This window comes from Pseudomonas sp. BF-R-19, assembly GCF_019956445.1.
GTDB lineage: Bacteria > Pseudomonadota > Gammaproteobacteria > Pseudomonadales > Pseudomonadaceae > Aquipseudomonas > Aquipseudomonas fluorescens_BH.
This window is the reverse complement of sequence record NZ_JAHBDN010000055.1, coordinates 1-55069: the sequence shown is the minus strand read 5'-3', so window position 1 is coordinate 55069 and position 55069 is coordinate 1. Positions and strand designations below refer to the sequence as shown.

56 protein-coding genes and 4 pseudogenes (1 of these 60 cut by a window edge) are annotated in these 55069 nt (G+C 59.0%); 16 read left to right on the top strand and 44 right to left on the bottom strand.

Going from position 1 to position 55069, the window contains the following annotated elements:
• Both istA and KGB28_RS15435 read right to left on the bottom strand, forming a co-directional pair.
• Positions 1 to 485, bottom strand: partial view of an IS21-like element ISPpu27 family transposase gene (gene istA / locus KGB28_RS15440; RefSeq protein WP_169989306.1) — the beginning only. 1015 nt of this gene lie to the left of the window's left edge; the window shows 485 of its 1500 coding nt (coding positions 1–485); its start codon is at positions 483 to 485; the stop codon falls past the left edge of the window.
• An 84-nt stretch (positions 486 to 569) separates the two neighbouring features.
• Positions 570 to 2963, bottom strand: coding sequence for an AAA domain-containing protein (locus KGB28_RS15435; RefSeq protein ID WP_223446347.1), 2394 nt, complete (start codon positions 2961 to 2963; stop codon positions 570 to 572).
• Positions 2964 to 3214: 251 nt separating this feature from the next.
• Here KGB28_RS15435 and KGB28_RS15430 point away from each other — a divergent pair, with 251 nt between their 5' ends.
• On the top strand, positions 3215 to 3883 hold the full coding sequence (locus KGB28_RS15430) for a hypothetical protein (RefSeq protein WP_223446345.1): 669 nt from the start codon (positions 3215 to 3217) through the stop codon (positions 3881 to 3883).
• A gap of 165 nt (positions 3884 to 4048) precedes the next feature.
• Positions 4049 to 4414: pseudogene (locus tag KGB28_RS15425) on the top strand (transposase); the annotation flags it as partial.
• A 37-nt stretch (positions 4415 to 4451) separates the two neighbouring features.
• Here KGB28_RS15425 and mobH read toward each other — a convergent pair.
• Positions 4452 to 6170, bottom strand: coding sequence for a MobH family relaxase (mobH, locus tag KGB28_RS15420; RefSeq protein ID WP_223446343.1), 1719 nt, complete (start codon positions 6168 to 6170; stop codon positions 4452 to 4454).
• A 540-nt stretch (positions 6171 to 6710) separates the two neighbouring features.
• Between mobH and KGB28_RS15415 the strand changes: the two genes are divergently transcribed.
• On the top strand, positions 6711 to 7076 hold the full coding sequence (locus tag KGB28_RS15415) for a histone-like nucleoid-structuring protein, MvaT/MvaU family (protein ID WP_223446341.1): 366 nt from the start codon (positions 6711 to 6713) through the stop codon (positions 7074 to 7076).
• 86 nt (positions 7077 to 7162) lie between these two features.
• Here KGB28_RS15415 and KGB28_RS15410 read toward each other — a convergent pair whose 3' ends face one another.
• The 3 genes and pseudogenes from KGB28_RS15410 to KGB28_RS15400 all read right to left on the bottom strand — a co-directional run bounded on the left by KGB28_RS15410 (position 7163) and on the right by KGB28_RS15400 (position 9166).
• Positions 7163 to 8101 carry an ArdC family protein gene (locus KGB28_RS15410; RefSeq protein ID WP_103395140.1) on the bottom strand — a complete coding sequence of 313 codons (939 nt, stop codon included), beginning with the start codon at positions 8099 to 8101 and terminating at the stop codon, positions 7163 to 7165.
• Between the two features lie 86 nt (positions 8102 to 8187).
• Entirely contained in the window at positions 8188 to 8511 is a 324-nt protein-coding gene (locus KGB28_RS15405) for a hypothetical protein (protein WP_223446339.1), read from the bottom strand.
• 290 nt (positions 8512 to 8801) lie between these two features.
• Positions 8802 to 9166: pseudogene (locus tag KGB28_RS15400) on the bottom strand (DUF3085 domain-containing protein).
• 461 nt (positions 9167 to 9627) lie between these two features.
• Between KGB28_RS15400 and KGB28_RS15395 the strand changes: the two are divergent.
• Positions 9628 to 9984, top strand: a complete 357-nt coding sequence (locus KGB28_RS15395; protein WP_223446337.1) for a hypothetical protein — start codon at positions 9628 to 9630, stop codon at positions 9982 to 9984.
• 4 nt (positions 9985 to 9988) lie between these two features.
• On the opposite strand, the gene KGB28_RS15390 is transcribed toward KGB28_RS15395, so the two are convergent.
• The 26 genes from KGB28_RS15390 to KGB28_RS15265 form a co-directional block, all read right to left on the bottom strand.
• On the bottom strand, positions 9989 to 11527 hold the full coding sequence (locus KGB28_RS15390) for a conjugal transfer protein TraG N-terminal domain-containing protein (RefSeq protein ID WP_223446335.1): 1539 nt from the start codon (positions 11525 to 11527) through the stop codon (positions 9989 to 9991).
• A 9-nt stretch (positions 11528 to 11536) separates the two neighbouring features.
• Complete coding sequence (locus KGB28_RS15385) at positions 11537 to 11842, bottom strand: hypothetical protein (RefSeq protein WP_223446334.1); 306 nt, start codon at positions 11840 to 11842, stop codon at positions 11537 to 11539.
• Complete coding sequence (locus KGB28_RS15380) at positions 11839 to 13194, bottom strand: integrating conjugative element protein (RefSeq protein ID WP_223446332.1); 1356 nt, start codon at positions 13192 to 13194, stop codon at positions 11839 to 11841. The genes KGB28_RS15385 and KGB28_RS15380 overlap by 4 nt, the downstream gene beginning before the upstream one ends.
• Positions 13194 to 14171, bottom strand: coding sequence for a TIGR03756 family integrating conjugative element protein (locus KGB28_RS15375; protein WP_223446330.1), 978 nt, complete (start codon positions 14169 to 14171; stop codon positions 13194 to 13196). The genes KGB28_RS15380 and KGB28_RS15375 overlap by 1 nt, the downstream gene beginning before the upstream one ends.
• 227 nt (positions 14172 to 14398) lie before the next feature.
• Positions 14399 to 17140, bottom strand: coding sequence for a conjugative transfer ATPase (locus tag KGB28_RS15370; protein ID WP_223446328.1), 2742 nt, complete (start codon positions 17138 to 17140; stop codon positions 14399 to 14401).
• On the bottom strand, positions 17140 to 17559 hold the full coding sequence (locus KGB28_RS15365; protein WP_223446326.1) for a TIGR03751 family conjugal transfer lipoprotein: 420 nt from the start codon (positions 17557 to 17559) through the stop codon (positions 17140 to 17142). Before KGB28_RS15365 ends, KGB28_RS15370 begins: the two co-directional genes overlap by 1 nt.
• Positions 17522 to 19030, bottom strand: coding sequence for a TIGR03752 family integrating conjugative element protein (locus KGB28_RS15360; protein WP_223446324.1), 1509 nt, complete (start codon positions 19028 to 19030; stop codon positions 17522 to 17524). Before KGB28_RS15360 ends, KGB28_RS15365 begins: the two co-directional genes overlap by 38 nt.
• A complete protein-coding gene (locus KGB28_RS15355; protein WP_223446322.1) occupies positions 19020 to 19826 on the bottom strand; it encodes a TIGR03749 family integrating conjugative element protein in 807 nt (268 codons plus the stop codon). Before KGB28_RS15355 ends, KGB28_RS15360 begins: the two co-directional genes overlap by 11 nt.
• Positions 19823 to 20464, bottom strand: coding sequence for a PFL_4703 family integrating conjugative element protein (locus KGB28_RS15350; protein ID WP_218497806.1), 642 nt, complete (start codon positions 20462 to 20464; stop codon positions 19823 to 19825). Before KGB28_RS15350 ends, KGB28_RS15355 begins: the two co-directional genes overlap by 4 nt.
• Positions 20461 to 20862, bottom strand: coding sequence for a TIGR03750 family conjugal transfer protein (locus KGB28_RS15345; protein ID WP_154910193.1), 402 nt, complete (start codon positions 20860 to 20862; stop codon positions 20461 to 20463). Before KGB28_RS15345 ends, KGB28_RS15350 begins: the two co-directional genes overlap by 4 nt.
• 7 nt (positions 20863 to 20869) lie before the next feature.
• Positions 20870 to 21247, bottom strand: coding sequence for a TIGR03745 family integrating conjugative element membrane protein (locus KGB28_RS15340; RefSeq protein ID WP_154910194.1), 378 nt, complete (start codon positions 21245 to 21247; stop codon positions 20870 to 20872).
• Positions 21248 to 21263: 16 nt separating this feature from the next.
• Positions 21264 to 21503 (bottom strand): TIGR03758 family integrating conjugative element protein, encoded by a 240-nt coding sequence (locus tag KGB28_RS15335; protein WP_069557615.1) that lies wholly within the window; start codon positions 21501 to 21503, stop codon positions 21264 to 21266.
• Positions 21490 to 21825 carry an RAQPRD family integrative conjugative element protein gene (locus KGB28_RS15330; protein ID WP_223446320.1) on the bottom strand — a complete coding sequence of 112 codons (336 nt, stop codon included), beginning with the start codon at positions 21823 to 21825 and terminating at the stop codon, positions 21490 to 21492. The genes KGB28_RS15335 and KGB28_RS15330 overlap by 14 nt, the downstream gene beginning before the upstream one ends.
• A 254-nt stretch (positions 21826 to 22079) precedes the next feature.
• Positions 22080 to 22808: a TIGR03747 family integrating conjugative element membrane protein gene (locus KGB28_RS15325; RefSeq protein WP_223446318.1), complete on the bottom strand. Its 729-nt coding sequence runs from the start codon at positions 22806 to 22808 to the stop codon at positions 22080 to 22082.
• Between the two features lie 35 nt (positions 22809 to 22843).
• A complete protein-coding gene (traD, locus tag KGB28_RS15320) occupies positions 22844 to 24970 on the bottom strand; it encodes a type IV conjugative transfer system coupling protein TraD (RefSeq protein ID WP_223446317.1) in 2127 nt (708 codons plus the stop codon).
• A 9-nt stretch (positions 24971 to 24979) separates the two neighbouring features.
• Positions 24980 to 25399 carry an integrating conjugative element protein gene (locus KGB28_RS15315; RefSeq protein WP_223446315.1) on the bottom strand — a complete coding sequence of 140 codons (420 nt, stop codon included), beginning with the start codon at positions 25397 to 25399 and terminating at the stop codon, positions 24980 to 24982.
• The gene (locus tag KGB28_RS15310; RefSeq protein WP_223446313.1) at positions 25396 to 25950 is read right to left on the bottom strand and encodes a transglycosylase; all 555 of its coding nucleotides are present in this window, start codon (positions 25948 to 25950) and stop codon (positions 25396 to 25398) included. Before KGB28_RS15310 ends, KGB28_RS15315 begins: the two co-directional genes overlap by 4 nt.
• Positions 25932 to 26651 (bottom strand): TIGR03759 family integrating conjugative element protein, encoded by a 720-nt coding sequence (locus KGB28_RS15305; RefSeq protein WP_218497813.1) that lies wholly within the window; start codon positions 26649 to 26651, stop codon positions 25932 to 25934. The genes KGB28_RS15310 and KGB28_RS15305 overlap by 19 nt, the downstream gene beginning before the upstream one ends.
• 10 nt (positions 26652 to 26661) lie before the next feature.
• Positions 26662 to 27333, bottom strand: coding sequence for a hypothetical protein (locus KGB28_RS15300; RefSeq protein ID WP_223446311.1), 672 nt, complete (start codon positions 27331 to 27333; stop codon positions 26662 to 26664).
• Entirely contained in the window at positions 27330 to 27839 is a 510-nt protein-coding gene (locus KGB28_RS15295; protein ID WP_218497815.1) for a PilL N-terminal domain-containing protein, read from the bottom strand. The genes KGB28_RS15300 and KGB28_RS15295 overlap by 4 nt, the downstream gene beginning before the upstream one ends.
• Positions 27840 to 27976: 137 nt before the next feature.
• Positions 27977 to 28684 carry a hypothetical protein gene (locus KGB28_RS15290; protein ID WP_223446309.1) on the bottom strand — a complete coding sequence of 236 codons (708 nt, stop codon included), beginning with the start codon at positions 28682 to 28684 and terminating at the stop codon, positions 27977 to 27979.
• Between the two features lie 66 nt (positions 28685 to 28750).
• The gene (locus KGB28_RS15285) at positions 28751 to 29245 is read right to left on the bottom strand and encodes a JAB domain-containing protein (RefSeq protein ID WP_223446307.1); all 495 of its coding nucleotides are present in this window, start codon (positions 29243 to 29245) and stop codon (positions 28751 to 28753) included.
• A 65-nt stretch (positions 29246 to 29310) separates the two neighbouring features.
• Entirely contained in the window at positions 29311 to 29568 is a 258-nt protein-coding gene (locus KGB28_RS15280) for a hypothetical protein (RefSeq protein WP_218497818.1), read from the bottom strand.
• Positions 29569 to 29635: 67 nt separating this feature from the next.
• Entirely contained in the window at positions 29636 to 30163 is a 528-nt protein-coding gene (locus KGB28_RS15275; RefSeq protein WP_223446305.1) for an STY4534 family ICE replication protein, read from the bottom strand.
• 760 nt (positions 30164 to 30923) lie between these two features.
• Positions 30924 to 32900, bottom strand: a complete 1977-nt coding sequence (locus KGB28_RS15270) for a DNA topoisomerase III (RefSeq protein WP_223446303.1) — start codon at positions 32898 to 32900, stop codon at positions 30924 to 30926.
• Between the two features lie 109 nt (positions 32901 to 33009).
• Positions 33010 to 33354, bottom strand: coding sequence for a helix-turn-helix domain-containing protein (locus tag KGB28_RS15265; protein ID WP_069557625.1), 345 nt, complete (start codon positions 33352 to 33354; stop codon positions 33010 to 33012).
• A gap of 141 nt (positions 33355 to 33495) precedes the next feature.
• Here KGB28_RS15265 and KGB28_RS15260 point away from each other — a divergent pair, with 141 nt between their 5' ends.
• A complete protein-coding gene (locus KGB28_RS15260) occupies positions 33496 to 33723 on the top strand; it encodes a hypothetical protein (protein ID WP_069557626.1) in 228 nt (75 codons plus the stop codon).
• A 114-nt stretch (positions 33724 to 33837) separates the two neighbouring features.
• Here KGB28_RS15260 and KGB28_RS15255 read toward each other — a convergent pair whose 3' ends face one another.
• From KGB28_RS15255 to KGB28_RS15215, 9 genes are all read right to left on the bottom strand, one after another.
• Positions 33838 to 34245, bottom strand: coding sequence for a single-stranded DNA-binding protein (locus tag KGB28_RS15255; protein WP_223446301.1), 408 nt, complete (start codon positions 34243 to 34245; stop codon positions 33838 to 33840).
• Between the two features lie 5 nt (positions 34246 to 34250).
• Complete coding sequence (locus KGB28_RS15250; protein ID WP_103395162.1) at positions 34251 to 34751, bottom strand: DUF3158 family protein; 501 nt, start codon at positions 34749 to 34751, stop codon at positions 34251 to 34253.
• Entirely contained in the window at positions 34748 to 35497 is a 750-nt protein-coding gene (locus KGB28_RS15245) for a PFL_4669 family integrating conjugative element protein (RefSeq protein WP_069557629.1), read from the bottom strand. The genes KGB28_RS15250 and KGB28_RS15245 overlap by 4 nt, the downstream gene beginning before the upstream one ends.
• A 150-nt stretch (positions 35498 to 35647) precedes the next feature.
• A complete protein-coding gene (locus KGB28_RS15240) occupies positions 35648 to 36853 on the bottom strand; it encodes an STY4528 family pathogenicity island replication protein (protein WP_223446299.1) in 1206 nt (401 codons plus the stop codon).
• A complete protein-coding gene (locus tag KGB28_RS15235) occupies positions 36847 to 37398 on the bottom strand; it encodes a DUF2857 domain-containing protein (protein WP_223446297.1) in 552 nt (183 codons plus the stop codon). The genes KGB28_RS15240 and KGB28_RS15235 overlap by 7 nt, the downstream gene beginning before the upstream one ends.
• A gap of 16 nt (positions 37399 to 37414) precedes the next feature.
• The gene (locus KGB28_RS15230; RefSeq protein WP_223446295.1) at positions 37415 to 38953 is read right to left on the bottom strand and encodes a ParB family protein; all 1539 of its coding nucleotides are present in this window, start codon (positions 38951 to 38953) and stop codon (positions 37415 to 37417) included.
• Positions 38954 to 38967: 14 nt separating this feature from the next.
• Complete coding sequence (locus tag KGB28_RS15225) at positions 38968 to 39846, bottom strand: ParA family protein (protein WP_223446293.1); 879 nt, start codon at positions 39844 to 39846, stop codon at positions 38968 to 38970.
• A 4-nt stretch (positions 39847 to 39850) separates the two neighbouring features.
• Entirely contained in the window at positions 39851 to 40021 is a 171-nt protein-coding gene (locus KGB28_RS15220; RefSeq protein ID WP_223446351.1) for an AlpA family transcriptional regulator, read from the bottom strand.
• 146 nt (positions 40022 to 40167) lie between these two features.
• The gene (locus KGB28_RS15215) at positions 40168 to 40905 is read right to left on the bottom strand and encodes a hypothetical protein (RefSeq protein WP_223446291.1); all 738 of its coding nucleotides are present in this window, start codon (positions 40903 to 40905) and stop codon (positions 40168 to 40170) included.
• A 476-nt stretch (positions 40906 to 41381) separates the two neighbouring features.
• Here KGB28_RS15215 and folX point away from each other — a divergent pair.
• Positions 41382 to 41535, top strand: a pseudogene (gene folX, locus KGB28_RS15205) (dihydroneopterin triphosphate 2'-epimerase); the annotation flags it as partial.
• An 83-nt stretch (positions 41536 to 41618) separates the two neighbouring features.
• Here folX and KGB28_RS15200 read toward each other — a convergent pair.
• Complete coding sequence (locus KGB28_RS15200; RefSeq protein ID WP_223446289.1) at positions 41619 to 42512, bottom strand: LysR substrate-binding domain-containing protein; 894 nt, start codon at positions 42510 to 42512, stop codon at positions 41619 to 41621.
• A gap of 134 nt (positions 42513 to 42646) precedes the next feature.
• On the opposite strand from KGB28_RS15200, the gene KGB28_RS15195 reads away from it, so the two are divergent.
• From KGB28_RS15195 to KGB28_RS15175, 5 genes and pseudogenes are all read left to right on the top strand, one after another.
• Complete coding sequence (locus KGB28_RS15195; protein ID WP_223446287.1) at positions 42647 to 43843, top strand: amidohydrolase family protein; 1197 nt, start codon at positions 42647 to 42649, stop codon at positions 43841 to 43843.
• A gap of 409 nt (positions 43844 to 44252) precedes the next feature.
• Positions 44253 to 45005 (top strand): HlyD family secretion protein, encoded by a 753-nt coding sequence (locus KGB28_RS15190; RefSeq protein ID WP_223446285.1) that lies wholly within the window; start codon positions 44253 to 44255, stop codon positions 45003 to 45005.
• Between the two features lie 9 nt (positions 45006 to 45014).
• Positions 45015 to 45416 (top strand): HlyD family secretion protein, encoded by a 402-nt coding sequence (locus KGB28_RS15185; protein WP_223446283.1) that lies wholly within the window; start codon positions 45015 to 45017, stop codon positions 45414 to 45416.
• A gap of 39 nt (positions 45417 to 45455) precedes the next feature.
• Positions 45456 to 46127: pseudogene (locus KGB28_RS15180) on the top strand (MFS transporter); the annotation flags it as partial.
• A 22-nt stretch (positions 46128 to 46149) separates the two neighbouring features.
• A complete protein-coding gene (locus tag KGB28_RS15175) occupies positions 46150 to 46869 on the top strand; it encodes an MFS transporter (protein ID WP_223446281.1) in 720 nt (239 codons plus the stop codon).
• Between the two features lie 338 nt (positions 46870 to 47207).
• On the opposite strand, the gene KGB28_RS15170 is transcribed toward KGB28_RS15175, so the two are convergent.
• Positions 47208 to 48038 carry an enoyl-CoA hydratase-related protein gene (locus KGB28_RS15170; RefSeq protein WP_223446279.1) on the bottom strand — a complete coding sequence of 277 codons (831 nt, stop codon included), beginning with the start codon at positions 48036 to 48038 and terminating at the stop codon, positions 47208 to 47210.
• A 106-nt stretch (positions 48039 to 48144) separates the two neighbouring features.
• Complete coding sequence (locus KGB28_RS15165; protein WP_223446277.1) at positions 48145 to 49230, bottom strand: glycerol dehydrogenase; 1086 nt, start codon at positions 49228 to 49230, stop codon at positions 48145 to 48147.
• A gap of 257 nt (positions 49231 to 49487) precedes the next feature.
• On the opposite strand from KGB28_RS15165, the gene KGB28_RS15160 reads away from it, so the two are divergent.
• From KGB28_RS15160 to KGB28_RS15140, 5 genes are all read left to right on the top strand, one after another.
• The gene (locus KGB28_RS15160; RefSeq protein ID WP_223446275.1) at positions 49488 to 50045 is read left to right on the top strand and encodes a nuclear transport factor 2 family protein; all 558 of its coding nucleotides are present in this window, start codon (positions 49488 to 49490) and stop codon (positions 50043 to 50045) included.
• Between the two features lie 15 nt (positions 50046 to 50060).
• Entirely contained in the window at positions 50061 to 50843 is a 783-nt protein-coding gene (locus KGB28_RS15155; RefSeq protein ID WP_223446273.1) for an SDR family oxidoreductase, read from the top strand.
• Entirely contained in the window at positions 50840 to 51622 is a 783-nt protein-coding gene (locus tag KGB28_RS15150; protein WP_223446271.1) for an SDR family NAD(P)-dependent oxidoreductase, read from the top strand. The genes KGB28_RS15155 and KGB28_RS15150 overlap by 4 nt, the downstream gene beginning before the upstream one ends.
• A gap of 15 nt (positions 51623 to 51637) precedes the next feature.
• Complete coding sequence (locus KGB28_RS15145; RefSeq protein WP_223446269.1) at positions 51638 to 52441, top strand: SDR family NAD(P)-dependent oxidoreductase; 804 nt, start codon at positions 51638 to 51640, stop codon at positions 52439 to 52441.
• Between the two features lie 80 nt (positions 52442 to 52521).
• Positions 52522 to 54519, top strand: coding sequence for a methyl-accepting chemotaxis protein (locus tag KGB28_RS15140; protein ID WP_263296750.1), 1998 nt, complete (start codon positions 52522 to 52524; stop codon positions 54517 to 54519).
• Positions 54520 to 55069: the final 550 nt, after the last annotated feature.

Here is a 55069-nt window from a genome sequence, read left to right as displayed (position 1 = left end):
ACCAACCAGAATGCGCGACTGGCGCACAGCTTCATATGGGAGACCTGGATGCGTCGGAACAGGCCGCCGATCAGCAGACCTTCGTCGCTCCAGTCGAATTGAAAGGCCTCCCCGAGTGCAAAGGTCAGCGGCACAAAGGCTCGTAAAGACTTGCCTTGCTCGCCGCGCCACGAGCGTATAAAGGCGGTGAGTTGGCTGTAGCCGCCGTCGTACCCCTCGGCCTTGATCTGTTCGAAGAGTGCTTTGGCACTCCTGCGGTTGTGCTTTGCCCGAAACGAATCGGCCTTAAGCGCCTGCTCCAGCGTCTCGTGAAATGGACTGAGTTTGTTGAAGGTTGCGCACCGTTGGTACGCCGGCTGGGTGGCTTCGGGTGCTCTGACCCATTTTCGAATGGTGTTTCTCGACAGTCCGGTACGCTTGGCTATCTGATGCAGCGAGAGCTTGTCGCGGAAGTACATCCGCCGGATTTTTCCCAACATTTCCATGCTGATCACCCTGTGTTCTCCTGCTCGAAAAGTGAGCAGAAGCAGTTGAACACCTGGGTCAGTTTTCAGTCGGCAGAACAGCCTTTACTGGGTCAGTTTTCGGTCAGCGGCAACAGCCATGGCTTTTGCCGCATTGCCTGCGTTGAGTTTTGGCGTTTTTCCTCGGGTAAGCAGCCGATAACAACCCTCGAATTCGTCTTCTAGATCTTCGCTCTGAAGCTTCAATCGGAGCTTATTTGCCGCCTCAACGAGGTTGGATAACATTGCTTGCCGTTGCTTGAGCTGCAAGGGGCTGCTGACGGGTAGGGCATTAAGCTGACGTTCAACTTCGCGCACCTGTGCGCCACGGAACAGGTAACCGAACAGAGGCATCTTCAGTTGACCATAGCTGACTAGAAGTCCGCCAAGCGTGCGCAGTTGGGAGGGCGACATCGACTCGAACAGATCCCATGGGGCGTCAGAATGTTCCTGAGTGAAGGCTGCCAGTAATGCATCCCTTCGCGTTCTGTTCCAAAGGCTTTGTGGGTTAAAGTCTCCCTCCGAGAAGACCTCAAGAAGATACTGTTCCACCCCCGTTAGGTGCTCGGTGATGCTCTCGAGCTCTGAAATCAGACCGGCTCCACTTGCGCGTTTCAACACTTCCAGTACTGACGGGGCAAGCTCAGCGAGCTCGGTTTCGTCTTTGAGCATTGCTTGTACGCTGGTCATTTCGATGGCGCCTAATGTCGCCACAGTCAGCTTGATCTGTTCCTTCAGGTTCTCCGACCGACTTTTTCGCTCCTCTTCGAGCCGGGGCTGATTCGCCTTCATTGCCTTGGCGTAGGCCCCGATCTGGGTCACAGCCTGATTCGAGGTCAGTTTGCGGAAGTTATGGGCTTGCTGGCCGAGCCGCAGTATCGGATTCGGGAAATCACGATCGTGGCGTACGCGTGACATGGCTTCCGACAGTTTGTCGTAGACCACATCCAGCGCTTCTGTCTTATCCGATAACACCAGACAGGAGCGCTGATTAAAGGCGCAATCGGCGGCGATTGCTGTGATCGTATGGCTCTTGCCGGTACCTGGAGGGCCGGAGACAACAACGATCTTTCCTTCAGGCTGTCGCACGGCAATCAATACTTTGCGTTGCTCTTCGTTCAGGGGGATCGGTGAGTCGAAGACCATTCGATCCACCATCGGAAGCGCATCCCAGGTGGTCTCCACAGCAGCAGCGATGGACTTGGGGTTCTCGCGCAGTACACCACCAACGATGCCCTCGAACAGTTCAACCACGGCCGATCCGCCATGCTTAAGTGCTTCGAGGATCTCTTCGTAGTCGTTGAGCAATGCCTCGTCCGAACGTTCATACGCAGCCAGGGACAGAGAGCTGGACAGCCCAACCGCAATTGTCGAGGTATCGGTAGCAGAGGAGGAGAGGCTGATCTTGCCACCGAGGTCCATGGCATTGGCTACGCGCTGGAACAGGACGCGGGCCTCTTCGTATATGGACTGCTCGGGTTTGATGTAATGGATTCGTTCGGGGATCGGAGAAACCCATGCGCGTTCAAGCCCAGCAGCCAGCTCCTGCAGAATAAAGTCGATAGCCTTGCGGTTGGTATAAAGCTGGTTAAGCAGCTTTAACTTAAAGCCGGCCCCCTTTTCTTCCCTCTGTACCTCAATGGGAAGAAAGAAGAGTGGGTATTGGTTTCCACCGTACTTCACTGCACCGATGTATAGGTAGAGCTGCATCCCGTCGCTGGTGGCAACATAGGTCTCAAGATCGCGGAATTCGTGGTAGGCGTCAGCCGCCACAAACCCTTCAAAGAACACCATCAGCGCCTGACGAGTTCCTTCAAGAGTCAGGAAGTGTGGGATCGCCTCCTTGAGCGGGGCTGAGTCCTGGGTGGCGAGCAGCTTGGCCAGCAGCTCTGGGAGGACTCGGGATAGGTCACCGCAGACACGATCAACGAGGTCCTTCTCCGCGGCGAATAATGAGTCCATTACCCAGTACGCCTGATTGCGCAGTGGACCATCCAGGTGAGCAATCAGGGGCTTGATGATGTGCTCGGCGACTTTGCTGCCCAAGTGGTTTTGGACTGACTCCACCCACAACTCCGGGTCTTCTATCGCTTTTGCGTAGGACTCTGCGGCTAGTTCCTCCACCGAAGTATGTACAGTTTGTAGGGATGAAGCAGGGATGGCGTTTACTTGCTCGTGGATCACTTTGCGAAGCACATCACTGATCGGACGCGTATAACGCCGTGGGTCGATCGTCAGTGACAGGTCCTCGCTAGATGGACGCCCCAATAGATTCCATAGGTCGCGATCCAAGGAGGGGTAGGGCGAGGTACGCATCCCCGATCTGAATCCGGTGTCGGTGGTCAGCACGATTCGGCGGCGCGGAGCTTGTTGACGCTTGAAATCCGAGTCTAAAAAGTCGCGGAAGTACTGACTGATCCGCGTGGCGACCGGCCGAAGTTGCTGCCCCAGAGCTTCCATTAGATTCCCCTAAAAACGAACACTGGACTTCGCTGCTCGAAACCCCGTGAAATCGGTATCGAGAGCAATCCAAAAAATGACAATGAGATGGGCGTCACAATACTGGCTCTGGCTCGACCGCGCCAACACACTTGCGTTTCCGCTACCGCCCGACATATCGAGACCGCAAGCAGCTAACCGGAAACGGTCTTTACTAAGCCGTCACAAGTGCGTCAAAGTACAGTGGGCCATCATGGTAAGGAGACAAGAGCATGCCACGAGGCGCAGCTTTTTTTGCAGGGATGACCAAGGCTCAGTTACGAGCCTGTATCCGGTTACGACTGAAAGAGCGGGAGCTTGAGGAGGTCTTTCAAGACGACTTGATCTCAGACCTTATCGCCGAAAAACACTACTACTGCTCTGTCCACGATCTGCGGCCGAGCCAATTCCGCATGCTGTATCGACCTGGTGGCGGCTATGACTTTTATGGTCTGTTTGATCCAAGTAGATGGCATAAGGTGTCTTGGTCTCAGTGCTTAGATCCAAGGGATCAAAACGAATGGATTCAATCTGCACTGCGCCTGGCATCAGCGCCCTTTTTATCCGCTCGAAGGCTTGCATTTCCGATCTGTGAGCGTTGTGGCGTTCTTCCCTCTACCGAAGTGGATCACGTGAATCCCGAATTCCAATCGATAGCCCGTCAGGCGATGCAGCTTATGACGACGTCTGAGTTTCGCAACGCATTTCGTGGTTTCGATTGGTGGAGCGACCAACCTTTCACATTACCTGTAGACAACTCCGCTCTCGCCTACACGCTACAGGCGCATCAGCGCGCGACGCTACAAGCCGTGTGTAAGGATTGTCATCTGCAAAACGCCGCTGACCGTAAGACGTTGCGGGCGGATCCGCCTAAAGCGCTTCATGGGCGATCCCTGCGATGAAATCCTCAGAAATCATAGCAAGGGTTCGCGGAGGCGTTTTTACACACTCTGGGCCGTTTTTTGCCTGTCGCGAAGGACTGCAATCGACCGATTCTGTTGAAAAAGTAGCTCCCCTGTCTGGCTAGCGGCAAAATCTCTACATTGGCCAGCAGGGAAGCACGCAGCATGATGGGACAGTTATCGAGTGGGCAGGAACGGCTGTTTTACTCGTTCAACCTTGAAGAGCACATCCCCGCCAATCACCTTCTGCGCAGCATTGATCGGTGTCTCGATCTGAGCGACTTGCGCCATTACCTCGCCGATTTTTACAGCCCGATTGGGCGTCCGTCGATTGATCCTGAGCTGATGATCCGCATGCTGATCGTGGGCTATTGCTACGGCATTCGCTCAGAGCGTCGGTCGTGCGAAGAGGCCCATTTGAGCCTGGCGTATCGCTGGTTCTGCCGGTTAAGCCTGGAAGATGAAGTCCCTAACCACTCGCCGTTTTCCAAAAATCGACACGGTCGTTTTCGGGACAGCGAACTATTTCGCTGGCACTCCACGCGCGCATGGGGCTGCCCTTGCGATGCTAATAAGTAAGATTGAGGAAAGGATTGTCAGTAGGGACAGGGCTCAGAAGAGTTTCAGCATTTTGCAACATGTAGCCATTGAGGGAAGCCCTCCGGCGGGGGCCCTGCACTGTGCAAGTCCATATGTTCTGCCCGTTTGGTCGTTTGAGATGTACGCCTAAGTGCTCAAAGTGACGTTGAGTGCGCCGCCAAGCATCGGTCTTGTCGTCACCTGCAGATAGCCCAGGGTGCTCCGAAGCGTAGAGCTGGAAAATGCCGGGTGTGACCAGGTAGAACGTGCCGTCGACTGTGTGAATCTTTGCCTTACAGTCGTTGACGAGCAGGCGATGGCTTTGGATCCCCTCGCGTAGCCAGTCGACAAAGGCCAGCCCTGGTGCCTCGCGAGGTGAAGCAGTTGAGGATTTCATTCCTTGAGCGCTCGATTCATCCTCGTGCTCAACCGTCTCTTGCAACATATCCATCAAGTCATCGAGATAGTCGAAGTCATGGTTCGGAGGTAAGGGCTCTGGCGTTTCCTTGGTCGAAGTTGACTCAGACAAATCCGCGGTCGCCTCGCAGGTTTCGTCGCTTGCCTCGAGTGTGTCAGCCACTAGCTCAACTGTTCCTTCAAAGCATTTCGTCCGGGGTTCATCGGCCCAGATCAGGCTCGGCTGCAGGCGAAGGAAGGTAAAGCTATGTTGCCATCCTTCGTCCGTGACGCTCGCGTACCATACCGCTTTGCCTTGACTTGTTACGTCTACCAGCCCATGCGATTGCAGTTCATCGAACAAGGCAATGTTGGAGGAGGGGATCCCGTCCACTGCCTGAGCCAGCAGGTAGGCGCGAAGCTTGTCGGTGGCGGTTTTACTGACCAGCCACAGATGGTCCTCTGTTAGCCAGCCGGCGGCGCCGGGCTGGTTGAGCTTGAACTCGTTTTTAACCAGGTGGCGCAAGCCAGTCAACAGGTGGTGCTGCAGCGAGTGCTTAGGTGACTGTAAGGCCTTGGCAGGGTTGGCGCCGATGTTCTGCGCGGTGGACACCCGGTCAGCTTGCAGCACCAGCTCCCCCAGCGTCGCGGCGTATTCATAGTGGTTGGCCAGCAACGACAGCAGGTTGCCCCATAGAGTTGGGTAACCGCTGAGCCAGTCGAGCAGGCGCGGCGAGAGTATCTGGGTGTAGAGCAGCCCAGCGGCCGCAGCATGTAGCTGGTAGTCGCGGCCGGCCACGTAGCGGAAGCGGTAGGGCTTCTTCAGGGGGCCGTGCCAGGGATGCCAGATGTCACCATCTTGGTACTCCACCTGCAGGTCGACAGCAATCTTGCCAATGTCATGGAGCAGGGCGCCATAGGCGATGGCGGCGCTCCAGGCGTCGGTCTGCGCGGCCTGGTCTTCGGGCGCGGCGCCGCTGGGTAGCAGGTAAGACTGGCGCAGTTTCAGGCTGCAGGCCACCAGCTCCAAACCGTGGTCCAGCATGCCTCCCGGATAGGCGTGATGATGGCTCTCGCTGGCAGGTAGTTGTTGTACATACCTGGCGTAGCGGTGGATTGGATCGAGATAGAGTTGATCGAACTGAGGTTGGGAAAGGGCTGTGTATTGCCAGATGCGCTCGAGCAGCCGCTTCCGGTGATCGGCGGCAAGGAGCGATTCTGATGACTCAGGCAAGAAGTAACCTTCGGCGACAAGCTCTGGCGCGGGCCTGGCAGCGTTGCCTTTTGGATGTTTGAGCCACCAGCGCATCATTGAATTACCTGCTTTGCATCCGAGAGGTCCTTTTGCCTTTTCGGATAAGCCTCTTACCCTTGCATTCCCTTCCATTGGCGCCATTACCCTTTACCGCCTCTGTCCTTTTCGCGAACGCGAAAATCCGAAGGCGGGCGCGTCAGGTTAGTCGGTCGATCGGGATAGCGGACCCCTTTTACAGGGGTTAAACTGGCCGGCATCATCTTTTGAAGCAGGGGGCGTTGATGACGCTTTACCGATGCAGTGTTGATCGTACTACTGGTCGACCGGATTCATGGGACTGACGCTGCCATTCGCTCAGCCGCTAAGCGCTGCGCGAAAAAGCTGCCACGTAGTCAGCGCGATATCTTGTTCAAAATTGGGAGTAGCCCTGCACCTCGGCAACTTGTTGGCCACCTGTGCCAATACTTGGCAGAGTGAAAAGTCAGGCAGATCTGTTAAAGCTGGACACCCGACGAGCCGCAGAGAGGATCAAAACCTCGGCTAAAGAGCGGGTCTCAGATACTATTCCCACACTTGTTTCATACCTAGGAAGAGCCCATGTCTAAGCTTGCCGAATTCAAAGCGCTGGAAGCGCAACTGGCCGCGCAACTTCAACAGCTGGATGCGATGAAAAACGATTCCGGGTTGAAGCAGGAAATCGAGTTTGAACAAAAGCTCAAGGCCTTGCTGGAAGAGTACGGCATGAACCTGCGCCAGGTGATCACCATTCTTGATCCTTCCAAGGGGGGGAGCGTAAGTGCCGCTGGCGCCTCCAGTAGCGTCCAGCGCAAGCCTCGTGAGATCAAGCGCTACAAGAACCCGCACAGCGGTGAAGTCGTGGAAACCAAAGGCGGCAATCACAAAGTCCTCAAGCAGTGGAAGCTGGAGCACGGCTCCGACATTGTCGAGAGCTGGTTACAGTAATCGGTCGTCCAGTCGCAACGGCGGATGACCGACGTTGCAGGCAAAACAAAGGCCCCTTTTGGGGCCTTTTTGCTGCTTGAGTGAAGTCATGCCGTTAGCCGTTCTATCATCTCGGTGCCTTGATCCGACTGCAGTGCTAGCAGGTACTCGGAGGCCTCCCGTGCTTGGCCGCTGGCGCGAAAGATTGCACGCTTATCCTCCTTGAGTATCTTCAGCCAAGACGCCAGGTACTCTTCGTGCCGTAACTCACCTTGGGTGCCGGTCAGCGCACAGAGGAATGCGGCGCCCATTTCCGCTACCAGCTCCTCGAAGGCGTACTCCGCGGAACCAAATGCGTGACCGCCAGTAATACCATCGCGGTTGAGACGTGAAAGGTGACCCGACCAGTGCGTCAGCTCATGAAGGGCCGTCGCGTAGTAGCTGCCGACGTCTTCGAATTGACCCTTGATGGGCAGCTGGATGAGATCCCGCACCGGCTGATAAAACGCTTGATCTCCGTAACGATGCTCGATGCGTGCCCCGCTCGCGACCAGCAATTGCTCGGCTGGGGCATGATCAATGAAGGCCGGCTGGTCGTCACACTCATCGTATATTTGCTCTTCGGCAGGCAAGTCTTCGGTCTGCTCGATGTTGAACAGGCAATGCGTTCGCAGTAGCGCGAATTGCACCATTTTGATGTTGCCCTGTTCATCACGAACGACCTGACCGTCCTCGTCATGCGCCTCCTTGCTCATCGGTTTGTACAGCACCGCGAGGGTTGATTGCTCACCCTTGCGAACATGGCCACCGGCCTTGCGTGCCTGGTTGAACGTGAGCCAGCGATCCTGGCGGAAACCACGCAGGCGTGCCTCGGCCCACAGCAGCGGAATGTTGATACCGGCGTAGGGCCGTCGGCTGATGGCGTTGATCGGGAAAGGGCAGTCAGCACTCGAGCTGGCGGTTGTCCAAGGTTTGATCCAAGGGATAACCCCTTGACTCAGGGCGCTGACGATTTTGTTGGTGACGTCCAGGTAGATATCGGACATGACGTTCTCCGGTTATGAAGGGGGAACGCTGCCCGGCCGGGAAGGGTTCCCGGTGGGGTAGAGGGGCATTCGATGTGCTGGCGGTGTCAGATGGCGGCAATGTCTACAGCGATCTCACTGGGCAGCCGGATAAGCAGAAAAGTCGGGCCTCTGCGTGGAGTGATGCGAGCCAGCTGTAATGGAGATGAGTGAGCGACTACTGATGTGTCGTCGCTCTGCGGGTGATCGAACGGCAGATCGACTGGGAACTGCAGGACATGAGGGGCGAAAGTCAGGGCGCTGTTGAGCAGCGCTGCCAATCGCTGTGCTGAATGTCCAACAGGGGCGTTGCCTGCATCAGGGTCGATGACGTGTTGCCACGCACCAGGGCTCAGCACAACGGCAGTCGAGAAGAGTTTCATCCTGGACATCGGAGCCTCCGGGTGGTTGATCCCACGACACCTCTGGCGAGGATCTTGCGCGGGCTTTGCACTCAGCGAGACGTGGAGTGTCTGTGTATTAAAACGCGTTCGAATGTGGGGTCAATCTCCCATCCAGACCACATGCAAGCGTGTCTATCCAGTGCGTTCCAGGGAAGAATATTGGCCTCAGGTTCCAGATAAACGGCGATCTCTAATCGCTTGGAGAGTGGCGCGAAAGATGTTCCAGAAAGGCTCGGATAAGGAGCCCCTCCGGAAATTTGACTGACTCACATTGGCGTTCAAGATTTTGTCGTCGGGCCAACCTCGGCAGCTAGATACAAGTGGGTGGAAGTTGCCTCCACCACCAGCGACCCTGCTGTCCCGTAAAGACTTGCCAGTACCGGATCGTCGATGTCGAAGTACTCGACAAAATCATCGCCACCCAATTCATCTTGTGCGCGATTCCACCAAAATCGAAGTCGTCGACGTATGGGTCGCAGCCGGCGGCGTAGACCACGTGTTGTCGGCCGCCTCCATCCGGTTTGTTCTCGCCGATCTCGGACATAAGGTAGACACCATGGTCCTTGACCAATATCAATCTACAGCCATTGATACCGGCCTCGGCCAACACAGCGTGGAGTGCAGAACCTGTGAAGCGCAGCATAATGAGATCCTCCAGAGGGTGCGGAGGAATGCCACCCGTGCGGGGGAATTCCCAGCACTGGAATGGATTGAGAAGGGTTGCATCGAAGACGCAGGCTCAGTGAGCCTGGATATTAGAAGGCGTTCATCACCGCGGGAGCGATGACCGTGCGAGCTGCCGAACGCGAATCGCATTTGGGGAGAACCATCACGAGAGTGACGTAGCCTTGAAGGTTATGACTACCTGGGGTGCTGGAAACCAGCAATTGCACAGTCGGTTTATCAAGCGGAACGACGTAGCGTCAATGGTGTTTTTAGGGGGAATGAGCTGCTTCGATCCATGCAGTCCCACTGACGATCATCAGCGCAGTCCAGGTGATCAACGGTCATGGGAATCAGCGGAAGAGGAGTAAGCTAATGCTTGGATCCAAATTATTGGTAACTCTTTGGCCGTGAGTGCAGAGAAGAAAGGGAGGCACTCAAATGACTACTCCAGCTTCTTCTACATCCAGCCGTACCCCATTCGGCAAGTCTTTAGTTCGTGCGGCAGTCCGTGCGGGTCGCCTGGTGAATCAGCTCGAAACGGGAATTTTGTACTCCCGTGTGTTGGCTGCCGTGCCCTTTAAGTATCGGCAAATCGGCTTTCAGAGTTTCAAGGTAATGTTTGTGCTTGCCGCTGCGTCTGTTGCGATTCTCTTGGCGATCGGAATGATTGCTGTATGGACCATTGCGGCTCTGCCCATTAGTGCTGATAGGCAACCTCGTATTCACGAAGTGAGCCACCCCCAACATCAACTCAAGTATCCCGAACTGTACGACGATAATGGGGCGCTCAGGTAACAGGCTATTTTAACCTCCGGGCTCCAGAAATGAGCTGAGAGGAGCCCTTCTCTGCTTGGACCTGAGCAGCTTCTGTTCCTCGAGTGAGGAGCGTTTGGACGCCACTGCCCACGTTGTACCCCGCCCAGCTCATCGCGCCGAGAAAGAACATCGGCAGTACCAAAAACATCGCGCCCATGACGTACTCGATCACTTGTGCGGTCACCGTCCCATCCATGAAGCCAGCGGTCGGCAACGACAAGAGTGCCTGGTCTGTGGCAGACACCTGGTTGTACAGCGTCTCCAGCATGCTCGAATCGATCCAGCGTGCCAGCTCCCACCAGAACGTCAGCATGTGCAGGGTAAACAGCGCGAACGTGACGGTCATCAGCGCCTTGAGCTGATAGGTGCTGATCAGCAGCACCAGCGGTAGGCTGATGATCGTGCCCATGATCAGAAAGGCCTGGACCATCGGTAGTGCGGCGCGCAATGCGTTCATCGCCGGGAAATTGCTGAACGAGCCCAGGGCCAAACCGGTGTTCGTGGCCAGGTTGTTCAGTCCTTGCGTCAGTGATCCGCCCCGGGCGCTGCTGCCGTAATCCTGGAACACCTGCCCTGGCGCCATGCTCAACGATTGCTGCCGCGGGCTAACCAATTCGCGAAGGGTGGCGTCTTCGATCTCGCCTGTGGTACGCCCGGTTAACCAGCCTCGCAGGCGCGAAATCAGCGACGGATCGACCTCGGCGACCAAACGATCACGCAGCCCGATCGTGGCATCGCTCCACCATTGTCTGCAGGTAGGGTAGCCAGCACCGTTGGCGAGTTGGGGGAGGGAGGTATCCCGGGTCTCGTCGTACGGCCAATCGACCCTGGGCGTTCGTGATCGATCCATGTCGTAGTAACCCGGCGTGTTGAGCAAGTACGTCGAGCCAATCCAGGACGCGTCGTAGCTCTGCGACTCGTCCAGTTCGGGACGATTGGTGAACAGTCGCGAGCGCGAGTAGCCGTAACAATCCCGGGTGAAGTCGGCGACTTCCTGCAGCAGGATCTGGTCGTTGATACGCGAGCTGTCGATCTCAATGCGCATCGCGCGGATGTCAGGCGCGCATGGGATCGAGGCGGTCGCGGCGGCCGTGATGCCTTTGCTCATGGCATGCACGAGAAACCACCATACCGGCACATTCGCTGATTTCTCGCCGATGGTGTTGAAGGTTGTGCCCCAGGCCGTTTCGGCGGGCTTGGTCATGGAAACGCCGCACCGTTGGCTCGCCGAATCGTCGAAGGTCACAGAGGAGAGGTTCAGCGGAAAAAACGGCATGCAGCCAAACACGATCACTACGTAACTCATCCACAGCCGGTTCTCGACGCGAGGGATCGACAGCAAGCCCTTGTTGCCCTCGTCAGCGCCTTGTTGGCGAGCGGACAGCCATTCCTGGAGGATGATCGCACCAAAGGGCGCGGCGAACAGCCCGGTGTCCGCCAGTGTGTTCCAGATGCCGTTGTTGATGATCCAGGCCAACAGCGACAGGTAGTACTCGAGGTAACTGTTGGTGCTCATGCTCATGATTGCACCTCACACACGAGACAGTTCGACCAGGATGATTGAGCTGAAGCCGATCAGTCCGAGGCGCTTGAGCCGTTGCTGGTCCGCAGGCGCCGGCCGCAAGCGCAACGCCGCGGTCCAACCGGCAATGATCAGGGCATACAGTAGGGCGCGCCAGGAGGCGAGGTAGGGCGTAGCGGTGCGCGCCTGCCCGAACCAATCAACCTGGGCGCCGGTCAGCTGCAGCGCCATCCAGCCAATCAAGAACATCATGGCCAGGGCGCTGAGGATGAGCAGCACATGGGCAAGCGTGGACTTCACAGTAAACAGCTTCATGGTGTGCTCCTCCCCTGGTCGGCGCGGTGCAGTCGGTCCGGCTCCGGATCGCGCTGATCAATGCTGCGGGAGGCGTCGGCGCCGCCGGCATGGCGATCAAGGACCAGACTGGCGGTGTTGGTGGCCAGCGACTGGCGCACCTGCAGCTCTGTTTGCAGCAGGCGTATCTCGCGCTCCAGCGTTTCGACGTTGCCATTCAGGGCGTGGGTAGCGGGCTGCGCCGACGCGACATTGGGCTCATGACTGCCGGCCAGGAGCGTGCGCTGTAGCAGCATTGCCTTGTAGATCACGCTCGACAACGCGGTCTCGCTGGCCAGGCGCCGGGCCAACAGGTTTTGGTCGGGGTCGTCGCGCAAGCCCTCGATGACCCCGCGAGTCACCTGCAGCAACGGGCTGGAGACATTGCCGAGATTCTCCGGCGTCGGTTGCTCGGCGCCCGATAGCATGTGTTGCAGCCCCTCCAAGTGCTCCGAGTAGGTTTCTTGAATCAGCGGCGAGAGGCCTGTCCCGGCGGTAACGCGCAACGTCTCGCAGTCGTCGCAGGTCTCTACCTCGGTTTCACCAAGCACGTGGGTGGCCCATTCGGAGGCCTCCTCGGGGCTCGACCAGGCCTGGCAGATGGCGCCATTCTGGCAACCGGAACCGACGGCCGACGTATCCTCGATCGCGCGGTTGTGCAGTAGGTTGTAGCCCGCTTTAACGACGTCCGAAGTCACCCGGATGGGTTCCTGACCGTTACCACCGGCTTTCTGCCCACCGACCCAGCTGACGCCGTTGTTGCCGTTGTTCGATTCGGTGTCCTTCACCGCCATCACAGCATCACCGTCGGACTGTTCGAGGTTGTGCTGCATCTCCTGGTTCTGCGCCAGTGCGCCCCAACCGGCCTGGTCGACCTTGTCGGCCATTTTCGCCGCCATCGCCTGGCAGGTGAGCTTTGAGCGGTCAAAGTCGATGCGCCCCTGCAGCACGCCGTTGCTCAGCAGCTCATACAGACCGGGGTTGGCGCGCTGAATGATCATCGCCGGCAGGGACATCACGGCCTGTGTGGCATTCTCGATCACATTACCCATGATCTGCTGGAAGCCTTGGGTGGCGCCATTAAGCTGATTCTGCAGGGTGTTGGAGAGGTTCATGTTTCCGCACATCATGTTCGCGCGCCAGGACATGCCCACGCCAAGGCCATTGGGGCGGTAGAGCGAGGAGGGGGATCCCGTCGCCGATCCGCCGCCGATGGTGTACATCACGCGGTCATCCAGGACCTGGGCCTGGTCACCAAGGTGGTAGCCGTTTTCGGCGGCATGGCCGACGGCACTTACGAGGGCGCACACCAACCCGAGCGAGAGGGTATTCATCATTGGCCTCCATCAAAGTCGATGCTGAACAGGAAGGTCTGGCCCATCCGCTGGCAGCAGCGGTAAGGGCGCCATAGCGACCAGGCATAGGCGCCGTCGGCGCTCTGGATCGTCGGGCTGGGAAAGATGGCGCAGGTGGTCTGGATCACCGGGGCGAGCAATTGCCAGCGGTGGTTGTTGATGTTGTTCTCCATCACCGGCTGCGGCGGCCAATAGCCGGGAGATGGCATCGGTTGCAGCGGCAGGTAGACATGCGGCTGGCCGGCGCGCGTGATGAAGTCACTGGCACGCTGGGCCATGACGGCGGATGCTTTGAAGTCGTCAGGCTGCACCAGAAATCCGTGCCGCGGATAGACACTGCCCCACATGTTCCCCAGTGCCTGACTGCCAATCTCGCGCATGCCCGGAATGAGCGCTTGTGGATAGACGGATTCGGGAACGGCCTGACGCCAGGCCAGCGGGTCGAGCGTGCTGAGGTAATAAGGCGTAAGGGGCGTCGCCCCACTTGGACATGCATAGCCGAAGCCATGCACAAGGGCCGTCAGCGCCGAACTGCCCGGATGCCCGATACCGTCAACATTCTTGAACCGGGACAGATTATTGCGCTGCGGCGAAGGCGTGATCAGGTTGCCACCCCCTTGTGATGCCGGCGTGGGCATCGACAGTGCGGACATCTTGCCCCAGGGATTGCCGCCGGTGTCGGAATAGCTCGACACCACCAACTCGGGAATAAAGTGGCGGACCTTGGGTGAGGTTTTCACCGTGCAGCCAAACGGTGTACAGAGAAGCCAAAAGCAGATCCCGACGACCCGGTACTCCAGGCACTGCAATGAAGTGACGGAGGCGATGATGGCGGGGGTGGTCAGTGCCAAGCACTGCTCAGCCGCGACAAACAGTACAGCCGCGGTGAAGGCTCGGCTATGGCCAATCTTCCTGGACTTTGGCGATCTGCATCGGGTGGTGGCGGTCACTTTCATGGGCAGCGCTCGACATGCGGCAGCGGTGTGCGTCCGTGCGCCAAGTTTCAGCATCCAGGATCCGAGCGGAGAGGGCGACGGACAAACCGAGGCCGAATTGATCGGTTTTGCCAGTCGCCGGCTTGAGGGCCGCGCGTTGTGCAAAATCACCGATGGAGAACAAAAATGTACTCATGCCGGTTTTTTATTGATTGAAAGGCGTTTGAAAGTCGCCGACGCTCGGGTGTTCACGACATGCCGCGTAACCGATCGATCTCCGCCGCGACTTGGAGGGCGGCGTCCAATTCGGACTGCTGGCGTTCTTCCATCAGGCGCCAGCGCTGGGCTTTTTCCTCCGGCTCGGTCATGGCCAGGGCGAGGTACAGGCTCGGCGGCACCGCGCGAAACAACGTCTCCAGATTCTTCGACAGGACCACGCCCTCGGTGTATTTGCCCGAGGCCTTGCTCGCGGAAAGCAGCAGGGCTTTCTGAGCGGATGTGAGCTTTTTGAAGCGGGCAATCTCTTCGATTTCTGCCGGTGGCATGTTCAGGCAGATCCACCACTCGATCATGTTGAGCATGGTCTGCGCTGCATCGGGGAAGTCGGCCAGGTTCTGCGTCGCCATCCAGAACCACGCGCCAAGTTTGCGCCACATCTTGGTGCCCTTGACCACAAAGGGCGCCAGCAGCGGGTTCTTGGTGATGATGTGGCCCTCGTCAGTGACCATGATGATCGGGCGACCGAGGTACTGGTCGCGTTCGGCGAGGTTGTTCACCGTGTTCATCAGGCTGATGTAGCTGATCGACATCTGCGCCTCATAACCTTCACGGGCATAGGTGGCGAGGTCAACGATCGTCACATCGCTCTCCGGCCAGGGTGTGCCTGGCCGGTCGAAGAGAGCGCCCTCAAAGCCCTGACAGAACAGATCGATGGACTCGGCCATTTCCTGCGCCCGCTCGCGACGCTTGTCGGGCAGATGGGCGTCGCTGGCGACCTGGCGCAGTGCATCGCGAACGTGACGTGTCATGACCTGCTGCTCGGTGGCTGCGCAGTGTCTGGCGGCATCCAAGATGCACTCGCGGATCAGGCTGCGGTCTGCCCGGGTCAGCCGCGCCTCTTCCTTGGCTTCGCCGCCGGTGATCATTAGGCGGGCCGTGATTTCCAGCTCGCCCAGCACGTCGCGTTGCTCATCACTGTCCGTCACGGCTTCATCCAAGTCCTCGGTCGACAGGCTGGTCACCTGGTCGGGGTGCTCGATCAGACGGCGAGCATCGGCGAAAGGCGCCAAGCTCAAGCCACTGCCGGGTTTGAGCTGAACCTTGTTGACGGACAACCCTAGGGTGGCGAAGTAATCGCCCTGCAAACCGAAGGAATTACCCGCTTCGACAATGAACAGCCGCGGTCGATACATGGCCATGACCTGCATCAGGATCGAAACCAAGGTGGCCGACTTGCCGGCGCCGGTCGGACCGAACAACAGCAGGTGGCCATTCATGGATCGGTCGAAACGCGACAGCGGGTCGAACGACAGGGGCGCACCCCCACGGTTGAAAAAAGTGATGCCCGGATTGCCGGTGCCGATGCTGCGCCCCCACAGGGGCAGCAGGTTGGCGACATGCTGGGCAAACAGCAGGCGGGTGTACCAGTTGCGCGTGTCTCGAGCCGGGTTGTAGACCATGGGCAACCAGCGCAGGTAGCTGTTGCACGCCGCGACTTCATCGCCCTCGCGCACCGGCTGCAGGCCCGCGCCGAGCAGTACGTTGGCGGCCTGGGTTGAGCGCTGGCGCAGTTGCTGTTCATCGGCACCGCGCAGGTACAGCGCCAAGGTGCCGCGGTACAGCTTGTGCTGGCGGCCGATCAGCGCGCGGGCCTCTTCCACGTCCTGGCGGGTTTGGGTCGAGGCGAGGTTCTCCCCGATGGCTTTGCGCGCCAATCGGTTGAGCTGCTCCTCGAGCACATCCTGAGGCGTGATCACCAAGGTCAGGCTCATGACGGCCTGTTCGGGTAACTGATCGAACAAGGCGTTCAAGGCCTCGCCCTTACGAGTTTCGCCGGTCAGCTGACCGATATGGGGCGGTCTGCGCAGCTTGTCGACCACCATCACGGCATGCGGCTGCTGATCGAAGTACCACAGGCCCTGGTCGCTATCCGAGCGTGGCTCCTGAAAAAACAGTCGCTCGGCAAAATTGTGGTCGAACGGCAGCGGCAGTTCATCGCCGTCATCCTCCTCGGGGTAGGGCACCCGCCGATAAAACGCTGCGGGTGATTCGCCGCTGAGGGCAGGGGCCGGATTGAACCAGGGCAGCAGCCAGGTGTAGAAGTCGCGCCCGGTCAGACGTCGCGGGCTGACCCCGCAGGCCTGCAACGAGGCCACCAGACGGTCACACGTCCGGCTCAACAGCTGAGCCGGGCTCTGTGTGTCGTCGTCACCCTGATCCCCCAGCCAGCGATAGACCACCAGCCGAATCCGCCGATTGCTGCCGCGCCAGGGCAGGTGAGACACGACATGGTCGTCGAACAGTCCGCCCGGTTTGGCGATGGCGTCGAGGTGACAGTGCATCGACGCGAGGAAGGCCTCGGTGAATGGTGTGCCTCGTGCCCGTGGCGCGATGTAGCGCTCCAGGCGTTCGAGGTACGGGGAAAAGTCACTGTCGTCCTGGCAGAAGAACTGCACCACCCAGGGCGCTTGGTCAAGCTCGTCGAAGCTGTCCTGCAGCGCATCTTCCAGGGCGTCGCGTGCCGCCATCAGCCACTCGGGCTCACGGCCCTCGGTACCGATCGGCTGCAGCTCGAACACGGCGCCCACTGAGCGGTTGTCGTCGAGCAGAAAACACAGCTCATCCTCGAGGTACTCGACCCAGGGCAAGTGGTCGGCGAGGCTAGGATTGTGTGCGTACTGGGCTGCTTCATCGGCAAGGGTTGCCCGCCGACGATTGGTCGAACGCCAGGGCTTCCAGCGCGGTGGGTCGCGACTCGTGTCATCGGCCATCACAGATCTTCCAGGCGCTCGCCGGGCAGCGCGTACTGGACTTTCTCGTACAGCGGGAACACCGTCGAGTAGCCTGGCACCGGCGACTGTTGGGTGCCGGCGAGGTGCGGGTAGACGTACATCACCAGGTCGGGGTTGGGTAGGCGTGGGAACTGGTTGCGGATCTCGTTGGCGGCCGTGCGGGTATAGGTACTCTGGTCGCTAATCAGCCGCTCCGGATCGAGCACCGACCTGCGCAGTTCGCCGCGAGCCTCCTGCAGCTGTTGCTGCGCTCCGACCGAGCCACTGCCGTTCCAGATGTCGAGCATGGTTTGATCGCCATGAGGCAGCATTTCATCTTTGCTGGTGGAGCAACCGGCCAGGTGCAGACTGAGCAGCAGGCTAATCCAGATCCAGTACCGAAACGGATGGGCTTTCATGATTCACTCTCCGGCCTTTGGGTTCGTAGTCGATGCTGATTTCATGGTCCAGGTGCAAGGCCACTTTGGCCCCGGGTGGGACGTAGATGGCCGCGAAGGCTTCACCGTAGAGCTTGTTGATCCATTCACGAATGTCGCCAATGCCACCGCTGATGACCGAGTTCAACGCGCTGTTGCCGCTGTTCTGGGTCAGGCCCAAGTTGCCGCTCGCCGAGTTGATGAAGGAAGTATTGGTCTGCTCACTGCCCAATGCGGCGGCGAAGCCGGCACCGGCCGCAGTGATCAAGCTCTGGCTCCCCAGGTACTGCTGAGCATTGGAGCGGCGTTCGCCGGAGATGCACGGGATGCCGTAGGGGTCGGAGATGTAGCCCAAGCCGCCGCGGATTTTCTCGGTGTCTGATGTCTGGGCGCTGGTGCGATTACGGCTGACGATTTTCTGCGGCTGCGGGACCGTGCGGACGGTGCCGTCGCTGAAGACAAAGGTGATTGATTCAACCTGGCCGCGTACACAGGACAATGTCCAGTCGCCTGCGGCGGTGCCGCTCATCACTGCGCCGACTACGTCCGGCAGGTCGATGCCATTGGCGGTGAGGTTGTCCGGACCCACCAGCACCTTGAACGGATAGGGGTCGTTCACCGTGCCATCCACCGGCACGCGGCCAATCAGGGCGGTCATGGCGATGGAACCCATTAAGGTCGAGTTTTCGGGGATGGTGTAGACGGGCCTGGCACCTTCGGTGTGGTCTTGGGCGCTTCCCAGGTCGCGCTCGCCCTTGGCAGCGGCACGCAAGTGGTCCTGGCCACGGTCGATCGCGTTATTGTCCAGACCGTGCAAGTCCTTGAATTTCGAGGTGAGTGTCGACAGCGGACCACCGGCTTTCGTGGTGTCCTCTTGGCTGGCGCGCGCATTCGACGGTTCGATCCACTGCACCACGTCAGCCGATGCTTGCGCGCCTGAAAATTGCTGCTCGTCACCTGGCTCGAGACCAAAGCCCACGGGCACGTCGGACTTCGTTGTAGGTTTGTCGGTGAGTTGGTCCTTGAGCCTGGACAGCAGCCCTTGGGTTTCGCGATGCTGCTGCTCGGCCTTCTGCCGGGCATCATTGGCCTGTTGGCGCTGTTCGGTGACCTGCTGAGTGACACTGCTCAACGTGCTCTGGATGCGGGTGTCGATATTGCCTTCGCGCGTGCGTAGCCGGCTGTTCTCGGTCTGCAGCCCATCGTTGCCTTTCTTCAACGACAGCATCTCGCTGCGCATCGCCTTGACCTGTCCAATCAGCGTGGCCACGGTGTCGCGCGGAGTGTCGCCGGCGATGCCCAGAGCCTTTGCCTGTTCCGGACTGAGTGTTGCCTTGTCGGGATCGTGAGCTGGCTGGCTACCAGGTGCGACCACCCAGGATTTGCCGATGATTAGGACAATGCCCAGCAGGACGCCGGGTACAAGCCACTTCAGCAGGCTGTTAGCTTTCATGATCGGCAGCCTCCGGCGTCGACGGGGGCAGCAGCAACGCGTGCTTCAGGTCGCCACCGCGGGTGACGAGGTAGACCACGGTGGTGTCTTCGGGCGTGCCGGCGTTGCCGAGGTACGCATGCTGGAACGTAGCGGCGTACAACGTGGCTTGCAGATGACGCGGGTCGAGCGTGACTTTGCCGGGTCCGCGATTCACGATCTTCACCGCCGTCACCCAGTAGTCGCCCAGGCGCCAGGCCGCCAACCCCTTAATCGAAACCCGTTCGGTAGGCAGCAATGTGCTGAAGGCGATGGAGTCGCTCAGCGGCACCCGACGTACACCGGGCAGTGGCGCCACCGTGCGCAGAGGCGCATACAGGTTCTGCGCCGCATAGCGGGTGAGCACCACCGGTACCGGGGTCGCTGCAGGTGCTGAGCCCCGTGCGATTTCCTCATCCGGCGCCTGGGTCTGGGCGATGATCTTGACTGGCTCCAGCGACTCACTACCGTTGAGTGCTTCGATGTCGATCAGAATGATGTCTCCCGATTTCACCGACTGCAGTTGCAGTCGGGTAGGGGGAAGGGCTTCCGTCGCGCGGAGGTAGACCGTCCCACCGACGGACTGTACGCGCAGCTTGCTGGCGATCGCACTGGGCAGCCCGACACGGATGTCTTCGTCCAGTATCAAGATGCGTTCTTGACCCACCGTAAGCGGGATGGCCAACGGCAGGCGGTCCCAGTATTTGACCTCGACGGCACCCGCGGCTGAGCACCAGCCAGCGGCAGTCACGAGTATCAGGAACAAGGCACGCATCATGATGCACCTCCAGGCAGCGTCAGCTTCTGCGGTGTACCCTCGTAGCAGTCCAGGGCCAGGCCCCACTTGTTGTGTTCGGGGTCGACGTCGAAGCGCACCACCCGCAGCGGGTAGCGCACCACCACGCGTTTCACCGGCTCGGCGGCGTAGTATTCGTCGGCATTGAGGTCGAGCTTGACCAGCCAGCTGTGCTTATCCAGCTGCTTCACTCGCAGGTTGGGATCGTCGCTGTAGCCGCGGCCCAGCACCTCGTACACACCGCGCACTCGGCCGCGCAGTTCGCCTGCTGCCTTGCGGTACTCGAAGTCGCCGTCGAAGAAGGTTTTGCATGCCGGGGTGAGGTAGGGTTGCAGGGCGAAGATGGCGCGGTGGTAGTCGATCTCGCCATCAGTGGGCCAGCGGTTGAGCTGGCCGAAGATGTACAAGGCGAAGGCATAAATGTTTTCGGGCGGTACGTCCCACCATTTGCGCGTACTGCCGGAGCGCAGGTCGGGCGGCACGTGTATGGTCAGCTCAGAGGGTGCAGTCTGCCAGCCGTACCAGAACCCCGAGCACAATAACGCCAGGATCGCCACGGCCAGACGCAGGCTGAGGATATGCGCCTGCTGCGCGTCCACCTTATTGCGGAAGCGGCTCATGTGGCGGCCCTCACGTGCCGGCGCGTACGCCGGACGGTCCAGGGGCCGGAATGCAGGATCAGTTGGCTGGTACCGATGCCCCAGTGCACCGCCAGTTGCCACTGCAAGCGCCGGTATAGCCAGGTTTCGGGGCGGGCACGCTTGGCCCGGCGCAGCAGTTGGCCGCCGCCGAGCAACACCAACGTCATGCACAGGAACATGCAGGTGGGGAGGGTGGCGATGGAGGCGGTGGCTACCGCCAGCGGCGCACCGAGGATCACGCCCAGCGTGGCGCCGACGATCAGCGCGACCCACATCTCGTCGTTGGTGAGGCCACGGAGGACGGCCGGATCACGGTTGAGGCGCTCCGGCAGGAAGGTCAACGTGCCGTCAGGCAGGGTGGTAGGGGTGTCGGACATGGTGACCTCACAGAATCGTGGCGGCTTTGGTCAGAAACCACAGGATCACCACCACCAGCAGTGCGCCGACACCGACCACGGCGCCGAGGTCTTTCCAGGTTTTGCGCTGGTTCTGCACGTCGGCGTAGACGGTGAGCGAATGCCAAGCCACGCCCAGGAACGCGAGGGTGGCGATCAGCAGCCCGAGTAGGATGCCGCCGTCGTAGGCGTAGTTCTTGATGGTATCGATCAGCCCCGAACCTTCGCCGCGGGAGGGCGCTTCCATGGTCGGCAGGTCAGCCCAGACTAGGGTCGAGCCCAGCAGCACCAGAGCGCCGAGCAGGGCTTTCGAACACGTATCCCGCAGCATGGCGAGCTGGCGGTGGCAACGGCGGGAGAAGTTCATGGCAAGGTCTCCTGATTTACGACAGCATGAAAAACATCAGCACGATCAAGACGAGGGCGAGGCGCAAAGTGCTGCCGCCAAGCGCGCCGAAATTAGTGTTGCCGGCCGCCCAGCCGCGGTAGCCGCTCCACAGCGCCCAGGCGCACCAGAGCAACGCCAGCACCAGAACCGAGGAGCGCCACAGCACCGAACTGAGCTGGGGGGTAAACCCGGCCACTGCGGAGAACGCGGTGAGTTGGGCGTCAGTCATGCTCATCGGGCGAACTCGGGTGAGGCGCTTCAGCGCGATAGTCACTGGTCAGCTCGGCTAGATCGGTCGGCTGCGCTCGGGAGGGCGACAGGTACTTGCTGATGCCGCGGCGCATATGCTCGAGGTCGGCTACGAACCTCGGGTAGTCGAAGTGATACCGAGACGTTTCGACATCGACCTGGCTACTGCGCGCGCGATCGGCCAACTGCTCGATGACAGTGATCTGCCGCTGCATAAGGCCTAGGTCCGAACGCTCGCGAGCATCCTGTGCAGCGGCAGATAGCGTCACAAAGCAAGCAAGCAGCAGCGGATAGCGTGAAGAGATCATGGCGAAATCCAGCCGAGAATCTGGCATTCACCTTGATGTATTAGGCAGGTGTTGACATGACCTTAAAGGATTGTCGGGCCATCGATTTACAGGGGGCTTGATAGATAGGTTTCGAGGCAAACCGGTGCGCGGGAGATAATAAACAGGCCAGCTAATTGACCGGTATGCGAATTTTTCTGTGTGTAACTGTGCGCTGGACACTGCAAACCTCAAATGCACTATTTCGTCAGCTTTTAGAGGTAAAAGGTGAGTGATCAGAGGTATTTTTTGAAAGTCGCAGCAGTAATGGCGACCATGCAGCCGAGCAGCGTAGCGCATGGGAGCAGCACCCAGTTGGGATTAAGCGACCAAGGTAGAGAAAGATAGATTACCCAGGGGCTCACCGTCAGCGGCAGTAATGTCCGCTTCGCTCGGTGGTAAACAAAGCTGCTCTCCCGGTCGGCTCCGAACTTACGAAGGTCGCGTCGCATCAAGCCATCGACGGCACCGGTGATCACGGCGAGCAGGAACAGGGGCATGGCCAGGATGAGGACGGCCAGGCGAACCACGAAAGTGAAGACCGTGAACAAGGCTGCCAGCAAGTAGTCCTGCAGCACGACGTATGCTTGGGCAAACTGCCCCTGTAGTGACGCCTCTCGACTGAGCAGCTTCAGTTGAGCATCGGATTGCGCCCACCCGGAGCGGGCCACGACCCAGTCGTTGAGGTGCTGAAGAACCTTAGCGGTCGCTTGCGCCGGTTCTTGCACGAGCAGTGAACTCTTGAAATGACTGCTGAGCCAGCCCAGTTCACTCAGCCACATGGTATGGCTGTGATGCCAGCCCTGTTCCGGCCAGAACCACAACAGGCCCACAAACTCCAGCACGATGGAGAAAACCAGCGAAGCGAACAGCAGGCCGAACAGCCGTAAGCACAGTTCGACCGTGCCGAAGATGAGCCCCGGACGTCGTGGCGCAGGAGTCGCGCTAGCAGTGGTGGTGGGCATATGGGCTCCACAATACTCGGTTGCTGCCTGGGCGTTTACGGTTCGCGTCTACGCCCAGGCGGTGGCATCTCGGGATCGAAGTCGACGGTCGGTGCACCTCCCGCAGTGGTCCACCAGTTACCCGCATTGGCGTTGTACGAGTCGCGCATGCACGCGGCCAAGGTCTGCAGATCCGCCGGCATCGCATCGTCGCTGGCCGGTGTGGGCAGCGGCATACGCACCTTCCACAGTTGCCCGCCCTCCTGGAACGAAAACATCTGTCCCTTGGGCAGGGCGATGATGTGTGCGGGTTCGATCAGCGGCACGGCGCTGGTAGTGACACGGTCCTGCGAAGAGGAGGTGAAGTCCGTACGGGCTTCGGGATCCGCGGTGTCCGTCGCCCCTGAGACCAGGGTGCGGGTCTGCACGTTGACCTTGGGCAGTTGATTGGTCAGCAGTTCCGCGGTTGCGGTTTCCCGTACACGAAGCATCTGCAGAGTGTTGAAATTGCCGATGACCTGGCCGGCTTTGGCCCGGCTGCCGATGCGCGCCTCGATGTCACTCAAGGTCTGGGTGTAGGCAGTAACCTGGATACCCGCACCACCGCCCTTGTTGATCAGCGGGATGAATTCATCCCCCATCAGCTCGTTGAACTCGTCGGCGTGCAGGTTGATCGGCACCTTGTCCGCCGCGCTGGAGGAACCCGGCAGGCCGTGGTCGATGCCGTGCTTGTAGATATGGCCGGCGACGGAGACCAGGTCGGCGAACATCGAATTACCGACAGCGGCGGCGACTTCGGCGTCTGACAGTGCATCCAGGCCGACGTAGACGATGCCGCGTTTGCGGATGATTTGCAGCCAATCGAAGATCGGCCGTGGATCGTCCAGGTCGGCGTAGTTGGGGGCCAGCAGTTGCGCCGTCTTGCCACTGGTGAGCTTTTCCAACAGGGGCAGTAGCGAGGCGACGATCTTGTCGAAGTAGGTGCGGTCATAACGTACGGCCGAGCGCAGACCATCCATCACCGGGTCAAAGATGCGCTTCGCAGCCAGGTACTGCTCGATGGCGACCACGCGCTTTTCCCGGCCGATCATATGCCGCGGCACATTCTTCTCGTTAAGGCGACCCTCGATTTGCACGATCGCTTCCCAGGCCTGCGCGTCGTGGTGGGCGAAGAAATGTTGGGCGTATTCGATGAACAGCGCGTCGATGTTCACCACATGGCGCTGGATCTGCAGGTAGTCCGGACGCCGGCCCAGTTCGATCAGAGCCCGGGCAATGATGTTTACAAAACGCCAAGCGAACTCGCGAAACGCGGCGGAGTTGCCTTCGCCGCTTAACTGTCCGGCGATACGGGTAGCAACTTCCGAGATGCGACCGAAGCGGCCGATGGCGTTGTAGCGTGCGGAGATTTCCGGCCACCCGAGGTGAAATACGTAGAATTCGTGCTCGCGGCCGGCGCGGCGTGCCTCCACGTACATGCGCTTGAGCAGGTCGGCGTCGCCCTTGGGGTCGAAGACAATCACCACCTCTTGGGTTGGACGGTGGATGTCCTGGGTGATGTAGACCTCCGCCAGGCGCGTCTTGCCGACCCGGGTGGTGCCCAACACTAGGGTGTGCCCAACACGCTCACCCAGCGGCAAGGTGGCTTCCTGCTCACTCGGCTCGACGCCGTGCAGCAGCGGTGAGCCCCCGACCGGTGGCAGCGGGCGTACCGGATTGAGCGGGTTGTCCCAGGCGGTGAGGCGGGGTAGCAGCGAGAGCCCTGAAGGCGCCTTTTCCAGCAGACACTCCAGGCGCCTGGCCCACTGATACGCAACCGATTGGTTCACATAGCAGGCCAGCGCCGGGTCCTGAGCTTCGAGCAGGCGCTGGGTGTGCAAGCGAGTCCAGCGGAAGCCACGCCCCATGAACAGTCGCTTGCGGCTCACCGGAATCTGTCGGCTGGTCAGCGAGTAGCGCGGCAGGCGACGAATGTTGCGCCGATAGCGCAGGACAATCCGGGCCTCGTTAAGCCGTTTGAGGCCGAACGCGGTGTAAGCCAGGGCCATGCCCGTACCCACCTCAGGCGACAGGGCCACCGCCCAAGGCGAGTGCAGGCACAGGGCGCCAGTTCCGGCGCAGATACCCACGGTGTACAGCTCCACTGCAGGGCGCAGCAGGGATTCCATCGCATGGTCGCCCATGATCCTCCCTCACTGTTCCAAGCCGGTGGGCGTGATGAGCACCGGGTAGTATTCCAGCTCCAGCCGCTCGGCGATGTCGTCGCCACTCACCGGCCAGATGTTCAGTCCAGGGGCTGTCGCCTGGATGCGGCGCAACGCCTGGGCGTCGGCGACCTCGACAGCTAGCCCGCTGGCGCCCAGGTCCTGCAGGGCCTGCGCATGCTGCGCCAACCAGGCCAGCGAGGTTGCGTCCTGCCCGACCAGGAACAGCGGCGTGATGCCCGGCAGGTCCAACTTTCTAGGCGGCACTGCGCCCGGCGTGAGGCGCGCGCTGTGCACCGGCAGCACCCAATTCAGCGCGCGTGGATCGAGGGGCTTGGTGGGAGCGGCGATCACGGTTAGCGACAGCCACGTACAGATGGCCAGTGCCACCAAGCGCGAGAGACTCATGGCTGTGACCCTCCGCGAAGGGACGCGATCGCTTGGATGCGCTGCCAGTGCCGACTGAACTGTGTGCGGTAGCGCGCCGCGGGCGCACCGCCGGCCGGACGGTGATAGCGCCCAGCAGCCACGACCCAGTCACCCACATCGGCATAGTGCGCACGCAGTAGCTCGGCGGTGATGGCCAAGTTCGCCCGTGGATCGAGTGCATTGCAGGCGCTGGGGTAGCGGTCCGAGTGGTAGCCGAGGTTGGTCTGTCCCAGACCGACATCGATGCGCTTGGGGTCATGGCGTGTGAGTTCTAGCCTGAGCGCAGCACAGGCCTCTTCGCGACTGGCAAAACGCTGCGGTGTGCCGGCGACATTCAAGGTCCAAGGCCAGGGCATGAGACGACCGCGTAGCGGGGTGCCACTCTCCTGCAGGGCGATGGCGAACAGTACCGAGGCGGGGATGCCGGCCCGCGCGGCGGCCAACTGGTACGCGGGCGGAGGCAGGGCGTCCGCCTGGACCACGGTCACGCCGGTCAAGGCCAGCGTGAGGATCAGTCGATGCGCTGCCATTTACCATCCACCTGCTGAAAACGCGCCGGCAAGGGTCGGGCCGCGCCCAGGGCGAACCACCGGCCGTGGTCGTGGTTTAGGGTGACCTGGCCGCTGCTAACCTGGGCTGGGGTAATGCCTGCGCCACGCGCCCAGTGTCGGAGACTCGCGTCGTCACCCTGGCTGCCCACCAGGTACACGTCCAGGCGGGCGCCGGCACGGAGCCACTGCTGGGTGTTGGTCGCGCAGTCAGGACAGCGTTCTTCCACGAACAGGGCATAGCGGGTGTTGCTCGACGTTGCGGACTCATCGGCCAGACCCTGCACCGGCAGCATTCCCGGGAACAGTCGTGCCCAGGCGGCGGTGTAGGCCTTCTGGTAAGCCAGCTCGCGTTCTGCGCGTTTGGCTTCGAGGCGAACCTGTAGTTCGGCGTAGCGCTGCCGCTCCTGCTCAGAGTCGGCCTCCACGCCCAGGGTGGTGAGAGGGTCGAGCTGCGGCGACCAGTAGTGGCGCGGCCCGGACTGCAGTTGCTCGAACTTGGCCCATTCGTCATCCGTTAGCCCCCAAACTTTGGCCTGCGTCGCGACTGACGGCTGCCGATCCAGCGGCGCCTGCTCGCTGTACTGCTGGTCTGATCCGAGCATTTTCGGTGCACTCCATCCCGGCCCTGCCAGCAGGCAGGTGGGAAGCAGGATCAGCGGGAGGGCGGAGAGCCGAAGCATAAGCACCTCTTCACGGCAGGGGCAGTGTGCGATCGCCATGGCCGGGGGCGTGGAACACGGCCTCGTCCTCGTGGATCGTACGCAGCTGCCAACCGTTCAGGCTGTCGCCGGGCTGCAGCAGGTGCACGGTCGACAGCGAGTGGGCACCGGTGGGCAGGGCAGTAACGAACCTCACCACGCCTCGGGTCTCGATACCCAGCAGGGTCAGCGGCGGCGCCGGGGCTTTGGCCTTGGCTTTCTGGCCCATGGGTGCCAGCGGCCGTGTTGTGTCGGCCGCTGGCACGGAGGCTCGTGCCGACAGGGTCTCAAGCGCAATTTCTGTCCTGCCAAGCCTCTGTTCCAGTGCACTGAAGTCGGCGCTGCTCGGCCCACTCGGTGCCGCTTGAACGGCCTTAAGCGATGCGGCCATCTCATCCAACTGCTGGCTGAGCGTCGTCTGCGCCGCAGCATGCTGACCTTGCGCGTCTCCCAGCGCCGCCACCTGCAGCTGCAATGTCGCGAGCGTATTGCCGAGCGCATCGACGTCGCGCCGCAACGCGGGAGCCGGGTCGGCAGGGGCACCGCGGGCTGCGGCCTGGAGTTCGGCCAATTGCTGGTGTTGGTTGTACGTTTCGCCAGCCAGCACGGCGGCGCCCAGGCACAGGCCGCCGATCACTAGGGCCTGAAAGCGGTGGACCTTCATGGCGCGATCTCCGATGTCGAGAGTGGCGGTTTGGGCTGTGGCGAGCGAAGGGTGTAGCAGACGGTCCGGTCGACCGGATCGATGTTGATCCTCCAGGCCGGTCCGCCGATGATGGTCAAGGCGTCCAGCAGCGAAATCGGTCCGAGTTGGTGGTGCACGGCGGGCAGGGGACGGCTGAACAACCGATCCACCGCTGCGCTGTCGGGGCAGAGTGAGTAGCCCGACCGTTGCAGCACGTGACGCAGTGCCTCCCCGACATTCGCGTGCAGAGCAGGGGCGATCTGTACGTTGATGAGCTGATACAGCGGCTGGCGCTGTTCCAGGGTCGGCTGTGTATTGGCCAGGGTGTATCGGTCCTGGCGGACCCATTTAGGTAGCTTGGGTTTCTGCTTCTGCAGTGAGGCCGGCGATACTGATGGCGCTGCTGGGGCGGGCGCCGGTGGCGACGTGTTACAGCCGGTCAGCGCGATCATCAGTCCGAGGGTGAGGAGTGTGGGGGTATGCATGTCCGGGTCTCGACAAAAGTTGCCGTTACCTTGGCGAAAGTGCGAGCCGCGCTCCTACCGAAAAACCGAATCTGGCCGTCCGGATTACCGTGAAGCACTCATAAAAAAGGCGCCCGTGGGGCGCCTTGGGTCAGTCTTCAGTGAATAGGGACAGTTCCGGGAGTGGCGCTGCGTCGGGGGTCAAAGATCAGCAAGCGGGTGTCGGCATGACCTGCCAGCAGTAACAGCTGCAACAACACGGGCGGGACATCGTCATCGCGCATGCGAGTGCTGACTTCGTCGGCGCTGCAACTGCAGTGCCCTTCGGCCTCCATGCTCCAGGGTGTCGAGTACAGCTTGCACCCCACGGCATGGCTGCTGCTGAGTTCGAAGCACTCGAAGAAGCCTGTCGGTGAAGGGTGCCAAGCTCGCTCTTGCAGGTACTCGAATTCCGTCGTTGGCAGGTGGGCAGAGCTGATCTCCCAACTGCGGCTGTAGTGCCCCGTGGAAAAGGACAACAGCTCGATCAGGGTGCGTGCTGCTTCCTCGTTGGGGAGGTCGCCGAGATGCATCGGTCGTCCACGGTGATGGTCGATGATCTGGTAGATCACGCTACTCACCAGGCCGGCGCCCGGGCGGCGCATACGGACAAATCTGGGCACGTTTTGGCCGTCGGTGATAACCGCGCAGTCGTCATCGAATACGCAGGGTTGGAAATAGATGGCCTCGTTGGGCAGCTGGATTTGCGCTGGGTGCAGAGGGCGGTAGCAGGGTGGACAATTGTTGGCATAGCTGATCTGGACGACGCGTTCGTAGCTCAGATCGTGGAAACCGCGAAGGAAGGGATTGCGAAATGATGGGGGCATGATGGTTCTCCTTAGGCGCAGAGGCCCCCCCAAACTGGCGGTGACCTCCGAGGCAGGGATGGGCTGTCAGATCCAGCCATGTTCGGCGAGCGAAAGCGGGGTACCTGCGCCGACGATGATGTGGTCCAGGACGCGCACCTCAACCAGGGCCAGGGCCTCGGTCAGGCGTCCTGTGAGTACCCGGTCGGCGGAGCTCGGTTCCGGGCAACCGGAAGGGTGGTTGTGACTGAGGATCACGGCGGCGGCGTTGTGCTCCAGCGCCTTGATCACGACCTCGCGTGGATAGACGGAGGCGACGTCGATGCTGCCGGTGAACAGTTCGTCAAAGCTCAGCACGCGATGGCGTGAGTCCAGGCAAAGCAGAGCGAACACCTCGTGTTGGTAAGGGGCGAGCCGCAGCTTCAGGTAGGCTGCAGCGTCGGAGGGGGTCAACAGCAGTTCGCCGCGCTGGAAGTAACGTTGATCCAGCAACTGCAGGGCTTGGGTGATCAGTGCATCCTCATGGGCGCGTTGGGCCAATGCCGGGTCGAGCGCGTCGACCAGGTTCAGGGCAGTGTTCATGGGCAATTCCTCGTGGGAGATGGAGCGCCCCTGGGGGAGTGCCCCAGGCTGGTGAAGTGCATGATTCACAGACGCGTAAAGCGATGACGGGCACCGTGTAGCCGGCTTTGACATCCCTCGCACGCTCGGGTGGAAAAGGACTCGATGCCGGAGCCGGTCTGCGGATCGAAATCGGCGCTCAGTGGCATCAGGGCCTGCAGTTCGGTGCGCAGCTGCGCGATGCGTTGCTCGATTTCAGCCTCGCTGTAGTACAACGAAAGTGCGCTGAAATCGTCATACGCGACCGCTTGCAGGCAGTCCTCGCAGAGCCAGAAGCTTTCCATGACGGCCTCCGACGTGAGTGGATAACAGGCGCTCGTGGGAGCGCCTGTTGGTGGCGGTCAATGTGCCTCAGGCAGACTGACGTGCAGCGGTGGACGCGCTCGCGCGGGCAGAGGCGGGTTGGTGCTGTTCGGCGACGGTGTCGGCTTGGTCCGATTCCGCTGCTGCGTCGATAACGGTAATGGAGTCGGTGCGAGCGGGTGCTCGGTAGCTGAACTGGCCATCAACCTTGATCCACTCGATGAAGATCAGCCGGCCTTTGAGGCTGGCACCGGGTTGGCCCTTGCGCTCGCCTTTTTCGTACAGGAAAGGGTCAACCCAAAGGTCACCAATGCGAAAGGCGATCAGGACCTTGCGTTCAGCACGGACGTCTTCCAGGTGTTCACGGATCAGCCGTTCGGCTTCACCGCTGGCGACCTTACAGTCGAAGCGGGTGTACTCGACGTCGTCCGAGGCACCGTGCAAGGCGGCAATGTCACAGGCCATGAACGGTTGCCCGCGACGTACAGGGACTTCGCGAACGCGGTTCAAATAACCAATGCCTTGGGTGTGCAGGTTGAAGTAGGTGGTGGGAGCGTTGTTGCTTGCAGTCGTCATGGTGGATCTCCTGGTTAGCAGAAACGCGGATATCCACCGGCCCTGGCGGCTGGTGAGTTCCGCAAGGGGGAGGTGCAAAAAAAGCGTGGTCGGTAGAAGGGCGCTCATCACCGACAGGTCGGTGACCGTGCGAGCTGCCGAGCGCTGATCGCACTGGGGGAGAACCACCCGAAATGGGCGTAGCCTTGAAGGTTCCGGCTACCTGTACGCTGTCAGCGACAGCGGTGTGCAGTTCATCTATAAAACGGCGCCAACGGCCCGTCAACAGTGGATTGGGGGAGGCTTGGGCGGGCGGAAGTGGGTGGCACTCAGTGGATTCTGCGTGACGAAAAAATAGCCCGACGGTCATCAGGCTAGGAAGAGCTAGACCACCCTTGACCCGGTAACGTGACACCGGAGTTCATCGCAAAATCTCCGCTGTCGATCCACCTGGATCAACCGACCCTTGTCGTGGCCTGGGTCGAAATCAACTGGCACGCATCCGCGCACAAAAGGTGCCCAGTGTTTCGCCGGCGGGCACCGGTGCTGAGCATCGTCGCCGAAGCGGATGACCCCTGAGACCTGACACCAAGCCGCACGGGTCATCCACCTTGGGGACCTGAAACGCTGGGGAGAAATCCGAAGAAAAAGTGAAATGCGGCTCCGAACTCTTCGAGTCTGACCGAGCTGCCCGGAGCGAATCGGTCTGGGGTCGCCAAGCGGCGACGGACCTGATCACTACACCAGTGCTGCCGTACGCCGTCAAGTCACACATGCCCGCTCAGAAGGCGCCTGGCTGCTTGGTGCGCTTGGGTTTGGCGACCGGCTTGGTGCCCTTGCACTCGGGATAGCGGGTGCACGACCAGAAGCTGCCGGTGCGGCCTTTGCGCTGGTGCATGGCGCTGCGGCACACGGGGCAGCGCGGGCCTTTGGTAAGCGTTGGCGGCAAGGTGAGCGAAGCGTGGCCACGCACCAGCCGGGTCAGCCATTCCGCCTGCCTGGCGAGGAAGGTTTCGACGCTCAGCTGTCCCGTCTCAATACGATCAAGTGCCTGCTCCCAGAGTGCGGTCAGCGCCGGATCGGCGACCTCCGCCGGCACGGCCTCGATCAAGGTGTGTGCCGCCGCCGAGGCGACTAGGTTGCGTTTTTTCTTGGTCAGGTACCCGTGATCGATCAGGCCCTGGATGATCGCCGCTCGGGTGGCCTCGGTCCCGAGGCCGCAGCTGTCCTTGAGTTTCTGTTTGAGTCGTGAGTCATCCACCTGGTTGGCGATGGTTTTCATGGCCTTGACCAGTGTGCCTTCCGTGTAGGGCTTTGGGGGCTGTGTGCGCTGCGCGTTGACCGTGGTGTCGGTCACTGCCACCGCTGCCGACTCGCGCAGTGTGGGCAAGCGTTGGGTTTGCTCTAGAGGTTCGTTGCCGTCGGCCTCGTCGATCACCGCCTTCCAGCCGCGTGCCAGGATTTGCTTGCCGCGCGCCAGTAACTGATCTTCGTCACTGTGCAACACCACCTGGGTTTTCAGGTACTCATGGTCGGGCAGAAATTGTGCGAGGTAACGGGCGCGAATTAGTGTGTAAACCGCCCGCTCGCGTTCGGAGAGCTGGGTCAGGTCTAGCATCACAGCAGTGGGGATGATGCCGTGGTGGGCGGTGATCTTGCTGCTGTTCCAGGCCCGGGAGCGTCGGCTGGGGTCAGCCTCCTTCAGCCATTGTCCGAGTGACGGGGCGGCCGCCGCCAGGGCGTGGAGTACGCGCGGCACCTCATCCAGCATGCTTTCCGGCAGGTAGCCGCAGTCGGTGCGTGGGTAGGTCGTTGCCTTGTGGGTTTCATACAGGGCTTGGGCCACCGCCAAGGTTTCCTGGGCACCGAGGCCAAGCTTAGCCGAGCAGATCTCTTGCAGCGTGCTCAGATCGAACGACAGCGGCGGGCCTTCGCGCACGCGCTCGACCTCGATGCGGCGGACCTGGGCAGTCCCCTGCTGGCTCAAGCGTCGCGCCGCGCTCTGTGCGACCACTTCGTGAATGCAGTGACCGGCTTCGTCACAGGCTGCGGTCGGTGGCTGCCAGCGCGCCTGAAAGAGCGTCCCGTCCGCCTCCAGCTGCGCATCGACCGTCCAGAACGGCTGAGACTCGAAGCCTGCTATCGCCCGATCACGCTGGACCACCAGACGCAGCGTCGGCGTTTGCACACGCCCCACCGGCAGCATGCCGTCGAAGCCGGCGCGGCGCCCGAGCAGGGTGAAGAGCCGGCTCAGGTTGATACCCACCAGCCAGTCCGCGCGTGAGCGTGCCAAGGCGCAGTGGTACAGCGGCAAGGTCTGCTCACCTGGGCGTAGCGTGCCCAGTGCACGGCGAATCGAGGCATCGTCGAGGGCGGAGAGCCACAGGCGCAGAATCGGTCCCTGGTACTGACAGCGCTCAAGGATTTCCCGGGCGATCATCTCGCCTTCACGGTCGGCGTCCGTGGCGATGACCACCTCGGAGCAAGAGCGCAGCAGTTGCTGAATGACCTTCAGCCGGCTGGCGACCTTGGGTTTGACCACCAACTGCCAGTGGGCAGGGATGATCGGCAGGTCCTCCAGCGACCAACGTTTGTAATTACCGTAAGCCTCAGGCGGTGCTGTTTCCAGCAGATGGCCCATGCACCAGGTGACAGTGGCCCCCTGGCCTTGCAAACAGCCGTCGCCACGCCGGCTGGCCTGCAGCACGCGGGCGATGTCGCGGGCTTGAGATGGTTTTTCGCAAATAAACAGGCGCATACGAGGGCCCTCTCGGTGAGGTACCGATAGGGTGGCGGTGTGGCGTGAGAGAACCAGCGAAAACCCGAATGCGCCGAGATCATATCGGCGGTTCAATGGCGGTGAAAGGTTACTTCCTTCGCGCGAGGTGAGCGGCCAGCGTTTGCAGAAACTCCAAGGCAAACTTTTTATCTGCTTCGCCAAGCTCGTTGATCAGGGACGCAATTCTCTGGCCTTGGTCCTGGGGGCGAGGACTGATGGCTAGCAGCAGCTCATCGGCGGGACAGCCGTACATATCGGCCAATTGCAGCAGCTTGTTGACGGTCAGTTCGACCACGCCGCGTTCAAAGCGCGATACGGCTTCGGCGCCGATTTCCAGACACTCGCCGACTTGCTCTTGGGTCAAACCACGTGCGCGGCGATATTTCGCCAACTGGCGACCGATGTGTTGTGGGCTAGGCTCTTTGACTGGCAACGGGGGCGCTCTCCAATTCGACCCGTATGGTTGACCAGCAACCCGAATATATGAACGCCTTGTAAGGTTGACTAGCAACCCTATGAGGCGTATCACTCAAATTGAGTGTGATAACCCACCTGTCAAAACGGAGGTTACGGCTTGGACGGATCTAACGAGCGTGAGGCAGATGCGTTAGCGCTCAAGGCCTACGAGTTGTTCATGGCAACCCACCTGGAACCGGACAATCCGAAGGCGCGCGCGAGGTTGATCGCATGGGTTCAGGAAAGCCAGGCGCACTGGCGGGCATTTCTTGCTCTGGACCAGTACCTGGCTGAGGTGACGCAGCTGCTGGATGCTGATCAGCGGGGAGAGCCCCGGCGGCATTGAACCACCTGCAGTATCCAGCGTTGCGCGCCGAGCGGGCAGCGAGTCCTCAGGGGTATCTCGCTGCAGGCCGTGATTCCTCTGAGGACCACCCGCTTAGCCGGTCTTGCGTGGGGTCTACTTGCTAGCCCCCTTGCGTCCGGAGCCGCTGCTTTCATTGGCCTTTTCGCGCATGGACACCGAGGCCAGACGGTGGGGCAGGATGCCGATGCGTCGGGCCTCCACCTTGAACGTCACCCGCGCGTTGTCCTCGCTGTCCTCCCATTCATCCTTGACCGTCCGGCCCTCGACCAGGATGCGCATGCCTTTCTGGTACAGGGTGCTCCAGTGCTCGGCGTCCCGGTGCCAGAGCTCGACGGGGGCCCAGTAGCCGCCGCGATCCTCGTAGCCGCCTTCGCGCGGTACCGGATTGTCGAAATAGACATTCAGCCGCAACAGGCGTCGCGGTTCATCCGGGGGGTTGTTGAACTCCTGAAACTCCGGGGCGCTGCCGATGTTGCCTTCACCAACAAAAAACGTGCTCATGCTTGCTACTCCTCGGTGGGGGAACGGGATAGATCGAAGAGGGTCTCGGCGGCGTGCAGCTTGCTGACGCCGGTTTCGGCCTGGCGATACAGTGACTGCAGGCTACTCATCTGCAGGTTCAGGGTGACGCGGTTGACCTCCAGTTGGTACAGCGCCTCCCGTAGCGAAGGCGCCAGATGCGGAAGCGCCATCGCTTGCTGCCACACCTGTACCCCCATGCGCTGGAAGTCCGAGCTGCGCCAGCGCAGGAAATCGGTTCCGGAGGCGCTGTGCTGGACGACCAATCGCAGGTCCAGCAGCGAGAAGGGAGACTGCGCCATGATGGTCAGCATCACCCCCATCAGTCCGGCGACCCGGGCGCGCAGGCGCAGGATCGTCTCGGCGAACTGCTGCAGATCCCCCTTACCCTTAAAAGGCTTTAAAAGGCCTTTTAGGGAGGCACCTTGTTCGAACTCGCGATAGGCATCCGCTGACAAACGCCGGGCGATTGCCTCGGCCAAGGTCATGCTTCACCCCCTTCAGACGGAACGTCCTGTGCGGGCTGAGCCTCTGCCTGATCCGGCTCATCGCGAATCGAGGCCGTGGAGCCGCGCGCGATGGGTGGGGCAAATTGGGAGCGGCGGCTGCCCTCGAGAATGTTTCGCGGTGGCGTGCCGAACTTGTCAATGGCCTCGCGGGCGCGGGCGTTGTTCGCGGCCATGTCATCCCGGCTGACCCCGGCCAGGCGGTAACGCTGCGCTAAACCGAACAGGCTGCGCAGCAGATGGGCGCCACGATCGATCCAGACCTCCATGTCGCTGCGGCCGATCAAGGCGGTGTGATGGGCGAGCAGCACGCGGCGCACCAAGGTGTCGTAGTCGGTCAGCAGGTAGACCGCGAGAAAGCCGAGCTGGCTGCCGATGAACAGCGGCAGAGTGACTGGATGGATGTTGAGGTTGTCGCCGACATCGACTTGGGTGGGCAGGTCGCGTTCCACCTGGCTGATCTGGCTGGTCAATGTAAGCATTTCGGCCTTGGCCTGCAGCAGCTTATCTTCCAGCTGGAGCATGAACCAGTCAGCGAATGGGTCGTCCTGGCTGCTCGCGTGCTTGAGCAGGTTGGTGACGCTGATGTAGCCGGCCATGCCCATGATGGGGTGCACACCTTCGCGGGCCATGCGGCCTTGCCACAACCGCGCGGCATGATGGGTGTGCAGCGTGAGGGTGATGCTGCTGCGCAGGGAGCCCAGGTTGAGCTGATAGTGATCGACCATCGCCAGTACCTCGCCGTCGGAATGACGCAGACAATGGGCTGTTCAGTGAGGCACGGCGCGGATCAACGCGAAGGTGGTTCACTCGCATTTACAGGCAGTGGATTTCCCTGGATTTGATGGCACCGGCATTGATTCCGCTGACGTCCAGTCTTAAGGCGCTGCGCCTATGCCGCGACAACGTTGCTTCAGTTCCTCCAGGCAGGCCAAGGCGAGTGGAGAGGCCGTGCGTTCGCCGCTACGCCGTGGACGCTCGCAGGGCGGTTCCACCTTCGGATCGCTGTGGGACGTGGTCACTGGTGTAGTCGTCTCGGCACGGGCCGCCCACAAGGTAAATTCCCCTTGGCATGCGCGCTTGATCAAGCCCATCAGGTAGGCAACCGGTTTGCGGATCTCGCCGCGGGCGCACCGCACCGACGCTTCGTTGATCACGGCTTGTTGCTGTTCAGGTTCGAGCTGGCGCATCGCCTGGATGGCCATGCGTCGCTCGGTTGGGCTTAGGGGTAGGTCTTCCGGCCATCGGGCTTGGCCGAACGCCACTTGCGCCAGTACCGTACTTTTTTTGCTTTTCTCTTTTTGTACTGTACGGCCGGCGTCGGCATTCCGAATCACAGTCGAAATCGGTGCGTTGCTGCAGGGTTCGGAGTCCGCTGGTGATGCGCCTGCGTTCCGAACCTGGTGGATTTTTCCGGGTTCGGAATTTTCCGCCCCTTCGTTGGTTAGGGAGAGCGATTGCTGCTGAGCTGGCACAGCTGGTGAGGCAAGTTTTTCCTTATCGACCGCCGCCACTTGTGGGTCTGCGTGAATTTCCTCAATCACATGCTGCGCCACGTCACGCACGCCTTTAGTGGCGTGGGTGAGGTTCTGCTGGAGCAGCGATGCGTAGCCGCCGTCGAGCTCAAACTGTTCGGCGGGAGTCAACGGGTCACCGTGCAGCACGTAAACGCAGCCCCGCAGGCAGCCTTGCACATCGCGGGAGCGCTCGACCAAGCTGAGCCAGCGGGTCGTGCGGAGTACGTTGAGCGCTCGGGCGATGGTTTCGCGTGATGCCTGGGAACCGCAGGGGCTGGTAGCCAGGTAGGGCTGCAGGTCCTGGTAGCGAGGCGTTTTCACCCGGCGTTCGGTGATCAGCCAGCGCAACACCTGCCAGGTGTTGCGCTCCAGCGGCGTCAGCCGGCGATCAAGCAGCAACGCTTGGGGCAACGGATTATTGTCGCCATAGTAGATGGTCCGTAGCGGTGCCTCCGCAGTGGAGGCAGCCATTTGGGCCTGTGACGCCTGCCACTCCAAGCGTCGCCGGAGCGCGTCGTAGCACTGGCGCACCACATCTTGCCAGTCGACCTGGTAGAAGTTCAGCATGGCGCACCTCCGTACAGTTCAATCTGCTGCCAGACCAGGGTCAGGCTGATGTGTTGTTCCTCCGCCAGCATCATCATCGCGTCCAGTGGATCGTTGTCCGGATCGTCTCCCCGCAGTTGGCTCCAGCGGTTCCATACGGCATGCTCTTGCGCTTCGCTGAGCTGAACCGGCCGACCGCGGTGGGTCTCGATTTTAAGCACGCGACGACGCAGCGCGGTTTCCGAATGGTCCAGGCCAAAGCAGCGGTACATGATGCTGGAACTCGCGCCCAATTTGAGAGCCCGGTTGATCAGCCGCTCGTTTTGTTCATCCCGTTCGGCCTGGGCGATGAGGCGTCGCAGCACGGTCGTGTCGACTTTGACCTCCACCCAGGCTATGGACGAGTGCGCCAGATGGGACAAGGTGCTGGGTGGCAGCGACTGCAGTACCTCGATGTCTTCATCGGCCAGCCCCAAGGCCCTGCACCGCTGCAGGCGTCCATGGCGCAGTTCATACAACACCTGGTTCAACATGGCATGGTTCAATAGGTTAAAAGTCGTGGTCATGAGGCAGTTCCTCACGTTAACGAGTGGGCGACAGCGTCATATCGATCAGCCGCCGGGCGTGGCGGATCAACGCAAATAGTTGCTCCAGCTGGGCATCGGGGAGCCGCTCGAGGCCAACTGTCAGAGAGGGGCGTTCGGCAAATGGCAGGTCGTAGGCCCCGATCAGCAGCTGACCAAACAACGCGGCCGGCAACTGCTGACGTTGTTCCCAGGCCACGTCATCTTGCAAACGCAGCAGGGCTGAGAGCAGAAGCTGAATGCCGGTGTATCGCGGGCTGAGCCGCTCGCGGTGCTCCAGTGACAGGGTGAAGCCCAGGCCGTCAGCTTGCGGCCTGACCAATGCACTGGCGTCGGCATATTTGGCTAGATCGGTCGCCAGTGCAGCGCAGGTCTCGCGCAAGCCACGGATGCCATCCAGCACGGTGGTGTGTGGTGTAGCTGAGCTCACCGGTGACTGAACGTCATGAATACCGCCGGGCTGCCTCACAGCCGGCAGCTCGTCACTCAGCGCCTGTCGAATATGGGAAAGGCGGGGTTCTTTCGCCGAGGAAGGGTCGCCGCCACTTCGCCGTTGCTCGGGACTAGACGACTCGATTGATGTTTCGGAGGCGTGCACGTTTTCTGGTGACGGGTGTGGAGGATCGTCTTCCACGCTTTGAGGCAGAGGGTGAGCGTTGTTTGATGCGTGAGGCGGCACACGCTGTTCCTGATGCATTTCCAAGGCCAGCAGGCGGGGTGTCTGGTTCAGAATCACTGCCATTTTGGCGATCAGCTCGTCCTGCAGCGCACTCGAATCCAGTTCGGATTTTTCACCTTCGAATGTCGACAACACCTCTAGCCACAGCAGAGCGAATTGTTGAGCATCACCAAAATACTGGTTCCAGGTCGACTCCGCTCGGCGCCGCAGTGTGATGAGCCGCTCGATGGCGGGCTTGCCGAGACCTGCATAGAGGACCTGTGGAATTGCAGGTAGCAGATGCTCGAGCGCATCGAACATTCGGCTGATATGAGATTGCGAGACAGGGTATCCACCTTGGTTCAAGCGCGCGGAGAGCTCACGCTGGCTCAGGGGGGCACCAGGCTTCTGAAACATTTCCTCGAGCTTCGCCACAGCCAATGCTCGCTCAATGAAGGTGAGCTGGCCATGCAAATCGCTCTCGGCCAAGTGCCCGAGCAAGGCATGCGATTCGGATTGCCAGGGACGGAACAGACAATGGATACGAAAGAAACGCTCCTCGCGGGTTTCCTGCCAGAGCTCACCGAGAATGCTCAATCGGGTGTTGCCGCCGTTGCGGATGATGAAATGCTGCTCATTCGGGCGACGCGTTATGGAAGGCGGCTGGTCCAGGCCGCGTTCGCGTATCGAGGCTTTGAGCTCGTCATACAGCGGGTTGCGGATGACTCGCGGATTGAGCTCGTAGGGATGCAGTTGCTCGAGGCTGACGACCATCGGCATGTCGCCGACAGGGCCGGCCGTGACCTCACGGCCCGGCTTCTGCGGGAAATGGACTTGCTGCAGTTGACGCGTGATTTCTTCGGAGGTCGGCGGCTTCATCACAGGTCCTCGGATCAGCCGCGACGGATGAGTCGGCTGTCAGCTGTTGACGTTAGGCTAGGCCCGCTCCTCGGCGATGAGCTCAGCTGGTCGGTCCACTCTGGAAACAACTCGACCGCCAAAGCGCGCATTACGTCAGCTGCGCAAGGGCTATTGCTACCGGATGGTGGGGCGAAGTCGACGCGGTGCACGGGCAGCCCCAGTGAGGCCGCATTGAGATAGGCCACTCGATCGGGAATCACCGTGGCGCAGACGCTGACATGAGGATCGGTCTCGAAGGATGCTTTCAGGCTCTCCATGATCAAGCGGGTATCGCGGCGATTGGCGTTGACCCGGTTCATCAACAGCTTCACCGACGGCAATGCTATCCCCAGGTAGCGGTACGGCTCCAATTCCTCAAATAGCCCAAGCGTGCCGCGCCTCAGCTCGCGCGCTGCAAGCATTTCCGGCGGGACTGGGCAAAGTGCACAATCGGAGGCGAGGATGGCCATCTCCACCACGACGCTGCGCGCGCCTTGGGTATCGACGATGAGCACATCGTAGCGATCCTGGAAGGCTGGCAGCAGGTTGCGCAGTCGAAGGCGGCCATCGTCCGCTTGCATCAGCAGGGCGTTAATATGCCCGGCGCGGTCGTTGGACACGATCAATTCAAGGTGTTGAATGACGGTGGTAGTGATCACCTGCTCGGGAGCAGTGAGCCGTTGCGAGATAAGTTCGTAACTGCCGGCCTCTCGGAGCTTGCACAAAGCGAAGTAGCTGGACAGCGTCGGTTGGCTGTCCAGGTCCAGCAGCAACACCCGCAAGCCTGAGTCGGCGAGCAATCCACCAATATTGGCGGCGATGGTGGTCTTGCCGGCGCCACCCTTGGTCGAGATCAACGAAAGAACTTTCATGCCGCTAGACTCCTGTCGACAAGCGATCCTGAACCCACTGCTCAATCTCTAGTGAGTCCCAACCAACGGCACGCGTGCCGATGCGGCGGCATTTCGGGAACAGTCCGGCTTTCATCAGGTTGTAAATGTGTGAGCGTTTGAATCCGGTTTTTTGTTCGACCTCATCACGACGCATGATGTGGCGATCGGCAGGGCTGATAGGTTGCACGGTGTCACTCCTTAGCGTCGGATGGCGCGTGGTGGGATGTGACAGTCAGTGAAGGCCGACGGAGGAGAGAAATCATTGCCAGGCAATGGCACCCATTGCCAGGCAATTCGGTTTTAGGCCTGTAACACTTGAGCCAAATGACGGCGAGCTTCTGCAAATTTCCGATCAAGGGTCCGTTTACTCAACCCAGGAAACCCAGGGAACTGCTCGGTAATGGCCTCGACAACTGCAGTCTGGTTCTTGTAAATCGACCGCGTTTGGCCGCTTCTGGATTTGCCCAGCATGACCGCCAGTAGGGCGCCAATGATCGCGTAGTGCACGAATGCGGACGCTTCGGAGGGAACCTCAAATGCGCCAAGCTGCGCGGACAGCCCTTGGTGGTCGAGGGCGAGAGCCGCCGCCTCGTCGGCGATTGCCGAGTGTGCTTGGCGTAGCTTTTCAATCTCGCGGGCGCCGGCGTCTCGCTCCGCTTGCAGGGCCAGATACGCAGTCAGGCTTACGCATTCGGAATGGTCGATGTTCTGGGAAAATAGGAATGCTGGCTTATCTTCTGGGTAATTGCGTGCAAACCAAACCCGGAGATCAGAATGGCGAATGGACCAATAGATACGTTCAGCCTTGTCGTTAGAAGTGATTGGGTGTCCAAGGTAGGTCGCGGGTAACTCGCCACAGAAGATCGCGTCGTAGATACGTTCGGCGTAGGCGTGAAGAAAGGGCCATTGAGGGAAATGCTTGAGAAGACAACCGGGATGAGAGAGATCTACCTGCAGAATTTCGCCTTGGTGGTCGGCGAGGTTGCACCAGAGAATCGCGGCATCGATAGGGTGGTAGGAGTTTCTGATCGAGACCATGGGTAAACAGCCTCCTGCTGAATTTATCCTAGATTCGCCAGCGCGAGCTACTGTTCTGGGCCTGTGTCCAGCGAACCAGATTCCTAAAACCAATTGTGGATCCAATTATGGTGACAGCTTTGCATGGGAAAAGTTCGCTACGCAAGGCGGGGTAGCGATAATTTTTGGCGTCAGGCAGGAGGACAGAGATCCTCAAGTAAGGGCGAAGGTTGAAGGGGTCAATTCGGCACAGTACCCCACCCTATAAGACCGTGCAGATTCAGCGTCACTCTGAACAACCATGGCCGCGCTTTTTGTCTGCAACTACACGGTCCAGCATTACACCGGTCTGGCACAAGGGATGATCGATGCCGTCGAGGTATTGGGCATGGTCTGCGCAACTGTGCTGTTTAGCCTGTTCGGGCCTAAACGGCTTGCGCGAAGGTTCAACAAGATGACTGGGGTTATCAGGACTATCGCCGAGGGTGTGGAGGGGCAATCGCTTCGCTCTACTCGAACGCCTGACCCAGGAAATTTCTCGATCTGGTTATGGCCAACGGGTCGGTATTGTACGCCGAAGTTGAGGTCGACAAGCCCCACGCCCTAAGGTTTGCTGAGTCGGTGTCGATTACGCTTGCGGCAATGCGCTGAGCTTCAAGATTTGAAGCGATAAGCGATAGGTTACCAAAAAACCATTTATTGACTTGATGCGTGACACGCGAACAGCAATAAAGTCACGATTTGGTTTTGGCGACCTCTTTAATAAGGTTGGTCATCGCAATGACCGATGGCGAAACAGCGCGAGGTACCCAGGCTACGGCGGCCTCACCATAAAAATCGTTGGGAAGATCCTCGACCGGAATAAAAGCGATCCCTTCAACCTTCATGTTTCGTGCAGTGTCTTGAATCAACCCGATACCGAGTTCGTTCGCGACCAGATTGAACATGGTGTACGACTGGCCCACCCGTTGGGTGACTTTAGCGGTAAAGCCGGCACGGCGACACGCGGCCTCAAGCGCGGGGTACAGATTGGATGGATGTGTGGTGAGCACGAAGGGGTAGCTAGCCAGTTCAACAAGCTTCACGCTTTCGCGTTTTGCGAGTGACCATTTTGCGGGCACCGCTGCCACTAACTTTGAGTGTTCTATCGTGCTGATCTCAAGGCCTTGGGTATTCACGATGTTCCGAATAATGATGCCAATATCGAGGCTGCCGTTCAGCAGCCCCTCTACCTGAAGCTTGCTCGAGCGCTCATCCAACTCGACTTCTACGGCTGGGTAGCGCTTTCGGAACAAGCGGATAGCCTGAGGAAGTATTTGCATCGCGGCCATAGGCGCGAATGCAATACGCAATTTGGTCAACTCACCTGCCTCGAGCCGTCGTACCGCTTTCTCTGTAAATTCGACTAAAGCGAGAATCTTTTTGGCTTCTTCTAATAAAGCCTGCCCAGGGACCGTCAGTGAGACCAGGCGGCTTGTACGGTCGAGCAATTTGACCTCTAGGCTCTCTTCTAGCCGCATGATGGACTGACTCAGTGGCGGTTGGGCCATGCCCAAGCGCGCTGCGGCGCGACCGAAGTGCAGCTCTTCAGCAACGATCACAAAATGCTTAAGCTGTCGAAGCTCCATTTTCAAGACCTTTTTGATATCAATTAATACGTTAGCAATATAGATATTGCAATCGTTAAGCGGCTAGGTAAACAATAGCTCCGAGGACGTAAATGCGTCTAGCGTTCGTATATATGAACTATAGGAGTCACATAATGCAAACCTACAATGGCCCCATCTTCGACGGCGATAGCCACCTTTACGAAACGCCTGATGCGTTCACCCGTTACCTGCCAAAGGAACTGGAGAAAGACTGGACCATCCATTTCAAAACTGGCGCCGACAATGAGTACGCGTTGTATGTGGGCGAGCGGAAGGTTGAAATTACTGGCGGCTACATGACACCCGACGGTAAGGTTCCGCCACCGGGCAACCTCAAGGAGTGGTTGCGAGCCATGAAAGAGGGCAAGGGTGAGGTCGATATGCGTGTCGACATGACGCCTGACATGATGCACGCCGAAGCCCGTCTGAAAAAAATGGACGAATTCAACGTTGAAGGGTGTCTCTTGTACTGCGGCAATATGGTGACGGTACCTAGCTTTCTGGATGATGCCAAAGCCGGTGCCCAGGTGCTCCACGCGTACAACCGATGGATGCTGGACGAGTGGCATTTCAACTACAAGGATCGCATCTACTCAGCGCCGTTGATCAGTTTGGCTGACTTGGATGATGCCATCCGCGAGGCTGAGTTCGTGATTAAAAATGGCGCCCGTGCAGTGCTAATGTCGATGGGGCCATCCGTACATGGTCGATCACCCGCAGACCCTTACTATGATCGCTTCTGGTCTTTGCTCAATGAGGCGCATGTTCGCGTGGTTTTCCACGTGGGTGAGGCCATTTATCTCAAGCACCACATGGCTGTTTGGGGTGAGAAGATGCAAGAGTCGCGGTTGCGTCAATCGGCCTTCGTGTGGATGCACGGTTACAGCGAGCGCCCTGTAGTCGAAACGCTTTCCAACTTCATTTTCTGGAATTTCTTTGCTCGCTTTCCTAACATCAAAATGCTGTCCGCGGAAAATGGCTGCGAATGGGTCCCGAACATGCTTGTCAAAATGGACAAGGTTCGTGGGATGGCAAAAATGGGTTATTGGCCTCAAGGGCAACTCACCGAGCGTCCGTCCACCATCTTCAAACGTCATGTTGGTGTAGTCGCGTATCCGGAAGACGACATCAGGGGCGTGATCGACCAGACTGGCAGCGCCGAATGGATAATCATGGGTTCGGATTACCCCCACGCGGAAGGTGTGCCAGAGCCTAAGGACTTCATTGAAGAGGCTATGGGTAATTGCTCCCTGGAGGAGCAACGCAAAGTCATGTACGAGAACGGCAAGAAATTCATGGCCTCTATCTAGAGGTCAAACATCGGTAAGCGTTTCAAAAAACCGTCTCGCGATTTCGTGAGGCGGTTTCCAAATTTGGTTGGTTGCGCTTTTAGTGAGAGATGTTTTCCTTCGTTGTAAACCCAAATCAGAAATGTCCCCTAATTTCGGTCTTGTTCTGGCCCGTGGAACCAGTAGTTTACGTTGTCACGGATGGTCAGCCGGCGGGTTGTAATCCGTGTTTATCTGTTGAGAAACCAAGGACTTGAACTAACCTTACTGACTCTGACAAAGGCTTGTGGGAGGTTGTGGGTTTCCAAGCAGAGAGCTCGGAAATGAAGAGTGCGAACCATGAGTGAGACAACCCTCGAGAGCGCAGGAACTCGTACTGAAGACGGACGTAGCACACAGGTTGCTGACCCGGCCATGGCCTCGAGCTACCATGACTGCGAAACCTGAAAACGGTGCCGCACAAGCGCCGCGCGCGAGCAGAGCCCGCACCGGGTTGTTTCTGGCGTTGCCTTTGATACTGCTCGGTGTCAGCTGGGCTTATCTTTCTGGAGGCCGCTATATTTCCACCGACAACGCCTACATCCAGGCCGATCGGGCCGGGGTCGCCACCGACGTGTCGGGCCTGGTCGAAGCGGTCGAAGTCCGGGACAATCAGCAGGTCAGCAAAGGCCAGGTTCTGTTTCGCTTGCGCGCTGCTGCCTTCGAAATGGCTCTGGCCAGCGCCCGGGCAGAACTTGGCACGGTGCGCAATGAGCGGATGAACCTCAAGGCCAGCTACGATCAGGCTTTGACCGAAGTCGTCCAGGCCCAGTCTGAACTGCCGTACCGCCAGGAAAACCTGAGACGCCTGGAGCAGTTGCTCCAGGTCTCGGCGGTGTCGAAAAACAACTATGACGATGCGCGTCATGAGCTCGACATGAACCTGCAACGGGTGGCCGTGGTCAAGGCCAAAGCCCAGGCGGTGCTGGCGCAGCTGGGAGGTCAGGCGGGGTTGCCGGTCGACCATTACCCTACCTTTCAGAAAGCCCAGGCAGCGGTCGCCGATGCCGAGCGAATCCTCGCCGATTCTGTGGTCAGGGCACCGTTCGATGGCATTGTCACCCAAGTCGACAGCTTGCTGGTTGGGTCGTACCTGCAGCCGGCTCAGGCTGGATTCAGCCTGATCTCCGACGACAACCTCTAGGTTGCGGCCTTGCCTAAGGAAACCGAACTCACCCACGTGGTCGTCGGCCAACCGGTAACCATCACCGTCGACAGCTACCCGGGCCAGGTCTGGCATGGCGTAGTGGAAAGCCTTAGCCCAGCGTCGGGGGCCAGTTTTTCCTTGCTGCCGGCGCAGAACACCACGGGCAACTGGGCCAAGGTGGTACAACGCATCCCGATCCGAATTCGCATCGACGACGCCGCCGGAAAGCCCGCCCTGCGTCATGGAATGAGCGTCGAAGCTGAAATCGATACCGGTCACAGTCGCGGTTTGCCCGACGGTATCGCACATTTGTTTGCGGGCAAGGCGTGGGCCATGAGTGAATCGGGTGCACTCGCATTTAACCGGCCGATGATCACGCTGTGCGTGATCCATGCAGTAATCATGTAGGCGCTCGACACCACCATCGCCAACGTCGCCCTGCCTTATATGCAGGGCAGCATCTCGGCCAGCTCCGACCAGATCAATTGGGTACTTACCTCCTACATCGATACCGCGGCCGTGATGACGCCACCGTCGGCGTTCCTGGCTCGGCGCTTCGGGCGCAAACGGGTATTGATCTGGGCGATATCGGGTTTCGTGTTCTCCTCGGTGCTATGTGGAGTCGCGCATTCCATTGGCGAAATTGTCGCCTTTCGCTTTCAGGGCGTGGCCGGAGCGGCACTGGTTCCACTGGCGCAAGGCATCCTGCTGGACATCTACAACGAACGCGAACGCGGCTCGGCCATGGCCATGTTCGGTGTTTCGGTGATGGTTGGCCCGGTGCTCGGGCCCACGATGGGTGGTTGGCTGACCGATAACCTGAGCTGGCGCTGGGTGTTTTTCATCAACCTGCCCATCGGCCTGTTGGCATTGGTGGGCATGATCAAATACGTGCACGAAATCGTGCCTGAAAAGCACGCGCAATTGGATCGGTTTGGCTTCGGCTCTCTGAGCGTGGCAATTTTGGCGTTCCAGCTGCTCCTTGATCGCGGCGAGCAACTGGACTGGTTCTCTTCGGGTGAAATACTAATCGAAGCTGTGGTGGCCTTCGCCGCCAGCTATGTATTTCTAGTGCACACCTTCACCGCAAAAACGCCCTTCATCAGCCCAGCATTGTTCAAGGACCACAATTTCAGCGTCAGTGTTATATTCATTTTCACCATCGGCATCCTACCTGTCGTCTCTGGCATTGATGACGCCCTACCTTCAGAAGCTGATGAATTATCCGGTGCTGACCGCTGGCATCGTCATGGGCCCAAGAGGTCTGGGCACCATGCTCTGCATGTTCTTGGCCGGGCGCTCGATTGGCCGTGTTGATACCCGTTGGTTGCTGCTGATGGGGTTGCTGCTTTCGGCCTTATCGATGGAGCTGATGACCGGCTGGACCCCTGATGTGTCGATGAAGGCGATCATCTATACCGGTTTCATGCATGGTGCAAGCCTGGGCTTCCTGTTCGAGCCGCTTAGCGCCATGGCATTTACAACCTTGCCAGCCGCCTTGCGCGGCGACGGCACGGGGCTCTACAACCTGTCGCGCAATATTGGCTCCAGCGTTGGCATCTCGATCTGCACTGTACTGCTGGCGCAGAATATCCAGATTAACCATGCCGATATCGTGGGCTATGTCACCATTTTCAACCATGCCTTCCGAGCGGTGGCGGTGCAAAGCGAGCTTAACCCCTTGATGGCGGGCGGACGGGCAGCGCTTGATGCCCTGATCATCGAGCAGGCCAGCTGGATCGCCTATATGAATGACTTTCGCTTATTGATGATTTTATCGCTGGGCGCTACTCCATTGATTTTGCTATTGCGCAAACCTGCGATCCGTACTGAAACCAAGGTGATTTCAGAGAAAGCATAAAGCTGGTGAGAGAGATTCATTTTTGGTGCGGGTGCTTGCCTTTTTGGGGCTCAAGGATTGCGCAAAGAATTCGCCCGCTTCAACCGGCGCTTTGATCAGAAGCGCTGACTGGCGGATGAGGCTACGGGCAATTGATCCCGGAAGGAACGGCGCATGTCATGGACGACAGTGGCGAGAAACTCTGGCCTCTGTTTAGAGGTCAATCAACGGTAAGCTTGCCCATCAACCGTCTCGCGATTCCACGGGACGGTCTGCAAGTTTGACTGGGTTTTGCGTTTCCAGTGAGTGACCTATAATTGAGGCCCCTTTGAGAGCAACATTTGAAGATTTACAACCCGTCACCGCCCCTTGAATTCTGGCTGACGTTTTTCCTTGAAGGCACGGACGGCCTCTTTGGAGTCTTCGGTCTGCAGCGTGCGGATCATGTTACGGCCTTCCAGTTCTAGAACTTCGCGTAACCGCTCGGTCTGGGCTGCCAACAAGTTCTGCTTCATCAGGCGCAAAGCCACTGGCGGCCCCGCCGCCAGGCGCCGAGCCATAGTCAACGTTTCCTCCTCCAAGTCGTCATCGGGGACCACTAGAGTTGCCAGTCCGGCCTTCATCGCCGACTGGGCATCAATCTTATCGCCAAAAAACAATAGCTCTCTCGCTTTGGCGGGGCCTACGAGATGAGTTAGGAAAAATGTGATTCCGTAGTCTCCGGAGCTGCCGATGCGGGTATAGGCCGCTGAAAAACTGGCAGTTTCCGAAAGGATGCGAAAATCACATGCGGTTGCGAAACTGAATCCGGCTCCGGCTGCGGCACCTCGAACGGACGCGATGGTGGGTTTGCCCATGCCGTAGAGTAACTCACAAATGCCTGAGTTTTTGATCAGGCGGCTTACCCGTAATTCAACATCCATCCAGACTGGGTCATTAGCATAAAGCACTGCCATGGGATCACCCACGTCGATAGTCCCGAAGCTACGTACGTCTGCACCTGCGCAGAATGAGCGCCCTGCGCCCGCGAGAACCACGACACGTACAGCGGGATCGACAGATGCGTCCTGAAGATAGCCAAGTAGCTCGCGCCACATGGAAGGATCAAGCGCATTATGGACGTCAGGGCGGTTGAGCGTAATGGTGTAAACGCCATGGTCAAGAATCGTGCGGATTGTGGGTTCCTGCATCTCGGTGCTCCCGGTGGCTGGGCCAGATAAAACGATTACCCAGCGTTGTTCAGGCCAAAAAAAGAGTTAGCAATCAGTTCATTGGTCTTCTGGTCATGGAGTTTGATCAGGCCTGTGGTGCCCATGATTCAACTCGATTGATAGCCTGGATGATTGCTTGAGAAGTGACTTCCACGCGGAAGCGCTTTATCGACGGACTCACCAGCGCATGCTCGGTCAGTGTCTCTATCTCTGAAACGCTAGTGTTCTCCAGGCCCAGGTCCGCGAGCCGGCGTGGCAGTCCAATTTGCCCGTAGAAAGAGTAGAGTTCAGAGCAGAATTCCAGTGATCTATCCTCCAGCACTAACTGCACCAAGAGCCCATACGCCACATGTTCTCCGTGGAGTGTTCGGACTGCCCACTCCATGTACGGGAATCCTCTTGCGATGGCATGAGCAATCGACAGCCCACCGTTCTCGAAACCCAAGGTGCTTAGTAAGACTGCAGCCTCAATGAGTGCTTCCACGTCTTCGGTGACTTGACCCAATTTTGCCGCCTGCAGCGCAGCTATGGCGTGTGTGCGGATGAGCCGATAGCAGGTGTCCGCGGCTGCCAGCCCTGAATGTGTTGAAAGGGTACCTTGAGGTGTTTCCTTTCCGGCCAGTGCACACGCCTCGGCTTCGAATTTTTTTGCTATAGCATCGCCGACACCCGCCAGCAAGAATCGAATTGGCGCGGCAATGATGACTTGGCTGTCCACCAGCACTAGCTCGGGATTTCTGGGGAGTTTCAGCACTTCCACCATCACATGCTGATCATTGTAAACAGCGATAGCAGCGCTGGCTGGCCCATCAGTTGAGGCGATAGTTGGCACACTGACGAATCGGGTGCCCAACTTGAGCGCAACACCTTTTGCCGCATCAAGCGCTTTGCCGCCTCCAACACCTACGATGACGTCGGCGTCAGCCATGCGCGCAAGATCAGCTAAAGAGTCGATCACTGCATGGGTCACTTCGCCAGGGAAACTGATCAGCTTCACCGGTAGCGTGGCGTCGTTCAGGGTTTTCTCCAACCGCTCACTCAGCAGTTCACGGATCTGGTGATCGATCACAATTACTGGTCGCTGACCTGTCTCGCGTAGGTAGTGGCCAAGTTCGTCAATCACCCCAGCTCCCTGCACATATTTGGCCGCCGCGCCGAAGATACGCTTCATTGGATAATTCCTCCTGACCTGTAAAAGATTTGTGCCCAGACGTCCTCGTATGCAAGCGACTTCCTGACGCCGAGCGATCACCTGTTGTCGCAGAATGCCATAAATTGCCCATAGCTGACTATGTGTCATTTATTTCTTGCCATGCATTTCTCGGTGATAAGTCTCCTCTAACGCATCTTCCGAAAGCTTGCGTCTGGAAAATTTCGAGTTATAGTTGTGTTCACAAATAAGAACAACGTTCAATAAGTGGTGCTGATATGGAACCTGCGTTGCTCGAGCGAATCGACCGCCTGGAGTCTCAGTTATCAATTCAACAGTTGCCTGCTCGGTATGCCGTGGCTCTCGACGCGCGTGATATCCAAGCGTGGCTGAATCTGTTTGTAGACGACGTGGATTGCGGACGTCATGGAAAAGGTCGTGAGGTGCTCAGGCAATTCATCGAGCCTGCGGTGCGAAATTTTTATCGCTCTCACCATCAGATTTGTGGCCACGTCATTGACTTCATCGATGCGGACCACGCCAGCGGGACGGTTTATTGCCGGGCCGAGCACGAGCATGAGGAGCACTGGATCGTCATGGCGATCTGCTATTTCGACCAGTACGAACGCCGAGATGGCAGTTGGTATTTCACCGCGCGAGATGAACAGCACTGGTACACGACCGATATCCTCGAGCGGCCGTTTGGACCAAACGCCGAGCGTTGGGATGCTTGGGCAAAGAGCAAACCGAAACTGCCCGGACGGTTTTCTACTTGGAAGCCTTTTTGGGATAAAGGAGACCCGCAGCAGGTCACCCAACTGTCACGACTACCTTGAGGCAACGAAACGGTAGTGCAACAGAAGGAAAACAGTGTGAGACAACAAAAGGAATCGCAGACTGCGCAATCGTTAAGCGGACGTTCGATTTATGTAGTCGTCTCAAGCGCCATTCATGGTGTGGAACTGGCGACTGGCCTGGCGGCGCGCGGTGCTCGGATTGTGCTCCTTTCTGAGCAAGCTGTGCACGAAAGTCAGAAGGTGGCTTTGACGTTGCTCATCGATTTCGGATCCCGCGCATCTATATCCCAGGCGTTTGCTCGAGCCGAAAAATTGATTGGGGCACCGAACTTAGTGGTCGCTTGTATCGCTTCAAACGCGTCGACAAATCCTTGCTCGCTGGATCAATTTTCCGGCAGTGAATGGGCGGATAGTTGTATGCGCCCTCTAAAAGCGACGCTTCATTGCCTTCAGGTAGCGGGTAACGCCATGGCGGCTCAAGGGGGCGGGATTGTGTTGCTTGGGCCGACGCTTGGATATACCGGGGCACGTGATTTCGTTGCACTTACGACTCTAGCTGAGGGGCAGCGTGGCTTGATGAAGTCAGCCGCCCGCCAACTGGGGCCGTTGGGGGTTACAGTCAACTGGATCGCCTTGTCATTGAGCGAGCTGTACCCGCACCTGAGTGAGTTGAGTTTCCCTCATGTACCTGAAATGGGGCCACCACCTCTGCCGCTAGGGGCTGCTCTTTCGTTAAGCCAAGCACTCACAACAGTGGAATTTCTCGGTGGTGCGGGCGACCAGGTACTGACGGGCGCGAGCCTGAATCTGGACGGCGGGGAGTGGATGCTGCCATGAGTTATAAAAATATTTCGCTCACGGGCCGCACTGCGATTGTTACCGGAGCAGGGGGCGGGACAGGCCGTGATATGGCCATTGCTCTTGGTTTGGCAGGGGCAAACGTTGTTATTGCAGCGCGGCGCGCAAGTACCGCGGAAGAGACAGCTCGAATGATCCGCGAGCTCGGAGGAAGCGTTTTGCCAGTCGAGGCTGACGTGACGTGTCGCGCGGATATGGTCAGGACGGTCGCAGCGACGGTTGAGGCATTCAACGGGCTCGACATTATGATTCATAACGCTGTGCATGGGGCGACCGGCATGCCCCAGTCGCTCATTGATATCACCGATGAGGACTGGGACGCTCAATCAGCGGTCAGTCTTAATGGGGCATTTATATGCGCTCAGTCGGCCTTCTCCGAACTCAAACGAGCGGGTGATCGCGGGCGTTTCCTCTTAATGGGGTCGGCCTTTGGGCAACATGGTGCCGGGCACAATCCGATCTATTCCGCGAGCAAAGCCGCGTACCGAGGATTCACACGAGCTTTGGCCCGGGAATGGGGCGGCTATGGCATCACGGTAAATATGATCGCGCCATCCTCGCTTACTGAGGTTGCGAAAAGTTACCTGAATTCCAATCCAGAACTACGAGATCAGTACCTGACAGGGTTCGCGCTCGGGCGTATGGGGCGACCACGTGACGACATTGGCGGTGCAGTGGTCGCTATGTGTAGCGAGGCATTTGGCTACGTGACAGGTCAGACACTCATGGTTGATGGCGGTCTTTACACCGTTATGTAGCTAAGGAGCGATGCAATGGGTTTGCTTGAGGGAAAAGTAGTGATTGTCACCGGTGGCGCGAGTGGGATTGGCGCGGTTTCAACGGAGGTATTGGCGGCCGAAGGGGCGCGGGTTGTAGTTGCCGATATCAATAGGGAGGGGGCAGAACGCCAAGCGCTGAAAGTTCGTGATAGCGGCGCAGAGGCTTTGGCGTTACACGTCGACCTGCAAGACCAGGAGTCCATTCAGTCGATGGTCGCTGACACTGTCAAAGCGTTCGGTGGTCTCGATGTGCTGTTCAATAATGCGGCCGATACGCGGTTGTCATCAACCAGGGATACCGCCGTCGAACATGTGGACGTTGAGGTCTGGGACGAAATCATGCGCGTTAACTTGCGAGGGACGATGCTGGCCATCAAGTACGCAATTCCTCATATGCGCGAAAGGGGTAGTGGTTCCATCATCAATACCGCGTCCGGTGCCGGACAGGCAGGTGCTCACAGTTTTTCTGCCTACGGTGTTTCAAAAGCCGGTGTCATCATGCTCACGCAATACGTTGCCACCCAGCATGGCAAGGAGGGCATCCGCTGTAACGCGATTTCTCCAGGACTCATCGTCACCCCCGCAGTCATAGACACTTACGCTGAAGGGGAGATGGGCAAAATGATGCTTCGTCATCACTTGACAGCGCGACTTGGCCAGCCTGAAGACATTGCCCATGCGTTGGTTTTTTTGGCTTCTGATCGCTCCGCATTTGTCACTGGCCACTGTCTGAATGTCGATGGCGGCTGCATGGCGCACCAAGCGTTTTGGGCTGATGCCGTAGCGACGAAATTCTAGATCCCGAGCATTGACTTGGCTTCAAACATAATAATTAGAGGCGTTCAGTGAAAACTTTCCTGCATCCTGCCATCTCGCTTATGAATCGTCTGAGTTTCGGCAAGAAGTTTAGCTTGATCAGCGCCTTGTTTTTCATCCCCATGCTGGCAACTAATTATGTCTTAATCAAGGATGCCTATGCTCAGTTCGTTGGAACCAAGACGGAAATAGCTGGGCTGGAGTTTCTCAGAGGGGCATTGAAGATTCGTCGCGACATGGAGAGCCTCGAGAATCTCGTATGGGTCCAGTTCCAACTTGGCGGAGCCAATCAGAGTCAGGACCTTAACAATCGAATCCGCGTCTTAAATTTGAGCCTGATCGATCAGCTACAGCGACTGACATCGGTGGACCTGACTGGCACACAAATCGATGACATCAATGCCAAACGTGGCGCTTTGATTGAGTGGTTGCGTGCGGCGCATGCCGACACCACTCAAGGCAAACAGCAACATGAGATCAAGCAACAACTCGCCAACGTCCAAATATTAGTCATGTCGGTAATATCTGGTACAGGGTTGTCTTTGGATCCCAGCCCAAGTGAACGCAAACTGATCAATCTCATTGTCGATAGTGCCGCCGATTTGACTCTCGCACTGGGGGAGTCGCGTTCGCTCGGTGCGTATCTGCTGGCGAGTGGCTCCAGAAACTCGAGCGCCATCAGTGAAGTGGAAAACGCATTGCAGCGGCTGGAAAAGTTGCAGTCTGAATACGGTCAGCATATCGATGGTGCTCTCGTGGGGAATGAGAGGGGGCGTGCGATCTTGCAGGACAAAGCCAGCACAAGCCGCGACTCATTGACAGTGGTAAGCGCTTTGCTGGAGAACGACTTGTTGTTGGTGTCTGGGGGCGCCGTTCCTTGGCAAAAATTCTATGATGAGTTGAGTGTCGAAATCGACAAGACTTACCAATTCAATGATGCAGCGCTGACCTACATCGGTGGAGAGTTCCGCGCCCGGCTGACCAATGATCAACAGAGGATGCTCCTGCTCGTAAGTGGATTGATGCTGGTGTTTTTATTGATTGGTTATCTATACAGCGGTTTTTACGTGGCAGTCCGTAGTACGTTGATAAGCTTCAGTCTTGCCATGGATGACATTGCAGCCGGCGATATGACGGTCAATGTGAGCACCCAGAGCAATGATGAGTTAGGTGAATTGGGGGGCGTTATCAATGGAACCATTGGCAAGGTTCACCTATTGATCCAACGGGTAGGGCAGACGGTCGCCAAAGTCAAAGGCCAGGCCGATCGCGTCGAAGTCGTTTCCAATGAAAGTAGTCAGGCCGTATCTGAGCAAAGGCAGAAGATCGAACTGATTGCTACGGCGATGAGTGAGCTGTCCGCCACTGCACAAGAGGTGGCGCGAAATGCAGCTGTCGCAGTGGACAGTGCGCTCAGTGTAAACAAGGAGACGGTCTCTGGTCGCACCTTGGTCGAGTCCCAGGTGGGCAGTATTCATCAATTGGCAGAAGAAATTGACCAATCGGTTGTTGTGATCAATCAGCTTGCCAGTGATAGCAGTACGATCAGTCAGGTCTTGGATGTCATTAAGTCCATAGCCGAACAAACCAATTTGTTAGCGCTCAACGCTGCCATCGAAGCGGCCAGGGCCGGAGAGCAGGGACGAGGGTTCGCTGTGGTTGCAGATGAAGTACGCAATCTGGCCAAACGCACCCAGCTGTCTACAGAAGAAATCGAGCAAACGATCAGCAAGCTGCAGAATGGCGTAAGTGCCGCCGTCAAGGCGATGAATACCAGTCACAGTACGGCCAGCATCACGGCAACCCAGTCCAAACAGGTTCAACAGGCGCTGGAGAACATTTTCAAGGCCGTGAGCATAATCGTCGACCAGAATCAGCAAATCGCAGCAGCTGCCCTGCAACAAACGGGTGTGACTCATGATATTGATCGCAATATTGTCCAAGTCAACCAGGCAGGCGATCGTACTGCCAAAGGTGCTAGTCAAACCGAACATGCCAGCCGCGAGCTGTCTGAACTGGTAGGCCAACTCAAGAAGTTGATCGGTGAATTTAGGGTTTGATGGTAAGCAATGCACTATCTAGAACGTCTGGACGTCAATGGCGGCGGTATAGAGCAGCATGCATTTTGGGTTGATGCCGTAGCGACGGCGGTATAAATACCGAGCAAACTTTAATAGGCTTAATCGAGGACACTGTTATGGCAAGTATCGAGCAGCGTTTGTCAGCGCTTGAGGTTGAACTGCAAAGTCTACTCGATCAGATTGCAACTTCACTCACCGTAGTAGGGCGTCGATTTCCCTCACGTAGTGAGGGATTCACCATGCGAGACTTCAATCGTGTGGCGCTGAATTCATCAGAGCTCCAAGGTCTGTATAACGAGGCGTCTCAATGCAGTTTGCCACCGAGCGGTATGCAACATTCCCGTGGCATTGGATCTATATTCCCTAGTCTTTATTCATAAGAGTTAGCGACTACCGGCGCGACAAGGTACTCCAGCAGGACGCGATGAAAATTGGAGACGGCCACTTCCTGAACAGGGTTGGTGCGCGACCCTTTGAAGCCGGAAGATTTCATCCCCTCCTGGACATTCCCCATGTTCTGGAAATCCTG

Excerpts from the sequence above, each read along its gene's own strand:
- KGB28_RS15435 (WP_223446347.1), bottom strand. The coding sequence starts at position 2,963 with ATGGAAGCTCTGGGGCAGCAACTTCGGCCGGTCGCCACGCGGATCAGT.
- KGB28_RS15430 (WP_223446345.1), top strand. The coding sequence starts at position 3,215 with ATGCCACGAGGCGCAGCTTTTTTTGCAGGGATGACCAAGGCTCAGTTA.
- mobH (WP_223446343.1), bottom strand. The coding sequence starts at position 6,170 with ATGATGCGCTGGTGGCTCAAACATCCAAAAGGCAACGCTGCCAGGCCC.
- KGB28_RS15415 (WP_223446341.1), top strand. The coding sequence starts at position 6,711 with ATGTCTAAGCTTGCCGAATTCAAAGCGCTGGAAGCGCAACTGGCCGCG.
- KGB28_RS15410 (WP_103395140.1), bottom strand. The coding sequence starts at position 8,101 with ATGTCCGATATCTACCTGGACGTCACCAACAAAATCGTCAGCGCCCTG.
- KGB28_RS15405 (WP_223446339.1), bottom strand. The coding sequence starts at position 8,511 with ATGTCCAGGATGAAACTCTTCTCGACTGCCGTTGTGCTGAGCCCTGGT.
- KGB28_RS15395 (WP_223446337.1), top strand. The coding sequence starts at position 9,628 with ATGACTACTCCAGCTTCTTCTACATCCAGCCGTACCCCATTCGGCAAG.
- KGB28_RS15390 (WP_223446335.1), bottom strand. The coding sequence starts at position 11,527 with ATGAGCATGAGCACCAACAGTTACCTCGAGTACTACCTGTCGCTGTTG.
- KGB28_RS15385 (WP_223446334.1), bottom strand. The coding sequence starts at position 11,842 with ATGAAGCTGTTTACTGTGAAGTCCACGCTTGCCCATGTGCTGCTCATC.
- KGB28_RS15380 (WP_223446332.1), bottom strand. The coding sequence starts at position 13,194 with ATGAATACCCTCTCGCTCGGGTTGGTGTGCGCCCTCGTAAGTGCCGTC.
- KGB28_RS15375 (WP_223446330.1), bottom strand. The coding sequence starts at position 14,171 with ATGAAAGTGACCGCCACCACCCGATGCAGATCGCCAAAGTCCAGGAAG.
- KGB28_RS15370 (WP_223446328.1), bottom strand. The coding sequence starts at position 17,140 with ATGGCCGATGACACGAGTCGCGACCCACCGCGCTGGAAGCCCTGGCGT.
- KGB28_RS15365 (WP_223446326.1), bottom strand. The coding sequence starts at position 17,559 with ATGAAAGCCCATCCGTTTCGGTACTGGATCTGGATTAGCCTGCTGCTC.
- KGB28_RS15360 (WP_223446324.1), bottom strand. The coding sequence starts at position 19,030 with ATGAAAGCTAACAGCCTGCTGAAGTGGCTTGTACCCGGCGTCCTGCTG.
- KGB28_RS15355 (WP_223446322.1), bottom strand. The coding sequence starts at position 19,826 with ATGATGCGTGCCTTGTTCCTGATACTCGTGACTGCCGCTGGCTGGTGC.
- KGB28_RS15350 (WP_218497806.1), bottom strand. The coding sequence starts at position 20,464 with ATGAGCCGCTTCCGCAATAAGGTGGACGCGCAGCAGGCGCATATCCTC.
- KGB28_RS15345 (WP_154910193.1), bottom strand. The coding sequence starts at position 20,862 with ATGTCCGACACCCCTACCACCCTGCCTGACGGCACGTTGACCTTCCTG.
- KGB28_RS15340 (WP_154910194.1), bottom strand. The coding sequence starts at position 21,247 with ATGAACTTCTCCCGCCGTTGCCACCGCCAGCTCGCCATGCTGCGGGAT.
- KGB28_RS15335 (WP_069557615.1), bottom strand. The coding sequence starts at position 21,503 with ATGAGCATGACTGACGCCCAACTCACCGCGTTCTCCGCAGTGGCCGGG.
- KGB28_RS15330 (WP_223446320.1), bottom strand. The coding sequence starts at position 21,825 with ATGATCTCTTCACGCTATCCGCTGCTGCTTGCTTGCTTTGTGACGCTA.
- KGB28_RS15325 (WP_223446318.1), bottom strand. The coding sequence starts at position 22,808 with ATGCCCACCACCACTGCTAGCGCGACTCCTGCGCCACGACGTCCGGGG.
- traD (WP_223446317.1), bottom strand. The coding sequence starts at position 24,970 with ATGGGCGACCATGCGATGGAATCCCTGCTGCGCCCTGCAGTGGAGCTG.
- KGB28_RS15315 (WP_223446315.1), bottom strand. The coding sequence starts at position 25,399 with ATGAGTCTCTCGCGCTTGGTGGCACTGGCCATCTGTACGTGGCTGTCG.
- KGB28_RS15310 (WP_223446313.1), bottom strand. The coding sequence starts at position 25,950 with ATGGCAGCGCATCGACTGATCCTCACGCTGGCCTTGACCGGCGTGACC.
- KGB28_RS15305 (WP_218497813.1), bottom strand. The coding sequence starts at position 26,651 with ATGCTTCGGCTCTCCGCCCTCCCGCTGATCCTGCTTCCCACCTGCCTG.
- KGB28_RS15300 (WP_223446311.1), bottom strand. The coding sequence starts at position 27,333 with ATGAAGGTCCACCGCTTTCAGGCCCTAGTGATCGGCGGCCTGTGCCTG.
- KGB28_RS15295 (WP_218497815.1), bottom strand. The coding sequence starts at position 27,839 with ATGCATACCCCCACACTCCTCACCCTCGGACTGATGATCGCGCTGACC.
- KGB28_RS15290 (WP_223446309.1), bottom strand. The coding sequence starts at position 28,684 with ATGCCCCCATCATTTCGCAATCCCTTCCTTCGCGGTTTCCACGATCTG.
- KGB28_RS15285 (WP_223446307.1), bottom strand. The coding sequence starts at position 29,245 with ATGAACACTGCCCTGAACCTGGTCGACGCGCTCGACCCGGCATTGGCC.
- KGB28_RS15280 (WP_218497818.1), bottom strand. The coding sequence starts at position 29,568 with ATGGAAAGCTTCTGGCTCTGCGAGGACTGCCTGCAAGCGGTCGCGTAT.
- KGB28_RS15275 (WP_223446305.1), bottom strand. The coding sequence starts at position 30,163 with ATGACGACTGCAAGCAACAACGCTCCCACCACCTACTTCAACCTGCAC.
- KGB28_RS15270 (WP_223446303.1), bottom strand. The coding sequence starts at position 32,900 with ATGCGCCTGTTTATTTGCGAAAAACCATCTCAAGCCCGCGACATCGCC.
- KGB28_RS15255 (WP_223446301.1), bottom strand. The coding sequence starts at position 34,245 with ATGAGCACGTTTTTTGTTGGTGAAGGCAACATCGGCAGCGCCCCGGAG.
- KGB28_RS15250 (WP_103395162.1), bottom strand. The coding sequence starts at position 34,751 with ATGACCTTGGCCGAGGCAATCGCCCGGCGTTTGTCAGCGGATGCCTAT.
- KGB28_RS15245 (WP_069557629.1), bottom strand. The coding sequence starts at position 35,497 with ATGGTCGATCACTATCAGCTCAACCTGGGCTCCCTGCGCAGCAGCATC.
- KGB28_RS15240 (WP_223446299.1), bottom strand. The coding sequence starts at position 36,853 with ATGCTGAACTTCTACCAGGTCGACTGGCAAGATGTGGTGCGCCAGTGC.
- KGB28_RS15235 (WP_223446297.1), bottom strand. The coding sequence starts at position 37,398 with ATGACCACGACTTTTAACCTATTGAACCATGCCATGTTGAACCAGGTG.
- KGB28_RS15230 (WP_223446295.1), bottom strand. The coding sequence starts at position 38,953 with ATGAAGCCGCCGACCTCCGAAGAAATCACGCGTCAACTGCAGCAAGTC.
- KGB28_RS15225 (WP_223446293.1), bottom strand. The coding sequence starts at position 39,846 with ATGAAAGTTCTTTCGTTGATCTCGACCAAGGGTGGCGCCGGCAAGACC.
- KGB28_RS15220 (WP_223446351.1), bottom strand. The coding sequence starts at position 40,021 with ATGCGTCGTGATGAGGTCGAACAAAAAACCGGATTCAAACGCTCACAC.
- KGB28_RS15215 (WP_223446291.1), bottom strand. The coding sequence starts at position 40,905 with ATGGTCTCGATCAGAAACTCCTACCACCCTATCGATGCCGCGATTCTC.
- KGB28_RS15200 (WP_223446289.1), bottom strand. The coding sequence starts at position 42,512 with ATGGAGCTTCGACAGCTTAAGCATTTTGTGATCGTTGCTGAAGAGCTG.
- KGB28_RS15195 (WP_223446287.1), top strand. The coding sequence starts at position 42,647 with ATGCAAACCTACAATGGCCCCATCTTCGACGGCGATAGCCACCTTTAC.
- KGB28_RS15190 (WP_223446285.1), top strand. The coding sequence starts at position 44,253 with ATGACTGCGAAACCTGAAAACGGTGCCGCACAAGCGCCGCGCGCGAGC.
- KGB28_RS15170 (WP_223446279.1), bottom strand. The coding sequence starts at position 48,038 with ATGCAGGAACCCACAATCCGCACGATTCTTGACCATGGCGTTTACACC.
- KGB28_RS15165 (WP_223446277.1), bottom strand. The coding sequence starts at position 49,230 with ATGAAGCGTATCTTCGGCGCGGCGGCCAAATATGTGCAGGGAGCTGGG.
- KGB28_RS15160 (WP_223446275.1), top strand. The coding sequence starts at position 49,488 with ATGGAACCTGCGTTGCTCGAGCGAATCGACCGCCTGGAGTCTCAGTTA.
- KGB28_RS15150 (WP_223446271.1), top strand. The coding sequence starts at position 50,840 with ATGAGTTATAAAAATATTTCGCTCACGGGCCGCACTGCGATTGTTACC.
- KGB28_RS15145 (WP_223446269.1), top strand. The coding sequence starts at position 51,638 with ATGGGTTTGCTTGAGGGAAAAGTAGTGATTGTCACCGGTGGCGCGAGT.
- KGB28_RS15140 (WP_263296750.1), top strand. The coding sequence starts at position 52,522 with ATGAATCGTCTGAGTTTCGGCAAGAAGTTTAGCTTGATCAGCGCCTTG.